Genomic DNA, 55,406 nt, shown 5'->3' with positions numbered 1-55,406 from the left:
TCGAGTGAGCCGTCGAGCGTCGTGTGGAACGGGATCACGCCGAGACCGTCCGGCTCGATGAGGACGATCGCCCGGCGGTTGCCGATTCCTGCCGCGACCCCGTCGATCCACGCGTTGTAGGCCTTGGTGTCCGCGGCGCCACCGGCCGAGTACAGGGCGCAGTCCCGGAACGGCAGGTTGTAGGCGACGAGCACCGGGACCGTGCCGGACTTCGCGGCCGCCGTGACGACCCGATCGGCTTTCGCCCGCGCCTCCTGGGGCGTGCCACCCGCCAGCCAGGTCGCCGACGGAATGCTGGCCAGCAGCTGCGCGTCGGAGCGCGCCTGCCCTTGAAGTCCTTGCGCGGCGGCCAGCGTCGTGCTCAGTGGGTCCGCGAACAGGGCCGATCCGCTGATCCCCGGACCACCGCCTGGATCGTCGACCGCGGCCTGGGCCGGCAGGACAGACCCCGCTCCGAGCAAGAGCGCGGACGCCAGGGCTGCCGACGCGCGCATTCTCCTGAAACTCATATCACTCCTTCGTGAGGGAAGACTCGCCGCGGCGAGCGTTTGGGAGCGCTCCCAAATTGCGTCAACCCTGCCCGACCGGCAACTCCTCCGTCAAGAGTCGACGCCCCTCCCGCGGCGGCTCCCGCGCCCCGCTCAGCGCGACGACGCCGGCCATCCGGCGCTGCCTCGTCGGCGGGGTTCAGTGATGCCCACCGCGGTCACCCAGGGCTCATCGACCCCTTGACAGGGCCCACCTGGTGCCTGAAGGTTGACGGTGGGAGCGCTCTCATTTCACCGTTGAAAACCCGACACCTCGATGGAGGCTCAGCTCCCATGCACTCACACCTCAGGCACCCAGCCGAACACCACTCATCCGCACGCCACTCGACCGGACGGCGCACGCGGACATTCTCGCCGCGCGTCGCACGCCGACTGCTCAGGATGGCCGCAGTCGCACTTCTCCTCCTCACCGCATCCCCACTGGGCGCGGGACCCGCGGCGGCAGCGATCGGTGGCAGCTTCTCCGACGAGTTCACCTCCTACGACACCTCCCGCTGGAGCAAGGCGGACGGCTGGTCGAACGGCGGCATGTTCAACGCAGGATGGCGCGCCGACCACGTCTGGTTCAACGGCGGCGTGATGGGGCTGAATCTGGACACCGCCACGTGCCCCTCCGGCTGCTCGGGCAAGCCGTACGCGTCCGGCGAGTACCGGACCAACGATCTCTTCTCCTACGGCCGCTACAGCGCTCGCCTCAAGGCGAGCGCCGGATCAGGCACCGTCACCTCGTTCTTCACCTACACGGGACCCAGCGACGGTCAGCCCTGGGACGAGATCGACGTCGAGATCCTGGGCAAGAACACGTGGCAGATGCAGACCAATTACTTCACCAACGGGGTCGGCGGCCACGAGACCCTGATCAACCTCGGCTTCGATGCGTCGGCCGGCTACCACGACTACGCCTTCGAATGGGGGCCGGGCGGCTCCATCAACTGGTTCGTCGACGGACGCCTCGTCCACCAGGAGACCGGTTCGCGCGGCCCACTGCCCACCCATCCTCAGCGCATCATCACGAACTTCTGGCCGGGGACAGGCGTCGACTCGTGGCTCGGCCCCTTCCAGTACTCGGGACAGCGGACCGCGACCTACGACCGCGTCCAGTACACGAAGTACTGAGCGAGCAGCATTGACGCCAGACACACCGGATCGGCGCGGCTTAACGAGCCGCGCCTGTCCGGCCGTCGGCTGACGGATGCACCCACGGCCCGCCGGGGCATGGTTCCGGCCGCCCGTCGCCTGTCGGCCGCCCGCCGTCCCGATGGTTGCGCAATGCAACAATTGGGCCTAAAGTAGTTAGCGAGCCTAATCTTCCCTTCGCGGAACGCCTCTCCCCCTTGCTGACTTTTCTCCGACAGGAACCCATGTCCACGCATCGCCTCCCCCTTGTGAAAACGCTGCCCTCGGCACGCCCGCGCCTCTGGCCCGACGGCAAGACCTGGGGCCACATCGCCCTGCATCTGCTCATCCCCCTCGTCATGGGCGCCGGCATGGCCTTCGCCTATCTCGGCGCTTTCCACTCCCCGGATCCGCACCACTTCCCGGTGGCCGTGGTGGGACAGAGCCCCGAGACGAAGGTGTTCGCCCAGTCGCTGAACGACGGTTCGGAGGGCAAGCTCCAGGTCACGACCGTGGCCACCGCCGATCAGGCGCGTCAGCAGATCACCGATCAGAAGATCTCCGCGGCCTACGTCCCGAGCAGGGATCACGCGACCATCCTGGTCTCCGGCGCGGCGTCCGAAGCGGCCGCCGGCGCCGCCCAGAAGGTCTTCCTGCCGCTGGCGTACAAGCAGCACCTGCCCGTCGCCGTCGAGGACGTCCGTCCGGGCGGCCCCAACGACACCGCCGGGCAGTCCGTGTTCTTCATGCTCGTGGCCCTGAGCGTGGGCTCCTACGCCAGCGTGGTGGCGATCGCCGCCGCGACCGCGAAGCTCCGGGTGGGCATTCGCCTGCTGATCGGTGCGGGCACCGCCCTGGTGGTGGCCGGCATCGCGACCCTCGTGGCCGGCCCGGTGTATCAGGTGCTCAACGGCTACGAATGGAACATCTGGCTGCTCGGCTCGCTGTACTCGTTCGGCATCATCACCATCGGTCTGGGGCTGCACCCGATCCTCGGCAAGTGGACCACTCCGGCCCTGACGCTCCTGTTCGTGATGCTCAACTTCACCAGCAGTGGCGGCGTGTACCCGGCGTCACTGTCACCGGCCTTCTTCGCCGGGCTCAACACCTTCTGGAACGGCGCGGCCTGGCTCAACGCGGTGCGCGACCTGACCTACTTCCCCGGCGCCGACTTCGGCATGGACGGACTCAAGCTGGCCCTGTGGGCGCTCGGCGGCGTCGCCCTGGTGCTGCTCAGCCACCTGGCCACCGTCAAGAAGCGGCAGCTCGCGGACGACACCCTTCCCGTGTCCCGCGAAGAGGAGGAATCCTCGGTGGTCGCCGCGGGCTGACTCAGGCGTCCGGGACCCGGATGATCTTCTGCTGGACCGCCGTCGTGATGGCGGCGGTCCGGTTGTCCACGCCGAGCTTGGCGTAGATGTGCACCAGATGTGTCTTGACGGTCGCCTCCGAGATGAAGAGCGCCCTGGCCAACGCGCGGTTGGACAGGCCCGTGGCCAGCAGTTCCAGGATCTCCACTTCGCGGGCTGAAAGCTGCGGGACCGGATTCCTCAAGCGGCCCACCAGCCGGGCGGCGACCTCCGGTGCGAGGGCCGTCTCCCCCGCGGCGGCAGCGCGCACCGCAGCCCGGATCCGCTCGGACTCGGCGTCCTTGAGCATGTAGCCGCTGGCCCCGGCCTCGAGGGCGCTGAGGATGTCCGAATCGCTGTCGTAGGTGGTCAGGACCAGCACCGGAACCGGGCGGACCCCGCCTTCTCCCTGGCGGATCTTCCGGGTGGCCGTGGCCCCGTCCATGCCATCGCCCATCTGGAGATCCATCAGCACCAGGTCGATGTCCTCTCCGAGAGTCTGGCGGCGCCGGAGCTCCTCCAAGGCGGCGGCGCCGTCGGACGCTTCGGCCACCACCCGAATGCTCTGCGCACTATCGGAGGTGTGACCCTCGGACGGGAGCGCAGGGTCCTCCAGCATCGCCTTCAGGCCCGCCCTCACCACCGGGTGGTCGTCCACCAGCAAGACCCTGATCATGGCAGTACCTCCGTGTCAGTCGGTGCGTGGTCAGCCGGTGCGTCGAGGACCACGCCGGGCGCAGGGCCCGAGGGGACCCTGATCGCCACCACGGTCCCCTCGCCGGGAGCCGACTCCAGCACCAGGCTCCCGCCCAGCGCCTCGACGCGGGACGTGAGCAGACCCAGCCCCACCCCGTCGCCCAACGCAGGGGCTTCGGGACGGAAACCGACGCCGTCGTCGAACACATCCAAAGTCAGTTCCTGTTCCAGGAAGCCGAGCGTGAGCACCGCATGGTCCGCCCGGGCATGGCGGAGGACATTCGCGAGCGACGCCTGAGAAGCCCGGAGCAACGCCTGAGACAGCTCCACAGGGATGTCGCGGGGCTCCCCGCTGAGCCGGAACGCCACGGACAAGCCACTGCCGGCGGCCCGGGCCTGCCGTTCGGTGTCGGCGCAGAGCGAAGCGAGCAGTTCGGGCAGCGCGGCATTCGCGGAGGCGCCGGGCGAGCGCACGAACTCCCGTGCCTGCTCCAGGGCCGACGACGCCGTCTCCTCCACCACGGCCAGCCGCTCGCGGGCCGCGCCCAGCTCCTCGGCGTCCAGAGACCTGCCGGCCGCTCGGCTCATCAGCACGATCGAGGAGAGACCCTGCGCCAGGGTGTCGTGGATCTCGCGGGCGAGGCGCGCCCGTTCGGACAGCACCCCGGCCTCGCGCTGACTCGCGGCCAGCTCCGAACGGGCCGCACGCAGAGCCGCCGCGACGCGACGCTGCTCCTCCGCCTCCCGGTACAGGGCCTGATAACTGAGCGCCGTGACGACGGCGAACGCGGCGCCGAAGCCCGGGCCGATCACGAGCGCGCCGTTCGAGGAGCCCGGCGCGGCGTGCAAGAACAGCGCCACGACCAGCGCCGCCGTCGTGCAGACGACCGCCAGCAGCCCCACCCCTCGTGGCAGCAGGTGCAGCTCCAGGAAGAAGAGAGGGAACGCGAGCCACGCGAAATCCGCCGAGAACACCAGCAGCACCAGCCACAGCACCACCACGACGGCGAGCCACCACCGCGCGTACGGCGCGGGATCGAGCCGGCTGGCGCCGAGGGCGTGACGTTTCTCGGCTGCGGTGCCTCCCAGATAGACCGCCGCGAGCAACGCCGCCACCGGGTAGACCACCGCGGGACTCCAGGCGGGCGCCGGGCCACCTGACCCCAGCGTCGCGGACCCGAGCGTCAGGGAGTAGCGGACCACACCCAGCAGCAGGAGTGCGGCGAACCCGAGATGCAGGCTCACCCGCAGAACCCGCAGGATGACCTGGGTCCCCTGAGCCGGGTTCCGGGCAGCGTCCAGGGCACTCGCACCCGCGCCGCCACCGGCGACGGAGTGGCCGTGAGGTGCGGGCCCGATTCCCATGCCACCACCCTACTGGCGGGCGCCGACAGGAATCCGTCCGGACGCCGCCGCACCCCATCAACCTTTCGGTTGATTCGGCGCTCAACCACAGCGAGCGCCCGGTTCAACCACCCCGCCGATGTGCGCGCGCTCGCTCCGCGGGAGGCTGGAGATACGCCAGAAACCCCGGCATTCCAGGAGACCCCACCATGTTCCTCGCCCTCCGCGACCTTCGCTTCAGCAAGGGCCGTTTCGCCCTCATGGGCGGAGTGGTCGCGCTCATCACCGTCCTGCTCGTCATGCTCTCCGGCCTCACCGCCGGCCTGGCGCACCAGTCCACCTCCGCGATCGGCGCCCTGCCCGCCGGCCGCGTGGTCTTCGGGGCGCCGCAGGGCACCGCGGCGAAGGCGAGCTACGCGGATTCCGAGGTCACCCCCGAGCAGGCCGCGGCCTGGTCCCGGGACGCCGGCGTCACGGCCGTCCCGCTCGGCATCTCGCAGGGCAAACTGCGGACCGGCACGGCGGCGTCCACCCCCGACGGCGGCCGCACCACCAACGCGGCGTTCTTCGGATCGGACGGCGTCGGCGGCACTGCCCTGGCACCCGTGACGCCCGGCAAGGGCGAGATCGTGCTCAGCGAGTCCCTCGCCTCGGCGCTGAACCTGTCCGACGGCGGCGTCCTGAACAGCAACGGCACGGATCTCAGGGTGAAGGCCGTCGTCCCGGACCAGTGGTACTCGCATCTCGCCGTCGCCTGGGTGGGCCTGGGCGACTGGCAGCAGATGAACCGGGGCCGCGAGGCCACCGTCCTGGTGGCGCCCGGCGCGGACGCCACGGCCGCGGATCGCGCGGACAGCCGGAACGGCACCGTCAGCGCGGAGCGCACCGCGAGCTTCCAGGCGCTCGAGTCCTTCAAGAGCGAGAACGGCTCGCTGCTCCTCATCCAGGGGTTCCTCTATGGCATCTCCGCCCTGGTGGTCGGCGCGTTCCTGAGCATCTGGACCGTGCAGCGCACCCGGGACATCGCCGTCCTCAAGGCCCTCGGCGCGACGCAGGGCTACGTCTTCAAGGACGCCCTCGCGCAGGCCCTGATCGTGCTGCTGAGCGGCACCGTCCTGGGCGCCGTGATCGGCGGGCTGGGCGGCTGGTTCGCCGGGCAGGCCGCGCCGTTCGTCCTGGGGCCGCTGACCATCGCCGGTCCCGTGGTCGGCATCGTGCTGCTGGGCCTCGCGGGATCCGCCCTCGCCGTCCGCAAGGTCACCCGCGTGGATCCGCTGCTCGCACTCGGCGGCAGCTGAGCCGGCCCGCCCACACCCCCGTCGTCATCACCAGGAGGACCTCATGAACACGCCCGCACTGCAGCTCGAATCCGTCACCGTCGACTACCCCGACGGCGCCGGCACCATCACCGCCCTCGACCAGGCATCGCTCACCGTGCGTCAGGGGGAATTCCTCGCTCTGACCGGCCCGTCCGGCTCCGGGAAGTCCACCCTGCTGGCTGTCGCCGCCACACTCGTGAAGCCGACGGCCGGGCGGATCCTGGTGGACGGCCGCGAAGTCCAGGCGCTGGGCCGGAAGGAGCAGGCGGCCCTGCGACGCGAGAAGCTGGGCATCATCTTCCAGCAGCCGAATCTGCTGCCGTCGCTGACCGCCGTCGAACAGCTGCTCGTGACGCAGCATGTCCGCGGCTTCGGAGGGAAGGCCGCCCGCGCGACGGCGGAGCGGCGGGCGCGCCGGCTGCTCGCCGCCGTCGGGCTGGAAGGGCAGGAGGACAAGCGTCCGCATCAGCTGTCCGGCGGGCAGCGGCAGCGGGTGAACATCGCCCGGGCACTCATGGGCGAGCCGAGCGTGCTCCTGGTGGACGAGCCGACGGCGGCGCTGGACGAGGAGCGCAGCCGCGCCGTGGTCGAGCTGCTGGCCCGGATCACGCACGAGTTCGGCACCGCGACGGTCATGGTCACGCACGATCTGGAGTTCGTCGAGCTCTGCGACCGCGAGGCCCACATGCGCGACGGGAAGCTCAGCGAAGCCGCCTTGGTCTGAGCCGCCCCGGCTGACCTTCCGCTGAGTTCGGGGGTTCGTTCCGGGAGCGGTGCCTCCAGGCCCCGGTTTCGGAACGAACCCCCGAACTCGGCAGAAAAAGGGCGTCAGCCCGCGACGACCTCCGCCGTGGCCTCGGCGATCGCCTGCTCCTCGTTCGTGGGGATCACGAGCACCGGGATCCGCGACGCCTCAGTGGAGATGAACCGCGGCTCCTTGGAGCGCACGGCGTTGAGCTCCGGGTCGAGCTCGACCCCCAGGGCCCCGAGCTGCTCACAGACCAGCGCGCGGAACGGCGAGGAGTTCTCCCCGATCCCGGCCGTGAACACGATCGCCTGCGCCCCGCCAACGGCCACGTGGTACGCGCCCACGTACTTCGCCAGACGGTAGGCGGCCACCTCGAGCGCCCGCCGCGCGCGCAGGGGGTCGGCACCGGAGGAGGTCCCGTCGTCGTTGCCCACGGCTTCGGCGGCGTCCACCAGCGTCCGCATGTCGTTCGAGCCGCCCAGGCCCAGGAGCCCCGATTCGCGGTTGAGGAGATCGTCCAGCGCGTCCGCGTCCAGGCCCTGGCGTCCGAGGAACACGAGGATGGAGGGGTCGATGTCGCCGGAACGGGTGCCCATCACGAGGCCTTCGAGCGGGGTGAAGCCCATGGACGTGTCCACCGAGGCCCCGCCCTTGACCGCCGTCGCGGAGGCTCCGTTGCCAAGGTGCAGGATGACGCCGTTGAACTCGTCCGGCGCCTCGCCCAGCAGCGCGGCCGCACGGGCCGCGACGTACTGGTGGCTCGTGCCGTGGAAGCCGTAGCGGCGGATGCCGTGGCGCGTGTAGAGCCAGTCCGGCACAGCGTAGCGCCAGGCCTTCTCCGGCAGGGTGCGGTGGTAGGCGGTGTCGAACACGGCCACCTGCGGCAGCTGCGGCCACTTCTCGGTGATGGCACGGATGCCGAGCACGGCGGCGGGATTGTGCAGCGGGGCCAGCGGGTTGAGCCGCTCGATGGCCCGCGTGACCTCGTTGTTGATCAGGACCGGCTCGGCGAACCGCTCGCCGCCGTGCACCACACGGTGTCCGACGGCGTCCACCTGCCGGTCGCCCAGGACCTCGTGCAGGCGGGCCGCCACGATCTCCAGGGCCGCGCCATGGTCCGGGACCGCGGCCGGGGCGTCGCCGTCGGGCTGCCCGATCCGCTCCACGAGGCCCTCCAGCAGCACCTCCCCCGCGTCGACGTCGCGCACCTGGTACTTCAGGGATGAGGAGCCGGAGTTGATGACGAGGATGAGCATTCAGTTCTCCTGGGATGCGGCGGGCGACGGCGCGGCGACGCTCTGGGCCTGGACGGCGGTGATGGCCACGGTGTTGACGATGTCCTCCACCGTGCAGCCCCGCGAGAGGTCGTTGACGGGCTTGTTCAGGCCCTGCAGCACCGGCCCGACGGCGACCGCGCCGGAGGACTGCTGCACGGCCTTGTACGTGTTGTTTCCGGTGTTGAGGTCCGGGAAGATGAACACGGTCGCCTGACCGGCCACGTCCGATCCCGGCAGCTTGGCCGCGGCGATCGCGGCGTCCACGGCGGCGTCGTACTGGATGGGGCCTTCGACGGCGAGGTCAGGCTTGCGCTCCCGCACCAGTTCCGTCGCGGCCCGCACCTTGTCCACGGTCGCGCCGGTACCGGAGCCGCCGGTGGAGTAGCTGAGCATCGCCACGCGCGGGTCCACCCCGAACTGCCGGGCCGTCTCGGCCGAGGCCAGCGCGATGTCCGCGAGCTGTTCGGCCGTGGGCTCCGGGTTCACAGCGCAGTCTCCATAGGCGAGCACGCGGTCCTGCATGAGCATGAGGAACACGGAGGACACGATCGCCACGCCCGGCCGGGTCTTCACGAACTCCAGCGCGGGACGGATGGTGTGGGCGGTGGTGTGCGCGGCGCCGGAGACCATGCCGTCCACGATGCCCAGCTGCACCATCATGGTGCCGAAGTAGCTGACGTCGAGCATGGTCTCGAGGGCCTTGGCGAGATCGACGCCCTTGTGGGCGCGGAGCCGGGCGTACTCCTCGGCGAACCGCTGGCGCAGTTCGCTCGTGGCCGGGTCCACCAGGGTGATGCCGTCCAGGGAGACGCCGTGTGCGGCGGCCAGTTCCCGGACCGCGGCCTCATTGCCGAGGATGGTCAGCTCGCAGACGTCGCGGCGGCGCAGGATCTCGGCGGCCCGCAGGATCCTGAGGTCCGTGCCCTCGGGCAGCACCACGTGGCGGCGGTCCGCCTGGGCGCGGCCGATCAGTTCGTGGAGGAACCGCAGGGGGGTCATCGACGCCGGTCGGCTCAGGTTGAAGCGTTCGAAGATCTCGTCCTCGTCCACCTGGCGGGACCACTCGCCCAGGGCCGACGCCACCTTGCGACTGTTGCCCGTCGAGATTTCGCTGCGCACCCCGGAGACGGCCGTGGCCGTGTGATACGTGTCCTCGGGGTGGGCGAAGAACGGGAACGGGGCGCCTGCCAGCAGCGGCAGGATGTGCGGGTCCGGCATGAGGCCGCCGCTGAGGACGACGCCGGACGGCACCGGGAAGTCGGGCGATTGCGTGGAGGCGAGCACGCCGGCCAGGATGTCGGCCCGGTCTCCGGGGGCGATCACCAGATCGCCGGGCTCCAGGGCGCCGATGAAGTTGCCGAGGCTCATGGCGGCCACCTTGACCCCGGCCACTTCACGCTCCATGTCCGCGGTGCCCGCGAGCAGTTGGAGGCCCAGGGCCGCGGAGATCTCGCCGGTGGTGGGACGGGCCATCTCGGGCCGTTCCTCCAGGACGTAGACGGGGCGCTTCAGGTCACCGGGACGGATAGCGGCCCGCACCTCGTCCACGTGGTCCGGATCCGCGCGGTTGACCATCACCATGAGGAGGTCGGCATGCACGGCGGAGAGCTCGGCGCGGACCACGTCCACCGCGTCCGCGATCTCCTCCGACTTGAGGTCCTTGCCGCTCACCACGGCCACGACGGGACAGCCGAGGTCCTTCGCCAGCTGGGCGTTGAGGTCGAACTCGACGGCGGAATCGGCGCCGGAGAGGTCGGAACCTTCCACGATCACCACATCGCACAGGGCGGACACTTCGCTGAAGACCTGCACGCAGCGGGTGCTGATCTCCTCGCGGCGTCCCTCGGCCACCAGGCGGCGGGCCTCCTTGAGCGTGAGACCGGCACGGCACACGGCGGGATCCAGGTGGTAACGCGTGCGGATCAGCTCGACCATGGGGTCGTGGTCCGGGGTGTCGCCGGGGACCACGGGCCGGAAGTACCCGATCCGTCCCGCCCGGCGGTAGAGGGCCTCGGCCAGGCCGAGGGCCACCACGGATTTGCCCGATCCCGTGGAGGTGGCGGTGACGTAGATTCCTGTGAACATGGCGCTCCTGAGGGTTGTTCCACCCCCATCTTTTCACCGCGGTTCCCGGCCGCCCATAGCGTGGGTCACTATGTCGCGAGGTTCACACACCCGCCCCGCCGCCGTAGGCTGGAAACCGGCCGCCAGCCCGGCCGCACCTCAGATCCGATGCACCTTGTGATGGAGGCTCCACCATGCTGTTCAGCAAGAAGGGCGACGACGCCGCACTCGCCAAACTCCGGGAAGCCCCCGCCCCGTACGCGGAACTCGGCGAGCGCCTGCACGCCATCATCCGCGAGAACGCCCCGTCCCTGGAACCGGTGGTCCGCTGGGGCCTCCCGTTCTACGTCCGGAACGGCGAGGACATCTGCTACATCAAGACCGGCAAGGACTACCTCGCCTTCGGCTTCGGCGAATCCGTGAACCCGGCCTTCCAGGAGGGCGCGGCAATGCACCCGATCGTCTGGAACATCACGTCCCTCGACGCGGACACCGAAGCAACCCTCGCATCCCTGATCTGCACGGCAGCGGGCTGACGCCCACCCCTTCAACCCACGACGACGGCGAGGGGAACCCGCCGTCGTCGCGCGTCAGGGCGCCGGGGCACTGAGATGCGGCGGCTTGCGTCAAGGGGCCCCGTGCCCCGACCCGAGCGCAAGCGACCCGCAGGGCACGGGGATAGCAAGCAGAGCATGTCCGTCAGTGCCCCGGCCTCCCGCTTACACCTCGGCGCCGGCGGGTTCCAGCTCGTCGTCGTCGATCTCCTCGATCTCGACCGCGGCCACGACCTCGAGCGACTCCGGCCGCAGCATGAGGGCCTCGTCCTCGAGCTCCACCATGATGTACTCCTCACCGTCGGCCAGGAAGTGCCAGGCCACCACGGTCTCGGCCTCGTAGACGAAGTTGGGGTCTCCGAGGGTGATCTTCTCCAGTTCCACCTCGGCGACGTCGCACAGTTCGCGGATGATGATCTCGAAGTCGGGCATGTCCTCCAAGGAGGCGGCCTCGGCCTGAGCGCGGCGCTCCTCGAGGTCCTCGACGGTGGCGAGGCGTTCGTCGATCACGGCGTCCAGGCCGTCCTCGTCCACCACCAGCAGGCCCTCGAGGCTGCGCAGCCAGGCGGCGTTGAGCTCCATGAGGTCCTCGGTCTCCAGGAGCGCTTCGAACTCGTTGTCGAGCTCCTCCTGGGCCAGGACGGCGTCGCTGACTTCGCTGTCCTCATCCTCGGCGTCGCCGTCCAGATAGGCGTCGACCTCGTCCTCACTGAGGGCTTCGAAGGCCGCGTCGGTGCGGTTGAATAGGTCCAGGTGAGCCTTGGCGCCCATGGCCTCCAGCCCGCCACGGACGTAGGCGTCGATCTCTTCACGGTCCGTGGCCGTGAAGACGTACTGCGCGAAGCCGCCGCCCAGGGCCTGGGTCAGGTAGAAGTCCACGTAGTAGCTGCGGAGGGCGTCCTCGGCGATCTCGTCCTGGCCCAGGAGCTCCTGGTACATGGCGTTGACCACGGTGACGTTGCCGTCCACCACTTCATCGGGGCCGGCTTCAAGGCTTTCCTTGAAAAGGACGACGGGGAGCTGCTTGCTGGTCATGCTGATCCTCACTCGAGAAGTCCACGGGACACTTCGACCGTACGCGCCGTCCCTGGGAGTGACCGGAGGTCCCGGGTCACGGGCGGGTGAACCTTGGGTGAACTGAGCCGGGCGCTCAGCCCTCTTTCACGTCGATCCCGGCCTGGAGCGCCATCTGCACGGCGAGCTCCCGCACCTGGGACTCCGTCAGGGTGGCGCCGCGGAGGCCGGTCACCGACGTGAAGACCCGGGCGTCCAGGCCGCGGAGGTCGACGTCGGTGGCGTCGAGGTCGCGGCTGTCCACGTCCTCGGCGCTGCTGTCCCGGAACGCGACGCGCTTGAGCTTCGCCAGCGGCACGTCGAGGGTGCGGAGCCGGCAGCCGGCCACCACCATGTCATTGCCCTCGGCGCCGTTCAGGCCCAGGTAGTCGATCCGGACGTCCCGCAGTTCGAGGCTGTCCATCTCCGTGCCCGAGAGGTCCAGCGTGCCGATCCTGCCGCCGCTGATCCGCACGCGGCGGAGCCGGGCGTTCCGGAGCACGAGTTCGGTGACCTGCAGGTCCTCGACGTCGAGGTCCGTCAGGGTGGCGCCGGTGAGGTCCAAGCGGTCCAGGTGGGCGTCCCGGATCACGCATTCGCTGAGGTGGGCGTGGGATGCGTCGACGTCGCCGGACAGCCCGAGCACGGCGCTCTCCGAGACCTCGTCATAGCGCCGCAGCCCGTCCACCTCGCCGAGGTGAGCGGGCAGATCCGGCGCCGCGGCCCGGGGTGCGGCGGGGCGGTTCTTCCTCGTCTGTGCCATGCCGTTCAGCCTATCGGCCATGTCCGACAGTGCCCGTGGATTCCGCCCCGCGCGGATCCGGCCACCGGGCGCGGCCCGCGTGTGTCCCCGGCCGGCACACCCGCTCCAAACCCCCTGTGCTCCATCTCGCAGACCGCTCCCGGGCTGCTCGCACTAGACTGTTGTGGATGGCCACCTCGCAGGCCCAGGAACGCTTGGGCACCCTCGCCGCGCGCTTTGACGAAGGCAGCGTGGAACGCGGCTACGAGTATGCCCGCCAGGAGCGCGTGTTCAACGTCGTCTTCGGCCGCACCACCGGGCTGCTCACCGGCCGCGTGGAAGGCACCCGCTCGTACCGCGCCGTCGCCAAGCTGCAGCCCAAGGACGACTCCTGGATCTGCCTCACCGCCCTCTGCGACTGCCCGGTCCGGCAGGACTGCAAGCATGTGGCCGCCCTCCTCTTCGCCGCCAAAGAGCGCGGCCTCCTGGACTCCGACGACGCCGTCGCCCGCCGTCGCCGGGGCCCCGCACCGCTGCCCGGGGCGGCGCAGTCCGCCAACGGCTCGGCGCCCACCTCGCCGGCCGCGTCGTCCGCCTGGGAGAAGGCCCTCGCGCCCCTCCTGCCCGAATCGGCCACCACCGTCTCCTCCACCACACCTCAGCTGGCCCTGCTCTTCGAGGTGACCGATCCCAAGCCGGCCGTGTCCCGCGGCGGCCGCGTCTACAGCCAGGCCGAACCCGCCGGCCTGCGGGTCCGCCCCATGTCCATGGGCGCCCGCGGCAAGTGGATCAAGAGCGAGGTGGCCTGGACGAACATCAACTACCTCAGCTACTACCGGAAATTCAGCCGGGAACAGACGGACGCCCTCGCGGAATTCCTCGAGCTGTCCCGCATGCCGGGCCAGTATCAGGGTCCCGCGGGCCAGTGGCTGGAGCTCTCCCAGTACAACGGCAAGCACCTGGCCACGGCCCTCGCGGACCTGGCTGGCAAGGGGATCCTCCTCATCCAGGACACGGATCCGCGGTCGCCCGGCGTGCGGCTGGAGCGTGAACCGGCCGTCCTGGAGCTCTCGGTGGGCCGCCGGAAGGACGGCGGCCTGGACGTCGCGCCGCGGCTCGAAGCCCACGGCCGCGATCTCGATCTGAAGAAACTCCACTTCACGGGCGAACCCGCGGCCCTGGCATTCCACGGCGGGGCGTCTGTCCCGGGCGGCCTCGTGGACGGGACGCTCGTGCTGACGCCGCTCGCGCCCGCCTCCCCCGAGATGGTGGCGTTCGCGCGCGCCGCGGAGTCCGTGCACATCCCCGCGGCGGACGAGGACCGCTTCCTCAGCGAGTTCTACCCGCGGCTGCGCCAGGGCGCCCCCGTGGTCGCAGCGTCCGAGAGCGTGCGCCTGCCGACCATCGGCAAGCCCGTGCTGTCCCTCCTGGCCGACTACCGCAAGGACCACCGCCTGGACCTGCACTGGGAGTGGCACTACACGAGCAACGGCAAACAGGTCTCACAGCCACTCGCCTTCGACCGCGCCGATGCCGGCTACCGGGACGAGGCCCAGGAGAAGAAGATCCTGAATTCTCTCGGCAAGCCGTGGGAGGTGGTGGCCGCCCTGGCCACCGAGCCGACGATCGGGCCGGACGGGCTCTGGACCCTACCGTCGCTCGCCCCCACCGCGACCCTTCACGGCATGGACACCGTCGCGTTCACGGAGGAGGTGCTGCCGCAGCTGCGCACGGTCCCGGACGTCGAGGTGGACGTCAACGGCGTGGTCCCTGACTTCCAGGAGGCCGTTGAAGCCCCGGTCGTGCACGTCTCCACCCTGGACAAGGACGATCGCGACTGGTTCGGCCTCGAAATCGTGGTCACCCTCGAAGGCGAGCAGGTGGCGTTCGGCCAGATCTTCTCCGCGCTGGCCTCGGGTCAGACGCGCATGGTCCTGCCGAGCGGCAAGCACTTCCCCCTCGACAGCCCCGAGCTCCAGCAGCTGCGCGAACTGATCGACGAGGCCCGCGCCCTCTCCGACCGCCCCGGGGAGGAACTCCAGATCAGCCGCTTCCAGGTGGGTCTGTGGGAGCAGTTCGCGGCGATCGGCGTCGTGGAGGAGCAGGCGAAGGAGTGGCGCCGCAGCGTCACGGGGCTGCTCAACGTGGACGACTCCACGCGGGATCTCGCGGCCCCCGCCGGCCTGCACGCCGAACTGCGCCCCTACCAATTGGAGGGTTTCCGCTGGCTCCGCTTCCTCTACGACCACCGGCTGGGCGGCGTCCTGGCCGATGACATGGGCCTCGGCAAGACCCTCCAGACCCTGGCGCTGCTGTGCTCGCTGCGCGAGGATCCCACGGGCACCGCGGACGACGACGGCGCCTCGGCCGGCCCGTCCGCGGCGGTCACCACGGCTGAGCCCGCCGCAGCGGTGGCCGGCGAGCGCGCGGACGGCGGGCCGGCGTCGTCGGCGTCCGCAGATCCCGTGGCGACCCGCGCCCCGTTCCTGGTGGTGGCGCCCAGCAGCGTGGTGTCCAACTGGGCGATGGAGGCGGCACGCTTCGCCCCCGGGCTGAAGACCGTGGCCGTGGCGGAGACGTTCAAGCGCAGCGGCCTGAACCCGGCGGAGGAGTTCGCCGGGGCGGACCTCGTGGTCACGTCGTATGCGCTGTTCCGTCTGGAACTCGAGCAGTACCAGAAGCTCTCCTGGGGCGCGCTGGTCCTGGACGAGGCGCAGTTCGTGAAGAACCACCAGTCCAAGGCGTACCAGGCGGCGCGGAAGCTCGACGCCCCCTTCAAGCTCGCGATCACGGGCACGCCCCTGGAGAACAACCTCATGGAGCTCTGGGCGCTGCTGTCGATCGTGGCGCCGGGCCTGTTCCCGAGCCCGGGGAAGTTCGCCGAGTATTACCGCCGGCCCATCGAGGTCCACGGCCACCCGAAGCTGCTGGCCAAGCTGCGGCAGCGGATCCGTCCGCTCATGCTGCGCCGCACCAAGGAGCAGGTGGTCAAGGAGCTTCCGCCGAAGCTGGAGCAGGTCCTCACGGTCGAGCTGAATCAGCGCCACGCGAAGGCGTACCAGACGCATCTTCAGCGTGAGCGGCAGAAGATCCTGGGGCTCCTGGAGGACGCGAACAAGCACCGCTTCACCATCTTCCAGTCGCTGACCCTGCTGCGGCAGATGGCGCTGGACCCGTCCCTCGTGGACCCCGAGCTGAGCGGGGTGCGGTCGAGCAAGCTGGACGTCCTGTTCGAGCAGCTGGAGGATGTGCTGGCCGAAGGGCACCGGGCCCTCATCTTCAGCCAGTTCACCGGGTTCCTCGGGAAGGTGCGGGAACGGCTCGATGCGGCGGGCGTGCAGTACGCGTATCTGGACGGCTCCACGCGGCAGCGCGCCGACGTGATCGCATCCTTCAAGGATGGCGACGCCCCGCTGTTCCTCATCAGCCTGAAGGCCGGTGGCTTCGGCATCAACCTGACCGAGGCGGACTACGTGTTCCTCCTCGATCCCTGGTGGAACCCGGCCAGCGAGGCTCAGGCCGTGGACCGGGCGCACCGGATCGGCCAGGACAAGCAGGTCATGGTGTACCGGCTGGTCGCGAAGGACACCATCGAGGAGAAGGTGATGGCTCTCAAGGCCAAGAAGTCGAAGCTCTTCGACTCGGTGGCCGGCGACGAGGCCCTCGCGTCCACGCACCTCACCGCGGACGACCTCGCCGGGCTGTTCCGGGAGTAGGCCTCCCTCCTCCGTTGCGGGGTCACTTGACGTCCCCTCCAGGGGTCACAGCCGACATCACGTGACCCCGCAAGGGCAGCGCGAGGAGCCCCCTACCGGTGGCCAGAGGCCCGGGCTTAGCCTGAAAGGGCAGTGTCCATGTCTGCCGAGGAGGAACCATGACGGACTTCCGCAGTTACACCGCCGAGGAACGGGCCAGCTTCGTCGCCCCCGCCTGCGACATGTGCGGCCAGCACCGCCACGTGCGCTGGGTGCCGGTCGAGGACGGCGGCGACCCGCCCCGCTGGATGGCGCGCGACGCCGGGTGCAGCAACGAGGCGTGCACCGGCTTCCGGGTCTGACGCCCCGCCCGGGACCTCCGGCCGCTCGGACCGGCCTCGCGAAAATGCGCCCTGTTTCACCCTTCGCGGGGATATTGACCCGCACAAGGTGAAACAGGGCGCGGAACTCGGCGAGCCGGGCTCAGCCCCGCAGCGCGGCGAGCGCGGCCACGGCGTCCGCCACCGGCGTCGAGCCGTCGGTGAGCTCCACGATCTCCCGGCTCACGCCCGGCTCGTGCAGCACCTCGGCCAGGAACGCCGCCACATTGCCGCGGCGGACGTTCCCGTACTCGATGGCGGGCCCTGCGGTGACCAGGCCGTCGCCCGGTTCGTCCTTGAGAGTGCCGGGGCGGACGATGACCCAGTCGAGGTCCGTCCCGGCCAGGTGCACGTCCGCGGTCTTCTTGACCCGCATGTAGTGCTCGAAGCCGGCGTTCGGGGAGTCCCCGCCGCGCCCGGCGTCGGGGAACACGGACACCAGCACGAACCGCTGCACCCCGGCCAGGGCCGCGGCGTCGGCGGCCTTCACCAGGCCGTCGCCGTCGATCGCGGTGGTCAGCTCCTGCCCGGTGCCATGCGCCCCCGCGGAGAACACGACGGCGTCGTGCCCGGCCAGGTGGCCGGCCAGCGTCTCCGTGGAGTCGGCGATGAGGTCGCCGAGCACGGACTGCGCCCCGGTCCGGGTGATGGTCTCCGTCTGTTCAGGGCTGCGGTGCATGCCGGTCACCTGGTCCCCTCGCTCCACGAGGAGCCGGGAGAGGATGCTGCCGATGCCGCCGGCCGCGCCGATCTGGAAAACCTTCATGGTGTCTCCTTCCGGAGTGGTCAGCCGATGGTGGACACGTCGATGACGAAGCGGTACCGGACGTCGGATGCCAGCACGCGCTCGTAGGCGTCGTTGACCTGGTCCGCGTCGATGACCTCGATCTGCGCGCCGATGCCGTGCTCGGCGCAGAAATCGAGCATCTCCTGGGTCTCCGGGATGCCGCCGATGTTCGAGCCGGCCAGGGCCTTGGCCCCGCCGATCAGGCTGAAGATGTTCAGTTCCAGCGGCTCGCCCGGGGCGCCCACGCAGACCATGGCGCCGTGCGGCTTCACGAGGCGCAGGTAGTCGTCCAGGGGGATCTTGGCGCTGACCGTGTTGATGATGAGGTCGAAGCTGCCCTTGAGGTCCTGGAAGGTGGTCTCGTCGCTCGTGGCGTAGTAGTGGTCGGCGCCCAGCTTGAGCCCGTCCTCCTGCTTCTTGAGGGACTGGGACAGCACGGTCACCTCGGCGCCCAGGGCGTGAGCCAGCTGGACGGCCATGTGGCCGAGGCCACCGAGGCCGATCACGGCGACCTTCTTGCCCGGGCCGGCGCCCCAGCGGCGCAGCGGCGAGTACGTGGTGATGCCGGCGCAGAGGAGCGGGGCGGCGACGTCGAGTTCGAGGGAGTCCGGGATCAGCAGCGTGAACGCGTCGTTGACCACCACCTGGCTGGAGTAGCCGCCCTGGGTGATGGTGCCGTCGCGGTCCTTGGAAGCGTAGGTGCCCACGCTGCCGTTGAGGCAGTCCTGCTCCTGACCGGCCAGGCACTGCTCACATTCGCGGCAGGAGTTGACCAGACAGCCCACGCCGACGCGGTCGCCGACCTTGCGGGTGGTGACCTCGGAGCCGACGGCGGCCACGATGCCGGCGATCTCGTGGCCGGGGGTCAGCGGGTACGGGACGGGGCCCCAGTCACCGCGGACGGTGTGGATGTCCGAATGGCAGATGCCCGCGTACTTGATGTCGATCAGCACGTCATGCGGGCCGAGTTCGCGGCGTTCCACGGTGGTGCGGATGAGCGGTTCCGTGGCGGACGGCGCGGCGAGAGCGGCAACGGTGGTCATGAGGACTCCTTCGCAAGGGGGATGTCAGGTCCAAAGGGTTGAACCGGCCGGGGCGGGAGGTCATTCCCCGATCTCAGGATTCACCCGCATTTCCCACTCTGGCACAGCCGGACTCCCGTGGGGAGGGCTTGCGGGAACCGCTCAGGGAATCCCCGGCGGAAGCTCATCCGCGCCGTCGAGTCCGAGCGGCGGTTCCACCAGCAGGGACAGCGGGAAGCCGGAGAGCAGCGCGATCATCTCGTAGTAATCGGCGGCGAACACGTAGCCGGGCAGTTGGAACTCGCCGGCCCTGAAGTCCAGATAGGCCGCATGGGAGGGGAAATAGTCCTCCGGGCGGCGGTCCTGCAGGAAGGCCTTGGCGATCGCGAGCTCCCGTGCGGCTTGAAGGAAGATCAGCTGCCGTGCCGTCTCGGTGGGGTCCTGCACGGTCCACCAGCGTTGACGCCGCAGCGTCTCCACGACGGCGAGCTGCACCTCTTCGGCGAACCGCTCCGCCGCCTCCCAGGGCGACGGGTGCGCGGCCACGGCTTCCAGCAGGGCTTCGACACAGACCGGGCAGCCCTTCGGCCCCCGGCCGCTGTGCCGTGGCCGGACCACGCAGTTGATGATCACTCTCACGGGCTCACCCCGCTCAGTTCCCGGCGGCGGGAAGGTGCGGGCACGAGGTGCTCAGAGGTCGGGCGAAGAGACATGACGAGGTCCTTTCAGCGGGACAGGGGGAGAGCCCCTGCGCTTCAGGGGCCGGTCAGGAAGAGGAAGTGGCGCCGATACGGGAGCGGCGTGCCTGGGCGGCGCGGCGCGGGTCCTTGAGCACGGCCTGGGCCGCGGCGCCGAGGGCACGGACCAGGACGGGGGCCGGCTTTCCGGCCAGCCGCACCACGGCAAGCGGGGTGGAGACCTCCGGTTCGATCAGCGGCAGCACGTGGATGGACGGATCGTCACGGCGGGCCGCGACGGCGGTCTCCGGGACGACGGCGGCCCACAGCCCGGAGGTGACCAGGCTCAGGAGCGCCTCATTGGAGTCCGCCTCCAGGCGCGGCTTGATCTGGAGTCCGGCGGCCCGCCACGCCTCATCGGCGAGCTGGCGGGCCCGCATGTCGGCCGCCAGGAGTCCGAGGGGCACCTCGGCGAGCATGCGTCCCGTGATCGATGGCTGGTCCTCGGGGAACATGCCCGGAGCGGCCACGACCACGTTGGTGACCTCACCGAGAGGCACCGACACCAGATCCGGACCATCGGCCGCGGACGGGTGGATGATGCCGGCGTCGAGTTCGAAGGCCCTCAGCCGCGCCACCACGTCCTCGCTGTTCAGCCCGGATTGCACGGTGGACCGCACCAGCGGATGCGCGTCCACCAGGGCCGACACCACCGCGGTCGCGAGGGCGATCCCGGCCGGGATGGTGCCGATCCGCGCGACGCCGGTGAGCTGGCCCCGTGCCGCCGCGATCTCCGCGGAGAGCGCCTCCTGGTCTGAGACCACGCGGCGGGCCCAGGTCAGCGCCATCTCGCCTTCGGGCGTGAGGCCCTCGTAGGCATGGCCGCGGCGGACCAGAGGCACCCCGAGTTCGACCTCCAGCTTCCGCACCGCCTCCGAAAGCGTCGACGGCGAGACGAAGCATGCCGCGGCCGCCCGGCCGAAGTGCTCCTCGCGCGCCAGGGCGACGAAGTACTGGAGTTGTGTCAGAAGCATGGCATCCCATCTGGTCGTGATCAGCGGACTGGCGTCCAAAGGAGATGAGAGGAACCGTCCGGGACCCGCTCCCTCGCGGTTCCCCTCACCTCAAGAGCTGCGGAAGAAGACCTCCGCAGCGTCGTGGGACCTTCGCTGGTGCCCCACGTTCGTACCGCCTTGACGGGCGGTGGCTTGTCATCGTTGTGCTTTCAGCCTATGAGCGCTATCCTTCGGCGTCCATGGGGCCATACCGACTGGTCATTCGGAGCTGCCGAACAACTGGGCGGCGCGGACGAACGAGCGGAAAGACGGCTGAACGCGGGGTTCCTGCGCCCGGTGGGCGGCGGAAAACCCGTCTTCGGACACACGAAAGGCGGGACACCTGCCTGGTGTCCCGCCCCTGGTGATGCGGTCCTGGTGGTCAGGCCTGGGACGGCACGGGATTGCTCAGAATCCGCACCGGATGCGAACGGGCGCTGCCCGGAACGCTACGGCCGCCAGATGACGACGGCCTGGCTCCGCGGCGTCGGGCGCTGGCCCCGCGCGAGCGGGACCACGTCGCCGGCCGACACCCCGGCCGCGAAGACCCGGGGTTCCTGCGCCGCCGGGCGTCGCTCCAGCTCCTCGGTCAGTTCTCGGACGCGGGACTGCAGAGCCGCGACCTGGTTCTCCAGTTCGAGGATGCGCTTGATGCCCTCCAACGAGACGCCCTCCTGGGAGAGGCGCTGCACCTCACGCAGCCGGTCGACGTCGTGCTGCGAATAGCGGCGCGCTTTGCCCGGCGCCCGGCTCGGCGAGACGATGCCCAGCCGGTCGTACTGACGCAGGGTCTGGGGGTGCATCTCGGCCAGCTCGGCGGCAACCGAGATCACGAAAAGCGGTTGATTCAGGTCGATCGCCATGGCTCACCTCCTACAGCACGGCGTGGGCGGCGATGACCGCCCGGGGGTCCTCACCGGCGGTGGCGTCGGCGAAGGCCTCGACTGCCGCCTTGGCGGCGTCGTTGAGCTTCTGGGGCACGACGACGTCGACCGTCACCAGCAGATCGCCGGTGGCCTTCGCCGTCTTCACACCGCGGCCCTTGACCCGCAGGGTGCGCCCGCTCGGAGTGCCGGCGGCCAGGTGGAGCTTGACCTTCTCGCCCTCCATGGTCGGCACCTCGATGTTCCCGCCGAGAGCGGCTTCATTGAAGCTGATCGGCACGTGGATGCGGATGTTGTTCCCGTCCCGCTTGAAGAAGGGGTGCTCCTTCACGTGGACGGTGATGATCAGGTCACCGTTGCCGGCGGCGCCGGGGTTGCCCTTGCCCCGCTGGCGGACCTTCTGGCCGTCCTTGATGCCGGCCGGGATCTTGACGTCAATGACGTTGCCGTCCGGCTCGCGCAGGCTGACCGTGGTGCCCTGGATCGAGCCTTTGAAGGAGATCGTGGTGCTCGCCGTGCGGTCCGAGCCCTTGGTGGGCTGCTGCTGGAAGCCGCCGAAGCCGCCCCCGCCGAACAGATCGGCGAATTCCGGCGGGATGCCTCCCGAGGCGCCGCCCCGGGTGCGTCCACCCTGGTTGAAGATGCCGCCGAAGAGATCCTCGAAGCCGCCGGGTCCGGCGCCCTGTCCGCCGCTGCCCGGGGCGAAGCGTGCGCCGCTCCCCATGGCGCGGATGGCGTCGTACTGCTGACGGTCCTCCGGGTTGGAGAGCACCGAGTTGGCCTCGGTGATGTCCTTGAACTTCTTCTCCGCTTCGGCGTCCCCGGCATTGGTGTCGGGGTGATACTTGCGGGCGAGCTTGCGGTACGCCTTCTTGATGTCGGCGTCGGACGCGTCCTTGGCGACGCCAAGGATCTTGTAAAAGTCCTTCTCAACCCAGTCCTGGCTTGCCAAGGGCGTTTCCTTTCCTGTCTGAAAATCCAAAGGGGGCGGTGCGGGCGCCGTGGCGCCCGCACCGCAGATGGCTCCCGCTTACTGCGGGACCGCGACGATGACCTGCGCAGCCCGCAGGACGCGGGAAGAGGTGCGGTAGCCGGCCCGGAGGACCTGGCTGACCGTGTCCACCTCGACCTCGCCGGGCTGCTGGATGAGGGCCTCGTGGATGGTGGGGTCGAATTCGACACCCGTCTCCTCGATGCGCTCCAGTCCGTAGGTCTTGAGCGTGTTCTCCAGCTTGCCGGCGATCGAGGCGAACGGGCCGTCGGAAAGGTCCCCGTGGGCCCGTGCCGCGTCGATGTCGTCCATGACCGGCAGGATGGCGTTCAGCACGCCGATGACGGCCATCTCGCCCGCCACCGCCCGGTCACGTTCCACCCGCTTGCGGTAGTTGACGTACTCGGCCTGGAGGCGCAGCAGATCGTTGCGCAGTTCCTCCGCCTCGGACGACGACGGGGCGCTCCCCGCATCGGCGCCCGCGGCGTTGAGGATCTCCTCGGCCTGGCTGAGTGCATCACCGTTCGCGTCGGTGGCGCCGCCACCGGCTGGAGCTTCGGAGCCCTGGGGGGTCCGTGCCTGGCCGGTCTCCGGGTCGACCTTGCGGTTGTCCCGGATGACCGGCTCCTGGCGCTCGTCCCCGGTCCCGGAGCCGTGTTCTGCTTCGTTACCGTGGTGCGGCATGGTTACTTCTTCTCGTCTTCGTCGATGATCTCGGCGTCCACGATGTCCTCTTCAGGAGCACCGGCGGAGGCGCCTGCGGCTTCCTCACCACCGGCGGGAGCCTGGGACTGGGCGTAGATGGCTTCGCCGAGCTTCGTCTGGGAAGCCTGGAGCTTCTCGAACGCAGCCTTCACAGCGTCGTCATCCGTGCCTTCGAGGGCGGCCTTGAGGGCGTCGACGTCGGCCTTGACCTCGGTCTTGACCTCTTCCGGCAGCTTGTCGTCGTTGTCGGCGATGAGCTTGTCGGTGGCGTAGGCCAGCTGCTCGGCGGCGTTGCGGGTGTCCGCAGCCTCACGGCGCTTCTTGTCCTCGGCGGCGTGCGCCTCGGCGTCGGCGACCATGCGCTCGATGTCCTCCTTGGAGAGGGCGCTGCCACCGGAGATCGTCATGGACTGCTCCACACCGGTGCCCTTGTCCTTGGCGGACACGTGCACGATGCCGTTGGCGTCGATGTCGAAGGTGACCTCGATCTGCGGCACGCCACGCGGCGCGGGGGCGATGCCGGTCAGCTCGAAGGTGCCCAGCGGCTTGTTGTCCCGGGTGAACTCACGCTCGCCCTGGAAGACCTGGATGGACACGGACGGCTGGTTGTCATCCGCCGTGGTGAAGGTCTCGCTGCGCTTGGTCGGGATCGCGGTGTTGCGCTCGATCAGCTTGGTCATGACGCCGCCCTTGGTCTCGATGCCGAGGGACAGGGGGGTCACGTCGATCAGGAGCACGTCCTTGCGCTCACCCTTCAGCACGCCGGCCTGCAGGGCTGCGCCCACGGCCACGACCTCGTCCGGGTTGACGCCCTTGTTGGGCTCCTTGCCACCGGCGAGCTCCTTGACCAGCTCGGTCACGGCGGGCATACGGGTGGAACCACCGACGAGCACGATGTGATCGATGTCGGAGACCTTGATGCCGGCTTCCTTGATGACGTCGTGGAACGGCTTCTTGGTGCGCTCGAGCAGGTCCTTGGTCAGGTCCTGGAACTTGGCACGGGTGAGGTGCTCGTCCAGGTGGACCGGGCCGTCAGCGGTGACCGAGAGGTACTGCAGGGAGATGTTGGTGCTGGTCGAGGAGGAGAGTTCCTTCTTGGCCTGCTCCGCGGCCTCGCGCAGACGCTGGAGGGCGATCTTGTCCTTGGAGAGGTCGATGCCTTTGGCCTTGAGCTGGCCGAGGAGGTACTGGACGATCCGGTCATCCCAGTCGTCGCCACCGAGGCGGTTGTCACCGGCGGTCGCGCGGACCTGGATGGTGGAGAAGCCGTCCTCGTCCTTGCCGACTTCCAGCAGGGACACGTCGAAGGTGCCGCCGCCGAGGTCGAAGACCAGGATGAGTTCGTCTTCCTTGCCCTTGTCCAGACCGTAGGCCAGAGCGGCCGCGGTGGGCTCGTTGACGATACGCAGGACGTTGAGGCCCGCGATCTCACCGGCTTCCTTGGTGGCCTGGCGCTCGGCGTCGTTGAAGTATGCAGGAACGGTGATGACCGCGTCGGTGACCTTCTCGCCCAGGTACGCCTCGGCGTCGTTCTTCAGCTTCATGAGCGTACGGGCGGAGATCTCCTGCGCCGTGTACTTCTTGCCGTCGACGTCGACGCTCCAGTCGGTGCCCATGTGGCGCTTGACGGAGGCGATGGTGCGGTCGATGTTGTTGACGGCCTGGCGCTTGGCGATTTCGCCGACCAGGACTTCACCGTTCTTGGAGAACGCAACCACTGACGGCGTAGTGCGACCGCCTTCAGCGTTGGCGATGACGGTGGGCTCGCCACCTTCCAGAACGGAGACGACCGAGTTGGTGGTTCCGAGGTCAATGCCTACAGCACGTGACATGTGTTGCTTCCTTCCTTGGAAAAAGTAGGTGTTCGCTGCGCCCGAGGCTGTTCCTTGAGCGCTCTGCACTCAACTCTACTCTTAAGCAATCTGGTGTCAAGCAAAGTTGAGTCCGCTTCGCTCAAGTTCGCTGTGAGCGAACAGGATTCGGGTTGACAGCGGGAGCTCAGGCGAGACCGACGCCCTCTTCGGCGGCGTCGTTGGAGGGGTCCGTGTCCCCGGGGACGTTGGCGATCAGGGCCACGACGTGGGCCGCGTTCAGCGCGGTGGACGGGCCCGCCGTGAGGACCACCGTGGCGGGCGGAGCGCCCACCGCGAGCGGCGCGACCGTCGTCGCGGTCAGCGTGAACACCTCGGTGCTGGTGATCGTCTGGGGCACGGTGGAGGTGAGCTTGAGCCGCGGGTCGACGACGACGCCGACCACCGGGATGGTGTTCTCCCGCACCAGGGTGACGTCCATGGTGAGCGTGAGGAGCACGCCCGCCGGGATCTCCCCACCGGAGGCCGGCCCGGCCATCACCCCACCGCTGAGACGGGTGCGGAGGCCGCCGTCGATGAAGTCGGCCTCGGCCCACGCCGCGGCGTCGATGCCCGCGCCACTCGCGGCCGCGTACGGCGCCGCCACGGCGGCGGCGATCACCGGAATGCTCCAGGCCGCTCCCCGCACGACGGCGCGGCGCGGCGTGCTGCCGGCGGTATGGTCTTCGGGCGAACGCCCCTGCTGGTCCATCATCTGCTCATGCCCTTCCGAGGGGCCGGGCCGGAGACCCGCCAGGACCCGCCGGCACAGGGCCCCGCTCTGAAATTCAGGAGGCCGCCGGGTGCGGCGGCCAAACGATCCAAACTAGCATGACGATTGTTTGGCGATGGGCGGCCCGCGATTCCGGTGCCCAGATTTCCTTCGGGTGCGGATATTGCGGCACCCAGAAGAAATCTGGGCACCGGAACGCACAAATCTTCGGACCAGGCACTCAACAGAGCGCCACCGAGGCTCTGCGCTGGACCGCCCGCCGGCCCGTGGAAGTGGGCAATTACCGATTCGTCCTTGGCCGGGGCCGGCGCACCCGCATCTTCGACGGCGGCTACCTGGCGATCACAACGGGCGGGCCGCTCCCACCGCTCGTCCTCGAACCCGCGCGAGCACGTGGCATCCTGCGGCGGCACCTGATCCTGCCGCCGTCGTCGTTCGCGGCATCCACCCTGCCCAGCGCGGATGGCACGGCGTTCAGGCTGTGGGCGCCGGCGGAGCGCACCGCGGAGGCCGCAGCCGTTCTCACCGGACCACGCCTGGACCTCGTGACGCGGCACGCGCGGGACCTCGAAATCGCCGACGGAACCGTGCTCGTCTACTCGGCCGCACCCTTGCTGACCGCCGAACCGGACCTCTGGGCCTGGATCGAAGAGGTCGTGGCCGCACTACAGCCCGACGACGTCGGCCAGCGTCCGCATCTGATGCGCGAAGAGCTCCTCCCGGGCGGGGAAGGTGTCCGGGCCGTACTGGCCGAAGACCTCGAAGCTGACCGCCCCGAACACTGACGTCCAGACCAGGACGCCCCGGGCGAGCAGCTCGTCCGGCAGTTCCAGCCCGAGTTCGTTGCGCACTGCGGCCAAGTTGCCGGCCAGGACGTCGGACACGACGCCGGGCTCCCCCGGATCCCGCAGCGCACCGGCGCGGTGGGCCGCGTCGAGGATCCCGACCAGCCGGAGCACGACGCGCGTCCCGGGCTCGATGGTCCGCTCCCCCGGCGCCTGATACCCCGGCACAGGGCTGCCGAACAAGAGCGCGTAACAGGCAGGCTCCGCCACGGCCCAGCGGCGGACCGTCTGCGCGAGGGTCAGGAACCGCTCGTGGAAGTCGTCGTCCGGCACCTGACTCACGGCCGCGTCGACGGCGTCGCCCAGTTCGTTGTAGGCGTCGATCAGCAGGAGCGTCAGCAGTTCGTCCCGGCTCTCGACATAGCGGTACACGGCCGAGGAGACGACGCCGAGGTCACGCGCCACGGCTCGTAAGGACAGCGCCGCGGCGCCCTGCTCGGCGAGATGCTTCCGCCCGAGACTCACGATGTCCGCGATGGTGCGGGCACGGGCACGCTCACGGGGCCCGGGGGTGCGGTCGGCGCGAGGGGCTGAAGTGTCCGGCATGGACCCATGCTGTCCGATTCCGAGAGCAGCGTCAACTTTTGAGAGCAGCGCTCTTGACTTCCGTCAGGCATGGCCCCATTCTGGATTCAGAGAGCAGTGCTCTCGATTTCACTTCCACCCCAGGAGAACACCATGTCCCAGAACCCCAGCACCCACCTCGTCATCGGCGCCGGCCCCATCGGCTGGACCGTGGCCTCCCAGCTCGCCGAGCAGGGCGAGCGGGTCCGCCTGCTCACCCGCTCCGGCTCCGGCCCGGACCATCCGCTCATCGACCGCGTCCGGGGCGACGCCGGGGACCCGACAGCTCTCGCCCGGGAGCTCGACGGCGTGCGGGCCGTCTTCCACTGCATGCACGGCAGCGCCTACACGGAGCAGGCCTGGCGCGCCGAACTGCCGCAGGCCGAGCGCACGGTGCTGGATGCCGCCGCGGGGGCGGGGGCCGTCGTCGTGTTCCCCGAAAGCCTGTATTCGTACAGCGAGCCGGACCGCATCATGCGCGAGGACAGCCCGCGCCAGGCCCGCGGCGGAAAGCGCGGGGTGCGCACCGAACTGCTCGCGGCCCGGGCGGCCCACCCCGCTCACACCGTGAGCATCGTGGCGAGCGACTACTTCGGCCCGCAGGCGCTCAACGCCCACGCCGGCGAGCGCATGGTCCCGCTCGTGCTGGCGGGGAAGACGGTGCGCGTCGTGGGGTCGGCGGACCAGCCGCACTCCTTCACCTACGTGCCCGACTACGCGGCCGCCATGATCGCCGCCGCCCGGGACGAATCCCTCTGGGACCGCGTGCTGCACGCTCCGACGGGACCCGCTCTGACGCAGCGCGAGATGGCGGAGGCCTTCGCGACGGAGGCCGGCGCCCCGTCCGCGAAAGTCGCGGTGCTGCCCCGCCGGCTCATGAAGGGGCTGGGCCTGGTGATGCAGTCCATCCGGGAGCTGAACGAGCTGGAGTACCAGTTCACGGCGCCGTTCGTGATGGATTCAAGCGCGAGCGAAAAACTGCTCGGGTTCGGCCCGACCCCGCTGGACGAAGCCGCCCGGGCGACCGTGGCCTGGTGGCGGGAGCGCGCGACGGCGTGAGGCGGGGTGTCCAGTGTTCGCCGCGACCGCACGGGTTCAGCCCCTGGCGGGTGAGTGACCGCACGGACCCGCGCCCTCCAGACACTGCGGACCCCGCCTGCGGTACGTTGTGTCCATGATCGCCGACAGCACCGCACTCGATGTGGGAATCCTCTTCCTGCGCCTCGTCGTGGGAATCACGATGGCCGCCCACGGTTTCCAGAAGTTCTTCGGCAAGGGCGGGATCGGGCAGGTCGCCGCCTGGTTCGACAGCATCGGGATGAAACCGGGCAGGTTCAACGCGATCATGGCCGCGTCGACCGAGACGGCTGCCGGGATCGCGCTCGCCCTCGGGCTCTTCACCCCGCTTGCCGGAGCCGCGTATGTCGCCCTGATGGTCGTCGCGTTCTGGACGGTCCACCGGCACGGGTTCTTCGCGACCAAGGACGGATGGGAGTACAACCTGGTCCTCGGCGCGACGGCGGTGACCGTGGCGACGCTCGGCGCCGGGCGGCTCAGCGTGGACCACGTGTTCACCGGCACCGGGATCGCAGGCCTCCTCTGCGGCTGGGCGGGCCTGCTCATCGCGGTGCTCCTCGGAGTCGTCGGCGCAGTAGGCCAGCTCGCGATCTTCTATCGCCCTCCGGCGCCCAAGGATCGTTGAGGACTGATCCTCGGGGCTGAGATGTCGGGGCCGACCCCGCCGCTCGCGGCTGATGGCGAGAACGAGCCCGCGCCCGGCAGGCGTTCAGTCGAACGGCTCAGGTTCGGGACGTCGGGCGTGAGCATGGGTCGCTTCCACGATCGCCGCGACGACGTCGGAGGCGAGCCCACCGCCAAAAGCCTGGCGCTGCAGGCGCTCACCCGAGCCACGCTCGAGGATCCGCGCGATCCCGTCGCGGACCAGCGGCAGGTCGCCGGCGCCGTCGAGCGCCGCTTCGAGGTGAGCCGTGAAGTCCTCGACGACGGCGAATGCGGGGCGAGGATCGCCGGTGGCCGCGTCGAGCAGTTCCCCCCGGAGTCCGAAACGGCTCGCCTGCCAGTCAGCCAGCCGCAGCGTGTCCGTCCGGACGGCCGGAGCGGGGACACCCGCCCGCCACTCCGCCGCCGCGGTCTCGATGAGCGCCCGGACGGCTGCGGCGAGCACCACGGCGTCGTCGGCTCGGAGGCAGATATCGGCGATCCGCACCTCCACGGTGGGCTGGTGCCGGCAGAGCCGTGCGTCGAAGTACACCATGCCCTCGTCCAGCAGCACGCCGGTGCGGATCAGCCGGGCGATGGTCGCGTCGTATCCGGCCGCAGTGCCGAAGAGCTCTGCGGGCCCCGCCGACGGCCAGCGGCTCCAGATCTGGGTGCGGTAGCTGGCGAAGCCCGTGTCCTCGCCGTTCCAAAAGGGTGAGTTCGCGCTGAGGGCGAGGAGCACCGGGAGCCATGGTCTGATCCGGTCCAGGACCGCGACACCCTCGTCCCGCGAATCCACGGAGACGTGCACGTGGAAACCGCAGGTGATCTGTTCGCGTGCGACCATGCCGAACCGCCGGGACAGCGTGGAATACCTTTGGTCGCCTTCCGTCGGTGTCGTGTGCATCAGCGGCGGGGTTCCCGAGGCGGCGATCCGTGCGCCGACGGTCCGGGCCGCGTCATCCGCCAGAGAACGGCCGGCGACGATCTCGGCCCGCAGGTCCTCCGCCGTCTCGCAGGGCCGGGTGTTGACCTCGATCTGCTCCTGCTTGAATTCCGTCGTGAGGGCGGGCCCCGGACATGAGCCAGGGCCGGAGCGCGCCGCGGCGTCGAGAACGGCGCGGGCGAGAGGCAGCGGCCACCCGCTGTCCGCCGAGACGATCAGCAGTTCCTCCTCGACTCCGAACGTGCGCATCCGCGTCTCCGCTCACCTGGCCCGGGACGTCCGATCCGTCCGGGCGCCATGCCGTGTACCCCCTTGAATCATCCCACCGTGACCGGTGCGGAGAGAAGAAGGGACCTGACGACGCCGGTGTCGGGACCGCGCCAGCCTCAGCCCGTGGGCGCACCCTCAGTCCGCCGCACCGCGCCTCGGGCGCGGGTCGAACTCGGCGAGCGCCGCGATGAGGGCTCCCAGGTACCGTTCGACCGTGGCCAGCTCCTCGTCGGTGAAGGCGCCGGCCGCGGAGAGCAAGGCGCTGACCTGGCGCTGCAGGCCCGAATCGAGCATGGTCCGAGCGTCCTCAGTGGCGTGCAGGACCCGCCCGCGGCGGTCGTGTTTCGCGACCTCACGGGTGAGATACCCGGCTGAGATCAGACGCTCCGCCAGGGCCGACGTCGACGCGGACGTGATGCCCAGGTGAGCTCCGAGCATCTTGGGCGTGACGTCGCGCTCCACCGACTCGTCCACGACGAAACGCAGCGCTTCCAGGTCGTTGTTGTTGATGTTCAGATCCGCAAGCAAGGATTCCCGGGCGCCGGTTTCGACCTCACGGAACTCCCGGAGCAGATGCAGGGAGTTCAGGACGTGGTCTTCACGCCCGCCCTCGAGCCAGCTCCGATTGATCACTTCCAGAGCCATAGGCGAGACCTCCCCGTCTGGAAAATTCGGTAAACGAACTAGCAAACTCACTTTCCACTGTAGAAGCGTGATCCGGCCGATCCAACCCCCTACTTTTCTGGAAACGGCCGAGGGGAGCTCCTGACTTGAAACACCCTCTTGCATATAGATAGTTCGAGGAACTAGGTTTTTAATCAACCGGTGCATGAGCAGGAACGGCGCCGTGACATCCTCCACACCGAGCAGGCAACTCGCCTCACCCCCGTCACAAGGAGAGAGCATGCGAATCGTCAGCAAGACCCAGAACATCGTGGACAACCCGGTCCAGAACCAGTACGAGATCTACCGGGACGGAATCATCCAGGGCGTCGTCAGGTACCGCATCGAAGGAACCACGCTGCGGTTCTTCCTCTGCCGCGCCACCGGTCTCCGCTCGCCCTGGGAACGGCGCGCGTTCTACCTGGCAGCGGCCCGGGACGCGAAGCGCCGCCGCATGAACGTCCAGATCACGTCCCGTTCCATGGCCGAAGATCTCGCCCCCTTCAGGAAGTGGTGCCATGCCGCACCGCAGGAGCGCCCGGTGCGCCGCGTCGACAGCGCCGGCCTCACGCCCTCCCTGCAGCACGCCGCGTAGCCGTCCGGCTTCGCCGGCTGACGGCGTCGACCCGGTCGACGCCGTCAGCCCCCCGCCCTGATCCCGCGCGCCCTCATCCGGCTCGGCCGCCGGGGCGCGCACAGCATCCACAGGAGGACACCGTGGCCGCGGACACTCCCGGACATGAACCCGACCGCGCGGACCAAGCGGACGAACCGCACGGCGCGAAAAAGTACCTCAAAGCACTCGGCCCTGGTCTGATCTCCGGAGCCTCCGACGACGACCCTTCGGGCATCGCCACTTACGCGCAGGCAGGCGCCACCTACCAGGCCTCGGCCCTGTGGACCGTGCCCGCCACCCTGCCGCTCATGATGGCAGTGCAGGAGATCTGCGACCGCACGGCCCTCGCCACAGGGAAGTCCCTCGGCGCCCTGGCCCGGGAGAAATTCTCCAGCAGACTCCGCCTGCTCATCGCCATTCTGCTCATCGCGCTCATCATCGCGAACGTCGTGAACCTTGCCGCGGACACCCTCGCCGTCGGCAAAGGCATGGAGATGCTGGGCGCCGGCCCAGCGTTCCTCTGGAATCTGATCGCGGGGGCGGGCATCGCGTTCACTCTCGCCAAAGGGTCGTTCGCCACCATCGAGCGCCTCTTCAAGTGGCTGTGCCTCGCCCTGTTCGCGTACGTCGCCGTCCTCTTCACGGTCCACGCGGACTGGGGTGAGATCCTCCACGGGCTCCTCGCCACCCGCCTGCACTGGGATCTCAGCTATTGGGCCCTGATCGCGGCCATCTTCGGCACCACCATCTCGCCCTACCTGTTCTTCTGGCAGAGCGCCCACCGCGTGGAGGACCTCAAGGCCGAATCCTCGGATGGCGACGCCGCCGGGCTGAACGAGCGCGGACCACAGGACACGAAGAACAAGAAGCGCCTCGCCCGCGTCGACGTCTTCACCGGCATGGCGTTCTCGGTCCTGATCATGTTCGCGATCATCGTGGCCACAGCGGCGACCCTCGGACAGAGCGGCACCGAGATCGGGTCGGCGGACGACGCCGCCAAGGCCCTGGAGCCCATCGCGGGCCCCTTCGCGAAACTGCTCTTCGCCCTCGGGTTCATCGGCTCCGGCATCCTCGCCATCCCCGTGCTCGCCGCCTCCGGCGCAGCCGGCCTGTCCGGCCTGCTGAACAAGAACTGGGATCTCGATTCCTCGCCCCGCAAGGCCCCCGTGTTCTACACCCTCGTCCTCGTCGGCGCGGTGGTGGGCACGGTCCTGAGCCTCATCTTCAGCAACCCGATCCAGCTTCTGGTCCTTTCGGCGACCATCAACGCGATCGCCGCGGCGCCCTTCCTGATCATCACGATGCTCATCGCCCGGGACAGGAAACTCATGGGAGACCAGGTCAACGGCCGCCTCAGCAACACTCTCGGCTGGCTCACCGTCGTCGTGATGACCATCCTGGGGATCTTGGGGATCATCGGGACGATCTTCGGCGCCTGACGCCGGGCTGCGCCTCCCGGTGCGCGCCGGGAGGCGCAGCCGTGCACGACGACGGCGGCAGGGTCACGGTGGTTCTAGCGGCAGGAGTGCCCGGAGCCGTAGCTGAGCCAGGCCGGCAGGGACGAGGCGAACGCCTCACGGACCGCAGGATCCTTGGTGGCGGTCCAGTCGACATGGGCTTTGATCTCGGTTTCGTACTTGTCCCACTCGAACCAGTTGATCATCTTGAGCCGCGGGAAGCGGGCGCGGACCTCGTCGCTGAACACCTGCTCCCACCAGGACCGTTTGATGGTGAGCGCCTTGGACGTGTCGCCACTGGTGTTGACGAGCGCGGCGGTTTCGGCGATGGCCACGGGCTTGCCGCGCCGGGCCCCGTACTCGGCGTAGAAGTCCGGCACGGCGAGGTCGTCACCACCGGCGCCTTTGTACGTGCCGGTGAGCTGCTGGATGAACTTCTGCGGTTCGGGCACCACGTTGGCGCCCCACGGATAGCGGTTGCCCCAGTGGTACAGGGACATCCCGACCCAGTCCACCGAGGCATCGCCCGGATAGTACGGCGCGTAGGGGTCGTCCTTGCCGTCGACGACGCCGTCGCGGTTGGTGTCCAGCGCGGCGAAGTCCTTGGATCCCTTCTTCACCTGGAAGCGGCCTCCCACGAATGGGTAGCCTCCCCCATAGTTCGGCGCCCAGAGAGTGGCGCTCGAAGGGGTCGAACGCACCGCCTCGGCGACCTTCCGAAACGCCGCCACGTAGGCGCTGGGCTGCTCACCCCACTCATACCAGGACCCGTTCATCTCCTGCCCGAAACGGACGATCACGGGCACCCCCGAGGTGTTGATCCCCCGGAGCAGCTCCGCCAGGTCTTTGACGGCGGCCGGGGCCGAAGCGGCGGCGAGCCCCGCGTGGGGTTCCAGCGTGAGCAGGAGGGTGCCGCCCTGCTCACGCACCTGGTCGGCCGCACCCTCGATGTTCTTGCGGTCCGTGTCCGTGAACGGGAACCCGGAGAAGGAGACCGCCACAGAGAGGGCGTGCCCCAGGTTCTTCGCGTAGTCGGCGAGCTGCTGATGCCCCCAATCGAGGTTCACCCCGAACGCCACGCCCTCCCCGGCCCCGAGTGGCCGCGGAGGGACCGCGCAGGACGGGGCCGCCGCAGGTGCCGCGGCCGGCGGTGTCGTGCAGGACGCCAGGGAGGCCAGCAGTGCCACGGCCACGGCGGGAGTGACGATCCGGGTGATGATCCGCATGTCGCCACCCTAACGGCGGATCGCGGCCACCGGCAGGGTCAGTCTCCGCGGTACGCCGCCTGCATCGCCGCGAGATCGATCCTGGTCATCGTGATCAGGGCGTTCATGGCGCGCAGGGACGCCGCGGTGTCCGTGGACGCGGTCATGTCGTCCACTTCGGCGGGGACCACCTGCCAGGACACCCCGAACCGGTCCTTGAGCCAGCCGCACGGCTGTTCCAGGCCGCCGTCGGCGGTGAGGGCGTCCCAGTAGTAGTCCGTCTCCTCCTGGTCCTTCGTGATGATGACGAAGGAGACCCCTTCGCTCGGGCTGAACATCGGGCCGCCGTTGAGAGTCTGGAAGGCCGCGCCGTCCAGGGTGAAGTCCACCGTGAGCGCGGTGCCGGGCGGGAACGGCGCGGGGAAGGGTGAGCCCTCCAGCACGCGGGTGGTGATGCCACGGGCGGAATTCGGGAAGACCGAGACGTAGAAGTCCGCGGCCTCCTCGGCGGTGCCGTCGAGCCAGATGCAGTTCTTCAGAGCGGGCATGACGGTCACTCCCCCCGGTAGGCGGCTTCGAGCGCCGCGATGTCGAACTTCTGCATCCCCATGAAGGCCTGCATGGCGCGGCCCACGCCCGCGGCGTCGTCGCGGGACATGATCGAGCCGAGCGCCTCCGGCACCACCTGCCAGGAGACGCCGAACTTGTCCTTGAGCCAGCCGCACTGGCCCTCGGAGCCGCCGTCGGCCGTGAGCTTGTCCCAGTAGTAGTCGACTTCGGCCTGGTCGGCGCAACTGATGGAGAAGGAGATGGCTTCGTTGAAGGTGTAATGCGGGCCGCCGTTCAGGCCCTGGTACGGGGTCCCGTTGAGCTGGAACTCGACGGTCAGCGCGGTCCCGGCCGGGAACGGGGCGCCCTCACCGTAGCGGGACACCGCGGTCACGGAGGAATCGGGGAACACGGAGACGTAGAACTCGGCGGCTTCCTCCGCCTGGCCGTCGAACCAGAGGCAATTGGTGATGCTGGACATGGGGCATCCTCTCGAGGGTCCGGAGTGGGCCCGGGCAGAGCCCACGTCTTCCAAGCGTACGTCCGGACCGCGTGCGGCACGAGGGATCACTTCCAGGCCGCAGCGCCTCTGGACCAGGACGCCGATCCGGGCCTAGCGTGGCAGAGGGGGATTCAGCCGTGAATCGTTCTGAAAGGACATGACATGACGTTCAAAGTCGGCGTTCTGGTGGGTTCGCTGTCATCCACCTCGATCAACCGGAAACTCGCCAAGGCGCTCGAGAAACTGGCGCCGGAGCAGCTGCAGCTCGAGGAGATCCCCCTCAAGGACCTCCCGCTCTACAGCCAGGATTACGACAAGACCTTCCCGCCCGTCGCCCGCGAGTTCAAGGCGCGGATCGAGGCCTCCGACGCTCTCATCTTCGTCACCCCGGAGTACAACCGATCCATCCCCGGCTCACTCAAGAACGCCATCGACTGGGCCTCCCGCCCCTATGGCAGCAACTCCTTCGCGAAGAAGCCCTCGGCGGTCACGGGCGCCTCGCCGGGCAACATCTCCACGGCGGTGGCGCAGCAGCACCTGCGGAGCATCCTCTCGTTCGTGAACTCCCCCGAGCTCGCGAGCCCGGAGGCGTACATCCACTTCACGCCCGGCCTGATCGACGACGACGCCACCGTCACCAACGAGGGCACCGCAGAGTTCCTGCGCGGCTGGCTGGACGCGTTCGCGCTGTTCGTCGCGCGCGTCACCGCCGCGGTGAACGACGGGCAGGATCCCGGCCGGGGCTGATCGTCCGCCCGTCCACCGACAGCCTTCGCACATCGATTGCTGCGAAGTGGTCGTTCTGTGCCCTCAAAACGACCTTGTCGGAGCAGTCGATGGACGGGGACCGGGACGGGCCGGCTCTCCTGAGTGGGGCGCCCGTCAGCGGCGGGAGGCGAGCCCGGCGAACCGGAGGACTGCCAGCAGCCCGAGGCCTGCCGCCAGCACGCCGAGCACCGTGCCCGACGGGAACCGCGTTCCCGCCCAGAGCAGCCACACCGCCGGAATCACGGGCCTGAGCAGCCACAGCACCATGAACACGGCGGTCGTGTCACCCACCGGGGTGCTGACCGGCGTGAGGTACTGGGCGGGCAGGCCCGCCGCTCCCAGACTCGCGAACCGGATCAGCGCGGCGCAGGCCGTCACCAGGAGGGCGGGTGCCAGGCGCGAGGGATCGACGGCCAGGACCGGCGCCGCGACGGCTGCCAGCAGGACGATCAACGGCAGCGCCGCGTGGGCCAGGAGCCGGGCCGGCAGCGGCTGCGGCACGACGACGTCGAACCCCACGGTGTCCGCGACGTCGCCGAGGGCGCCGCTCAGCCGGGTCATGGCGGCCTGCGCGAGCAGCAGCACCACCGCGAGCATCGCCGGAGTCGCCCCCACCCGAGCCAGGGCCACCGCGCCGCCAACCAGGAGCACGAGCGCGAGCCCCACGCCCCACGGGTCCTGCCGGAGATAGCGGAGGTCGATGGCGATCGATCGCACGAGCAGGCCCACCGGAAACGTGCGCCCTGTCCGGCGTGGCCCGCGCCGCGGGATCCCGGCGGCGAGAGATCGGTTGTCCCCCGTCATGAGTCCGGCGAGCGCGACATCCCGCGCGGCGGTCAGATCCTCAAGTCGCGGGATCGTCAGGCCGGTCGGACCTCGCTGCTTGCGGGACGCCAGCACGGCCGAAGCGATCCCGCCGATCAGTCCGACTCCGAGCGCCGTCCCGAGGATGCCCGGAAGTCCAGGGGCTTCGCCGTTCCCCTGCCACCAGGCCAGGACGGGCAACGCGGCGAGGACCAGCGCGAAGAGCACCGCGCACCCCTGGATGAGCCGCGTGCGAGCGCCGAGCGTGGCCCGGACGCCGAACGGCCCCGCGGCCAGATAGTGGAGCTCCTCGGCGGAACTCCACGCCGGGCCGAGGTAGGCGGGGGTCGCCACGGCGGCCAGGACGAGGAGCGCTTCCAGGCCTGCGACGAGGCCGAGCACTCCGGCCGAAGAGAGCGGGGCGACCGGCCCGGCCAGCACGAGCACCACCGACCAGACACCCGGTCCGATCACGAGCCCCAGGAGCAGCGCTGCCAGATACCAGGGGTACCAGCGGCCGTCCTCGGACGTGCCGCGGAGCAGCACTCGCACCGCCTGAAGCTGCCGGCGGCCCGCCGGGCCTGGAGAGGCGGGGCCGGGCGATGTGTCCGGGTCGCGGGATGCGTCGGGTCCGGGTGATGCGCTCACGGCGCTCCGTCGCCGGAGTCGAAGCCGGGCTCGTCACCAGGTTCGCCACCGGACTCGTCGTCCGCCCACGTGCTTCCGTCCTGCTCGCGGGCCAGCACCACCTCGTGGGCGCCCAGCAGGTCCACCAGACGCGGGTCGTGCGTGGCCAGCAGGACGCCGGCCCCGAGGTCCCGGCGGCGCAGCATCAGCTCGGCGATGACCTGACGGCGCCGGGCATCCAGACGCTGTTCGGGTTCGTCCAGGACGAGCAGCGCGGCGGGGCGGGCGAACGCCATCACGAGCCCGATCCCCTGGCGCTCCCCCGAGGACAGCTCATCCGGATACTGATCGGCCAGCCGGGCCAGGTCCAGGGCTTCGAGCACCTCGTCGAGGGGCAGCGCCATGCCGCCCGCGCCGGCCCAGGAGGTCTCCACGAGGTCCAGGTGTTCCGCGATGGTCAGGCGGGCGTAGAACGGCGGCGGGCCGGTCATGGCGGCGATGCCACGGGCGCCGTCCCCCAGGTCCACCCGGCGGTCGAGGGTCCCCGTCGTGGGGGCGAGGCGGCCCAGGGCCAGCCGCAGCAGCGTGGTCTTGCCGGAACCGTTGGGCCCCGTGAGGGCCACGATCTCCCCGGGCCGTACGGTGAAGGTGGTCGGCCGCACGAGCCAGCGCTCGCCCACCTGGGCTCCCACGGCGGAGGCGCGCAGCAGCGCGGCCGGGGTGTCAGTCATCGGAGCGTCCCGTCGTCGTGCGTCCGGAGGTCATCCGCGGTTCCTGGCCAAACAAAAGCGCCCGCGCCGGAAACCGGCACGGGCGCTTGAAAGTCGATCAGCCTTCGCACTCGACGCAGTACACGAGGCCATTCTTCTCTCGTGCGATCTGCGAGCGGTGCCGGACCAGGAAACAGGAGGCGCAGGTGAACTCATCCGCGCGCTCCGGGATGACCACCACGGTGAGTTCCTCATTGCTGAGGTCCACATCAGGGACATCCACACCATCAGAGGTGTCCGCCTCGTCGAGCTCACGCACCACGCTGCGGGCATCGCCCGAGTTGACGGTCTTCAGCGCCTCAAGGGACTCGTTCTGGATCTCCGCAACATCGGAGCGCACTGCATCGTAGTCGGTTGCCATGTGTGGCCTGCCTCTCCTCGCCTAGTGGACGCCTGGTGGGACGTCACGGCAATGCATCATAGGGCACCCATGACCACATAGCCAATCGCTTCCGGAATTCCTTCCACCGGACACCCATTCCCCCTCGTCACCCCCGGGAGTACGGTGTCTGCATGAGCGCGCAGGAACAGGACGACGTCTACACTCACGGCCACCACGCCTCCGTGGTCCGGGCCCATGCCAGCAGGACCGCGCGCGAGTGCGCAGGCTACCTTCTGGAGCACCTCACCCCGGGCGTGACGATGCTCGACGTCGGATGCGGCCCCGGCAGCATCACGTGCGACTTCGCCGAGCTGGTCGCCCCCGCCGTGGTCACCGGACTGGACCGCGCGCCGGAGGTGGTCGAACAGGCCGCGGAGCTCGCCCGTACCCGTGGCGTGGAGAACGTCGCCTTCGTCTCCGGCAACATCTACGCGCTGGACTTCCCCGATGACACCTTCGACGTGGTCCACGCCCATCAGGTGCTCCAGCACCTCACGGATCCCGTGGCCGCCCTGCGGGAGATGCGCCGTGTGGCCAAGCCCGGCGGCCTCGTGGCCGTGCGGGACGCCGATTTCCACGGCATCTTCTGGTACCCGGAGATCCCGGAGCTGGACGAGTGGATGGAGATGTACCAGAAGGTGGCCCGGCACAATCAGGCCGAACCGGACGGCGGACGGCACCTGGTGTCCTGGGCCCAGGAGGCCGGTTTCACCGACGTGGCCCCGAGCAGCAGCAACTGGACGTACGCCACCGCCCAGCAGCGCCGCTGGCTGGCCCGCGTCTGGGCGGAGCGCGTCGTGCACTCCTCCCTCGGGGAGCAGGCCCTGTCCTACGGCTATGCCACGCAGACCGGCCTGGAGCGGATCGCCGCGGGCTGGCACCGCTGGGGCGAGACGAGTGACGGCTGGCTCGTCATGCCGAACGGCGAGGTGCTGCTGAGGGCCTGACCCGCGGCGCTACTGGCTCTGCACGCCTGAGACGCCGGCGGAGAACATCAGGGTGAAGATCCCGATCATGAAGAACAGCACGATCGCCCAGCCCACCAGCATGATGCTGTTGATGATGATGCCCGCGACCGCGATCCCCTTGCCGGCCGGTTCCTTTCGCGAGCCGACGATGCCGAGCACGAGCCCGACGATCGGCACCAGGAAGGTCCAGCCGAAGAACATGCTGCTCAGGCCGAGGACCAGCGACGCGATCGAGTTCCCCTTGGGCTGCGGCGCCGGGAAGGTCAGGTAGACCGGCGCGGGCTGCGAACCGTACGGCCCGGGCCCGGTGGGCGGGTAGTCCGGCGGGTAGTTCGGCGGCACCTGGGACACGGTTCAGCTCCTTGATTCGTGGCGGCGCCGCTTCACCGGTCGCCTCCGTCTCGTTCTCCCGGCATTCTGTCAGACCGCCGTGGGCTCCGGCACGGTGCTCCGTGCCGGCACACTGGCCACCTGGCGGATGAAGAGGATGAGCCACGTGAAGATCAGGGCGAACGCGATCAGCTCCATGCCCGTGAGGTTGTAATAGCCCAGAGGCAGGTACAGGACCACGGAGACGACCACACCGGTCACGAACACGCCGCTGGCCACGTGGAAGGTGAAGCCGAGCCCGGGGATCCACCACGGCAGCGCGATGACCAGGACGCCCCAGGCCACCACCATGCCGGTGGCGCCGGTGTTGTGGAGCAGTTCGGATTCGTCCACGGGCACCAGCCCTGCGAGCGCGAGTCCGACCCCCATGAGCACGAGGCAGCCGTAGACGGGGCGCAGTTTCGGGTGCAGGTACCGTTCACGTCCCACGTTCTTCGCCCAGCCGCGGGCGCCGAAGAAGCGCAGCCACCGCTGCCCGGCCTGCTGCCGCAGCGTCTGGATCTGTGTGAAGGCGACCGCGCCGGCGTCGGACTCCGAGAAGTGCTGCAGATCCGCCAGGATGAAGTGCGCGAGCGTGACGATCAGCGCGCCCGCCACGAGGAGGGTGATGTTGAAGGTGTAGGCGGTCCCGGAGTGCGCGGTGCCGAGGGCGCTGATGTTGGACTGCCACCAGTCCGACTGCTGGGTGGTCATCATGGCGTTCAGCACTCCCATGACCAGGAAGGCGCCGAGCAGCGTCGCGACGCGTTCGGTCGTGAGGTTCTGGGCGTTCACCGCGGTCAGGTACGCGGCGGCGCCCGCCGTCATCGCAAGCAGGAGAGCCGCGGCGAACGCGTCCAGGGTCAGTCCGATGAAGGCCTGCTGGAACAACGCGAACAGCGCCACGGCGCCCATGTACGCGAGGGCGGCATGGGAGAGGGCCAGCGCGACGACGTCGAGCAGGTACAGCCAGGGCGGACGGCCCGCGGTCCGCACGCGCTGAACCACCCGGCCGCCCACCACGAAACCGAAGGCCGCGAGCGCGACGACGGCGCTGAGGACCGCGGCGGCGACACCGATCGAGCCACTGCCGGAGAGCGGCGGATGCGCGCCGAAGAAGATGATGAAACCGGCGAGGAACCCGAGGATCAGGGCGCCGCCACCAGCCTGCAGAGCACGCTCTTCGGCGGTCTTCCTGGGCGTCGAGGCAGGGTTGCTGGTTCTCAGGGGCGGCAGTGACATGTCTCTATTCTGCCCAGTCGCCGGCGCTCCCCTACTCTTATCGGGTGGATCTCTCCCTCTGGCTCGCTCTGGCGACCGCCGCCCTGCTCATCAGCCTCACTCCCGGCGCGGGCGCCGTCAACACCATGAGCAACGCGCTGAACGTCGGATTCACCCGCTCGATCTGGGGCATTCTGGGGCAGCAGGCGGCCCTGGTGATCCATGTGGTGGTGGTCGCCCTGGGGCTGGGCGTGCTGGTCTCGCAGTCGCCAGTGCTCTTCAACGTGATCCGGTACGCGGGCGCCGCCTATCTGGTGTATCTGGGCATCCGGCAGTTCCTGGCCAAGCCGGTTCACACCGCGGAGGCGCAGGCTCAGCTCACCGGTGAACCCGCGTGGAGCATGTTCCGCCGGGGCCTCTGGGTGAACCTGCTGAACCCCAAGGCGATCGTCTTCTTCCTGGCCTTCCTGCCGCAGTTCATCCGGACCGACCAGCCCCTCCTCACGCAGTATGCGGTGGTGGCCGTGACCGTGGTCGTGATCGACATCCTGGTCATGTGGTTCTTCTTCGCCCTGGCCGCGAAGTCGGTCCGCAGATTCACCCGTTCGCCGCGCGGCCAGCTGGTGCTCAACCGGAGCTTCGGGGTGCTCTTCGTCCTGCTCGGCGTGGGGCTGGCGCTCCTGCACTGAGTGCGCCGGACGGGGCGAGTCCGGGGCGCCGGATGGGGCCCGCCCCGCGCGTCTCACTCCTCGTCGGAGCCCTCGGCCGGATCCTCCGCGTGGACGCGTTCCGTCTCCTGGGCCTGTTCCTCGTCCTCGCCTTCTGCGGGTGCTTCGCTGTGGGTGCGGTCATCGTCACCGGGCTGCATACCGGGCATCGCCGGACCTCCCTTCGAACGTGCCCCACGACCCTTCGCGTGGGGTCTGTCCTTCCAGCGTAGGCCGGTGGGGCTCATGGAACCAGGGGTTCCGGGGCCGTCGAGCGGCGGCGTGAAGGGCGTCGCGCGGGCCGTCAGGGAGGGGCCGTCGGCCGTGCCCGGGGAACCCGGCCCGCGCCGTCGCGGGCGGAGCGGCTACCGTTGGAGCATGGCTGAAAAACCTTTCCGGGTGATCACGGTGTGCACGGGCAACATCTGCCGCTCACCCATGGCTGAATACCAGCTCCGCCGCGCTCTGGCGGAGGCCGCGCAGCAGCACCCCGAGGACGGGTTCCTGGCCGCCGTCGTCGTCGATTCGGCGGGGATGAGCGACGAGGAGGTGGGCCGCTCGATGGACCGCCGCGCCGCCACTCAGCTGCGCGCCCTGGGGATCGACCCCGCCGGCCATGTGGCCCGCGAATGGGACGACGCCTGGTTCCGCGAGCGCGACCTCATCCTGGCCATGGACGAGAACCATTTCCGGGCGCTCCAGCGCTGGGCCCCGGATGAGCGGTCCCGGGACAAAGTCCGCATGTTCCGGTCCTTCGACCCGGCCCTGGCGGGCAAGAGCACGGCGGAACTCGGCATCTACGACCCCTGGTACGGCGACCAGCGCGACTTCGTCGAGTGCGCGGACATGATCTCCGGCTCGCTGGAACCGCTCGTGGAGTACATCCGGGCCGCGGCGGCGCACGGGGCCCAGCCCGAGTGATGTCCGCACCTCGCACGGCGCCCCTGCTGATCGGCATCGACGGCCGGTCCGGCGCCGGGAAGACCACCCTCGCCGTCGAACTGTGCGCGCGGCTGCGGCAGCACCGCACCGTCTCCTTGTTCCACCTCGAGGACATCTACCCGGGCTGGCAGGGTCTCGAGCAGGGCATCCAGCGCTATCTGGACACCGTTCTGGCGCCCCTCTCCACCGGCCACGACGCCGAGTGGACCACCTGGGACTGGGCCACCGGCACGGACGGTCCACTCCGCACGACACCCGCCGCGGACATCGTCGTGATCGAAGGCGTGGGCGCCTGTGCCCAGGGCGCCAGGGAACTGCTCGACGCGACGATCTGGGTCTCCGGCGCCGACGACGAGCGGAAGTCCCGCGCCCTGGCCCGCGACGGCGAGAGCTACGTGCCCTTCTGGGACACCTGGGCGGAGCAGGAGAAACGGTGGCTCGCCGCGGATCCGGTGCCGGGGTCCGTGGACGTCACCGTCCGGGACACCCCGGCCGGGGCCTGCCCGGGTGGTTCCGGCGAGGCCGCGGATGAAGTCCTGGAACTCCTGAGCCACCACCCCGCACTCCACACGGAACTCGCCCCGGAACGCAGCGCGCTGGCCTCGCGGCCCGTGCGCATCACCGCGGCCGGACCTCTGGCCTCCGGCAACGGCACGACGCTGGACGCCGGGGTACTCTTCGCGGAAATCTTCGGGAACGACGCCCACGCCGTCTGGCTCGACTCCTCGGACGCAGGGCTTCCCGGCGCCACGCGGAACCGGTTCAGCATCATGGCGGGCAACCCGGGCGCCGGACTGTCCGTGAGCCATCGCCACGGCGTCACGGAACTCCGCCGCGGCAGTTCCGCCGCACGTCTGCCGCTGCCGTTCTTCCGCTGGCTCGCCACCGCCTGGACGCCCCAGACCCTGCCGGCCGTCCCCGCCGGGTACGACTGCCCGTTCCGCCTCGGCTGGCTCGGCTGGCTCGGGTACGAGCTGAAGCGCGAGACCGGCGGTTCGGATCAGGACACCTCGGGTTCGGCCGTGCCGGACGCGGGCCTGCTCTTCGCGGATCACGCCGTGGTCCTGGACCATCAGGAAGGCCTCGCCTGGGCGCTGGAGCTGGCCGGCACGGAGCCCGACGACGCCGCCACCCCCGTTCCCGCCGCGGCCTCCCCCGGCGCGGGCCCGGTCCGTCGTGAGGGCTGGGCGGCCGTCGTCGCCCGCGCGTTGGAGACCGCCAGGACGCCCACGGACGCTGCCCCCAGCACCGTGCCGAGCCCCGGCACCGCCGCGGCCGCTCCGCCGTCGCCCACCCCGCGCTTCATCGCCCGAGACACGCACCAGGACTACCTCGCGAAGGTGCTGGCCAGCCAGGACGAGATCCGCGAGGGCAACAGCTACGAGGTCTGTCTGACGACCACCCTCACCGCGGACGCCCCCGGCTTCGACGTCGTCACCGCGTACCGGGCCCTGCGGCGGCGCAACCCGGCGCCCTTCGCGGCCTTGCTGCGATTCGGGGACGTGAGCCTCGCGAGCACGTCGCCGGAACGGTTCCTCTCGATCGACGCGGGCGGCGGACTGCTGGCCGAGCCCATCAAGGGCACGCGCCGTCGTTCCGCCGATGCCTCGGAGGACGCGGCGCTCCGCGAGGACCTCTCCACGAGCCTGAAGGACCGGGCGGAGAACATCATGATCGTGGACCTGCTCCGCAACGACCTCAGCCACTTCGCCGAACCCGGGTCCGTGACGGTGAGCCGGCTCTGCGCCATCGAAAGCTACGCCACGGTGCACCAGATGGTGAGCAGCATCCGGGCACGGCTCAGGCCCGGGGCGTCCCGCGTGGAGGCCGTCGCCGCGGCGTTCCCGGCCGGGTCCATGACGGGCGCCCCGAAGATCAGCACCATGGCGATCCTGGACGGTCTGGAGGGCGGGCCCCGAGGGATCTACTCGGGCGCGCTCGGGTATTTCTCGCTCGACGGGTCCGTGGACCTCTCGGTCGTCATCCGGACCCTGGTGGCCTCCGGCGCCGGGGAGGACACGCAGCTGAGCCTCGGCGTCGGCGGGGCGGTCACGGCGGATTCCGTGCCCGAGGACGAATACCAGGAGATCCGGGCGAAGGCCTACGGGGTGCTCAGCACGCTCGGCGCCGAGTACCCGGGGTAAGGCGGCCCGGCTCCCGGCCGAGTCCGCTGAAAACGCCGTGAGTCCGCTACATGATGTAGCGGACTCACGGACTGGAGAGCGGACTCAGCGCCTCAGGAGCCGGGCGACCGGCCCCTGAGGGGTGTGAGACTACGGCGCCACCGGCTGCGGGGAGGTCATGCGGTACAGGGCGTCGACGTCGCGCACGGCGCCCTTGTCCGCGGAGGTCGCCATGGCCGCGTAGGCCCGCAGCGCGGCGGAGACCTGACGTTCGCGGCCCACCGGGTGGTAGCCGGCCGTGGCCTCGAGGCGGTCGCGACGGGCTTCCAGCTCGGCCGGATCCACGAGCAGCTCCAGGGAGCGGGTGGGGATGTCGATGCGGATGCGGTCGCCGTCCTCGACCAGGGCGATGGTGCCACCCGAGGCGGCCTCCGGCGAGATGTGGCCGATCGAGAGCCCCGAGGTGCCGCCGGAGAAACGGCCGTCCGTGATCAGGGCGCACTTCTTGCCCAGGCCACGGCCCTTGAGGAACGAGGTGGGGTACAGCATCTCCTGCATGCCCGGACCGCCCTTGGGACCTTCGTAGCGGATGACCACCACGTCGCCCTCCTTGACGGTCTTGTTGAGGATCTTCTCCACGGCCTCGTCCTGGGATTCGCAGACCACGGCGGGCCCTTCGAAGGTCCAGATCGACTCGTCCACGCCCGCGGTCTTCACCACGGCGCCGTCGACGGCGATGTTGCCGCGCAGCACGGCCAGGCCGCCGTCCTTGGAGTACGCGTGCTCGACGGCGCGGATGCAGCCGCCCTCGGCGTCGGTGTCCAGGGAGGTCCAGACGTTCGACTGGGAGAACGCCGTGGAGGAGCGGACGCCGCCGGGGGCCGCGTGCCACAGATCCTGGGCCTCCTGCGTGGCCTTGCCGCCGCGGATGTCCCAGTCGTCCAGCCAGCCGTTGAGGTCCGTGGAGTGCACCGAGTGGACGTCCTGGTGGAGCAGGCCGCCACGGTTCAGCTCCCCGAGCAGGGCGGGGATGCCGCCGGCGCGGTGCACGTCCTCCATGTAGTAGGTCTTGTCCTTGGCGACGTTCGGGGCAACCTTGGCCAGGCAGGGCACCTGGCGGGACTTGGCGTCCATCTCGGCCAGCCCGTAGTCGACGCCGGCCTCCTGGGCGGCGGCGAGCAGGTGCAGGATCGTGTTGGTGGAGCCGCCCATGGAGATGTCGAGGGCCATGGCGTTGTCGAAGGCCTTGGCCGTCGCGATGGAGCGGGGCAGCACGGAGGCGTCGTCGCCGTCGTAGTAGCGCTTGACCAGGTCCACCACCGTGGCGCCGGCCTTCTCGTAGAGGGCCTTGCGGGCGGTGTGCGTGGCGAGCACGGAACCGTTGCCCGGCAGGGAGAGGCCGATCGCCTCGGTCAGGCAGTTCATCGAGTTGGCCGTGAACATGCCGGAGCAGGAACCGCAGGTGGGACACGCGTTCTCTTCGATGAGGTTGATGTCCTCGTCCGAGATGGACTCGTCCACGGCGTCCGCGATCGCGTTGACCAGGTCCAGCGAGCGCACCGAACCGTCGGTCAGGGTCACGCGGCCGGCCTCCATGGGGCCACCGGAGACGAACACCGTGGGGATGTTCAGGCGGAGGGCCGCCATGAGCATGCCCGGGGTGATCTTGTCGCAGTTGGAGATGCAGACCAGGGCGTCGGCGCAGTGCGCGTTGACCATGTACTCCACCGAGTCGGCGATCAGGTCGCGGGACGGGAGCGAGTACAGCATGCCGCCGTGGCCCATGGCGATGCCGTCATCCACGGCGATGGTGTTGAACTCACGGGCGACGGCGCCCGCGGCGTGGATGGCTTCGGAGACGATCCGGCCCACCGGTGCGAGGTGGGTGTGGCCGGGGACGAATTCGGTGAAGGAGTTCGCCACGGCGATGATCGGCTTGCCAATGTCCGAGTTGGCGACGCCGGAGGCGCGCAGCAGTGCGCGGGCGCCGGCCATGTTGCGGCCGTGGGTGACAGTGCGGGAACGATATGCAGGCATGGTCCCAGTCTTCCGTCTGGAACGACCAGCACCAAGACGGCGCTGCTTCTGGTAGTGGGAGTACTAGAATCATTACTCGACGACGGCGGCTGCGGCGAACCGGCAGTGGGCTCCCCTGCCGCCGACCTCGCGGACCTACCCGCTGAGACAGTGAGTTTCCGCCGAAACAGTGTCTTCTGCTCACTGTTTCGGCGGAAACTCACTGTCTCAGCGGGGAAGCTCAACCGGGAACCGGCCGACCCACCGAAAGGCGACCACCATGACCGAAGCCGAAGCCTGGCGGAAGGAAGTCGGCGGATTCCTGGCCGCGCGGCGTCGTCGTGCGGTGCGCAGCGATTACGGCCTCCCGCAGGCCGGCCGCGGCAAGGACGTCGGGCTGCGGCGCGAGGAGGTCGCGTTCCTCTCCGCCATCTCGGTGACCTGGTACACGTGGCTGGAGCAGGGACGGAAGGTCAACCCGTCGCGGGAAGTGCTCACCTCGCTGGCGACGGTGCTCCGGCTGGATCCCGCGGAGGAGCGGTACCTGTTCACCCCGTTCGGGTACGCCGCCCCTGCGCCGAGCCTCGGCACCGCGGAGACGACCGCGCACGTGCAGCGGCTCCTCGACGCGATCGACCCGAACCCTGCCCTGGCGCTCGAGGGCAATTGGGACATCGTGGCCTGGAACGACGCCTACAGCTCCCTGTTCCCGCGCGTCCTGGAGGTCTCCGGGCCCGACCGGAACCTGTTGCGGCTCGTCTTCACGGACCCGGCCGTGCGCGCCCTGCTGCCCGACTGGGACCAGACGAGCGCGCAGTTCCTCGCCGAGTTCCGCGCCGAGACGGGCTCACGGATCGAGGACGCCCGGAAGGCCAGTCTGGTGGCGGGGCTCCTGCAGTCGAGCCCGGAGTTCCGCGCCCAGTGGGAGGCGCACGGCATCCGCGGGTTCACGCCCCGGACCCGCAGCTTCAACCATCTGGACGGCAGCACCGTCACCTACGAGCACCACCAGCTGACGCTCGCGGACGCCCCGGCGCTGAAGCTGATCGTCTACACGCCGGCGCCGGACCCTGCGACGGACGACGACGGCGCCGCCTCCCGCTGACCCGTACCCGCCCGGCATCAACCGGGTCAGCCGGCGTCGCCCACGCTTTTGCGGTCCACCCACGGACATTTCAGTGGGTGAACCACAAAACCGTGGGCCGGGCCGACGAGGCGCAGCCCACACCGCGGCGCAGCCCGCACCACGGTGCAGCTACTGCAGAGCCGCGGAGAGACGGCACACGTTGTCGACGTACTTCGACAGCACGGACCGCTCCTGCCACTCCTCGGGGGACAGCTCCCGGGACTTCGCGCGGTACACCTCTTGCACCTCCCGCAGGGCGGCCACGATCTCCGGGCCCACCATCATGAGGGAGACCTCGAAGTTCAGCGAGAAGGACCGCATGTCCATGTTGCTCGACCCGAGCACCGCCACCTCGTCATCCACCGTGAAGTGCTTCGCGTGCAGGACCGCCGGCGCCCGGTACAGGTAGATGCGCACCCCGGCCTCGAGGAGCGCCTGGTAGTAGGACCGCTGGGCGTGATGGACCAGGAACTGATCGCCCTGCTCGGAGACGAAGAGCTCCACCTTGACGCCGCGCTGCACGGCCGTGGTGATCGCGTACAGGAGGGAGTCGTCCGGGACGAAGTACGGGCTGCAGATGGAGATCCGCTCCTGCGCCGAGTAGATGAGGGCGTTGAAGAGGCGGAGGTTGTTCTCCTGGGAGAAGCCCGGGCCGCTCGGCACCACCTGCGCCGGGATGTCGCCCTGGACCGGCTCCGGGAACCGCATCTGCGCTTCGAGGGACTCGTCGGTCTCGCTCAGCCAGTCCGTGGCGAACACGACGTTGAGCCCTGCCACCACGGGCCCCTCCACCCGGGCCATGAGCTCCACCCAGTGACGTCCGGCCTTGCGGTGCTTGGGATTGTTGTAGGAGGGCTCCGTGAGGTTCTGCGACCCCGTGAACGCGATCTCGCCGTCGACCACCATGATCTTGCGGTGGTTGCGCAGGTCCGGGCGGCGCCACTGACCGGCCAGCGGCAGGAGCGGGAGCATGCGCTGCCAGCGGATCTCGGAGCCCCGCAGCATCTTCAGGAGCCGGCGATAACCGCGCACGCGCAGGGTGCCGATGTGGTCGAACAGGAGCCGGACCTCGACCCCGCGTTCGGCCGCTTCCTCCAGCGCGGTGAAGAGGGGTCTCGTGGCGTCGTCGTAGGCCATGATGTAGAACTCGACGTTCACGTAGTCCCGGGCCTGACGGACGGCGTCGGTCATGGCGTCCAGGGACTCCTGGTAGCCCGGGATGAGCTGCACCCGGTTGCCCGCGGTGAGCGGCTGGGCGCCCAGATTCCGGTTGAGTTCGACGGCGGACGCGAGCCACGGCGGCAGGTGCACCACTTCCGGGGCCGCCGCGACGAGGGTGCTGGAGTCCCGCACGCGGCGGTTGACGTCCTCGAGCTTGCGGACGCGACGCCCACTGAGCCGGAACGTGCCGAAGAGGAGGAACAGGAGCAGGCCCAGGGACGGGACCAGGAAGATCGCGAGGAGCCAGGCCATGGCCGTGTTGGGTCGGCGGTTTCCGGGCACGACCCCGAGCAGCACCACACGCAGCACGATGTCGATGACCAACCAGACGGAGAGCAGCCAGCTCCAGTTATCCGGCAGGCTGAACGGCAGCATGCATCTCCCCCTTGTCGTGGTCGCGGCCTCGTCTCCGAGTGGTCCCGGGCGGCCGCGGTCTCCCCTGAGAATATCCGCCCCCGGGCGTTTCCGGGGCGGGCGTCACCGCGCGGCCCCCACGGGAAGTTCGCCTCCCCTCGCGTTGCGTGCTCAGTTGTTGCGGGTATTCCGGCCGAACACCCGCAACAACTGAGCACGCAACACCGACGAGGTGACGATGGAGGCGCGCGGCCTGCCGGGGGATGCGGCTCTAAGCTTGTCCCATGACTTCGACGTCCCCCAGCACCGTGCTCGTGTTCCTCGATCCCGCCTTCCCCCAGGGCCGCGTGGCGGATGCGTCCGTGCCCCAGCTGATGGCCACGGACCTGGGCGCGACCCGCGGTGACGGCGTCTTCGAATCGCTCCTCGTGCTCGACGGCAAGCTCCGCAAGCTCCCCGCCCACCTGGCCCGCCTGGCCGGGTCCGCCGCCGCCCTGGACCTCGCGATCAGCGCTGAGGACACCTGGCGGGCGGCGATCGGCACCGCCGTCGACGAATACCTGGAGACGCACCCCGGCGTGGACGAGTTCGTCGTGAAGCTGCTCGTGACCCGGGGCGTGGAGGGTGCGGAATCCCCCACCGAGTGGGTGCAGGCGAGCCTGGCCCCCGCCCTCGGCAAGAAGCAGCGCGTGGAGGGGATCGATGTCGTGCTGCTGGACCGCGGCTACGACAGTGACCTGGCCGAGCGCGCTCCGTGGCTCCTGCTCGGCGCGAAGACCCTCAGCTACGCCGTGAACATGGCGGCGCTGCGGCACGCTCACTCGCTCGGCGCGGATGACGTGATCTTCACGTCCGCGGACGGCCGGGTGCTGGAAGGCCCGACCTCCACCGTGCTGCTCGCACATCGTGACGTGAACGACGACGGCTCGGTCACCAAGCGCCTCGTCACGCCGCAGCTGGACGCCGGGATCCTCCCGGGCACCTCGCAGGGCGCCCTGTTCGCCGCGGCGAAGGAGGCCGGCTGGGAACTCGGCTACGGGCCGCTCGAGCCGGAGGACCTGTTCGACGCCGACGCCGTGTGGCTGATCTCTTCGATCCGGCTGATCGCACCGGTGAAGCACCTCGACGGCAAGACGATCGGCTCCGACCCGGCCGTGGCCGCGGAACTCACCGAGGAGCTGAACCGCCTGTTCGCCGGCATCGAGTAGATCGAAGAAGCAGGCGCCCGGAAGGCGGGGTCCGCACGGACGGAACGCCGCCCTACAGCTCCGCCGCCATGACCACGCGCGGCCAGCGGTCCAGGCCGTGGGCGGCCTCCTCGGCGACCTTGGCGCGGAGCTCCGGCCCCCACTCCGCCTGCGGCAGCACGGTGAATCCGAGCCGGGCGTAGTAGGCGGCGTTCCAGGGGATCTCGCTGAAGGTCGTCAGGGTGGCTCGGCGCAGCCCGCGGTCCCGGGCCTCGGCACGGAAATGCTCCAGAAGCCGCGCGCCCAGTCCCTGCCGGCCGTGCCGCGGGTCGACGCTGAGCTGTTCCAGGTGCGCGGCCCCGTCCACCACCTCGCCGACGGCGTAGCCGGCCACGCCGGCGTGGTCCTCCGCGGCGTTCTCCTCGCCGGGGACCAGCGCCGAGCCGCCGACCGGCACGGTCAGCACCCACGCCCAGCCGGACGCCGCGAAGGCGGCCAGTTCAGCGTCGCTGAAGGGCTCGTCGTCGGCGATCGAGGCCATTCCGGCCTGCCGGAAGAGTTCTCCGGCGGCACGTTCCAGGTCCTGGACGGCACGGAAATCGGCGGGTGTCATGGCGCGGATCATCACTCCAGTCAACCATTCCCCGGATTGCGCCGCATGACCCGGGATGAACGCCGGTGACGAATTATGCCGCCCGATGAGGGCTCTCGTTGACCTTGGATGACGGCCGCCGCAGACTTCCAGGAGAACAAGGAGGACGAACAGGTGGAGAGCATCCGGCAGCTCGAGGAATGGCAGGGCCTGCGCGGCATCAACAGGGTCTGGGAGTTCGACGCGCCCGTCGAGACCGTGTTCCGCGCGCACACCGACCCGCTCTGGCTGGCCCGCTGGCTGGTGCCGGAGGGCGTCGAGCTGCGGTTCCGCCGCTGGGATGCCCGCACCGGTGGGTCCTGGAGCTACTCCGTGGGCGCCGGCGGTGACGACTGGACCTTCTACGGCTCCTTCCACGAGGTCTCCGAGCCCTGGCGCATCGTGCAGACCGTGGAGGCGGAGGCCGACTCCCACGGCCCCGTCCTCGAAGTCCTCGACTTCCTCGAACTGCCCGGCGGCGGCTGCCGCCTCGAGGCCATCGCCATGTTCACCTCGCCCGCCGCTCGCGAAGAGGTCGGCGGCTCGGACGACGACGGCGGCCTGGCCCGCCTGACCGAACTCCTCTCCGAGCTGGGCGCCTTCTCCACCCCGCTGCCGCAGTAGGGTCACCCGGTCCTCTCGCTCCGAACGTCCCTCCCAGGGCTTCGCTCGTTCCGTTAATGCTAATGATTCTCATTTAAAGTAAGATGCGAGGGTGATCGGCTCCACCACCTCGTCCCCGACGCGGCCTCCCGCCCCTGCCGCGTCCCCGCCCTCGTCCTCTCCGACATCGCCCGACCCCTCCGGTCCCGCGGCGCCGGGCCGGCCCGCGGCGTCCGACCAGCCCACGGCACGCGAGCAACCGTCGGCGCCACGACGTCACCGGCTCCGCTCGGTGTTCCTCCGGCTCCTGGCCCCCGCCCTGGCGCTGGGGATCGTCGCGGTCCTCGTCCTCTCGGCGACGGCCGGACCCCTGGAGACCACAGCGTGGCAAGCCCTCCAGCTCATCACCGGCCACCTCCTGCCGGGCATGCCGTGGATGACGGACGGCTCCCTCAGCGCCGCACAGGACCAGGCCGTCTGGAGTTTCCGGCTGCCCCGCGCGCTCCTGGCGGGCATCGCGGGGGCGAGCCTCTCCCTGGCCGGCGCCCTGCTCCAGGCCAACGTCCGCAACCCTCTGGCCGAGCCGTACATCCTGGGGGTGTCGGCCGGCGCCGGAGTCGGGGCCGTGACGGCGATCGTCGCCGGTTCCACCGCCATCGCCGGCCTCGGACTGAACGCCGCGGCCTTCATCGGCGCCACCGTCACCACCGCCCTCGTGTACCTGCTGGCGCGGCAGGGCGGCGTGATCGCGCCGTCCCGGCTCATCCTGGCGGGCGTCGCCCTCGGCTCGCTGCTGTCCGCCGTCACCAACTTCCTGACGATCACCACCGAGGCCCAGAACGTCTACAGCGTGCTGTTCTTCCTGCTCGGCAGCGTCTCCGCCGCCGACTATCCGCAACTGATCATCCCGGCCCTCAGCCTGGCGGCCGTCTCAGCATTCGCACTGCTGCGCTCCCGCTCCCTGAACGCCCTGCTCGCCGGGGATGAGACGGCGACGGCGCTCGGCGTCGACGTCCGGTCCCTGCGGCGCCTCCTGCTGCTCGCCACCGCACTGCTGACCGCGACGACGGTCGCGGTCAGCGGAGGGATCGGCTTCGTGGGGCTCGTGATCCCCCATGCGGCCCGGCTGCTCGTCGGCTCGGACCACCGCCGGATGCTGCCCGTGACGATCCTGGGCGGAGCGCTCTTCCTGATGCTGGCCGATCTCCTCGCCCGCACCATCGCGCCACCCGCGGAGATCCCGCTCGGCATCCTCACGGCCGTGATCGGCGCCCCGTTCTTCCTCTGGCTGCTCCGCGGCAAGGGCGCCGGAGCCGCGGGGGTGGACCGGTGAACATCTCCTTCGATGACGTCCACGTCACCCTGGGACGGCGGGAGATCGTCCACGGCGTGAGCCTCGACGTCCCCTCCGGCCAGGTTCTCGGCATCCTGGGTCCCAACGGCTGCGGGAAATCGACGCTGCTCCGCACGCTGTACCGTGTCTACCGGCCGAGCGCGGGAACCGTCCGCGTCGACGGCGAGGACGTGCAGCGTCTCAGCCCCCGGGAGGCGGCTCGCCGGATCGCCGTGATGGCCCAGGAGAGCGGCCTCGACTTCCCCCTGACCGCGCTCGAAGTGACCCTCCTCGGCCGGGTCCCCCACCAGCGCGGCTTCGGCGCCGACACCGCGCAGGAACGCGCCCTGGCCGATGAAGCCCTGCACGACGTCGGCGCCTCCGCCCTGGCGCACCGCAACTTCGCGGAGCTCTCCGGCGGGGAGAAGCAGCGCGTCCTGCTGGCCCGCGCGCTCGTGCAGCAGGCTCCGGTCCTCGTGCTCGACGAGCCCACCAACCACCTGGACATCTCCTTCCAGCTCGAACTGATGCGCCTGGTCACCGGACGCGGTCTCACGGTGCTCGCCGCTCTCCACGACATGAATCTCGCCGCCGACCACTGCGACCAGGTGGCCGTCCTCAGCCGGGGCCGGCTCCTCGCTGCGGGAGCTCCCGCCGACGTCCTCGACGAGGGGCTCATCCGCGAGGCGTTCTCGGTCGAGTCCCGCCGGCTGCGGCACCCCCTCACCGGCCGGCCGCTGATCGCGGTGGCCGCGCCGTCGTCGTCCTCTGCCCCAGGGCAGTCCCCCGAAAATGAAGGAACACCATGACGCATCCCCCTCTCAGCCCGCCACGGGCGATCTTCCGCAGCCGCAGGATCCAGGCGTCCGCCCTGGCGCTGGGCCTGCTGGCGCTGACCGGCTGCGGCCAGGGCGTCAGCCAGGCCGGTCCGGCGCCGGCCTCCGGAACCCCGGCCACCCCCGCCGGGAAGGTCACCAACTGCGGACGGACGCTGGACCTCACAGCGGTCCCGCAACGCGTGGTCGCCATGACCCCGGGCCAGTCCGATCTGCTCGTCAAGCTCGGCCTGGCGGACTCCGTGGTCGGCGAGGCCCAGACCAAGGGCCGGGAACTGCCGCCCGAACTCAAGGCGACCGGCAAGGTGCGTCAGCTCAGCGAGAAGGCACCTCCGGCGCGGGAGTCGCTGCTGGGGGTCACTCCGGACTTCGTGTACTCCCCCACGGGGTATGAATTCACGGCGGAACAGGGCTTCGCGAGCATCGACCAGCTGAAGAAGGCCGGCGCCGAGTCCTACATCGCCACCGCGGGCTGCCTTCAGCGGCGCAGCTCGGCCGAAGTCACCGACCTCCTGACGGACATCGACAACCTCGGCGGCCTGTTCGGGATCAAGGACCGGGCCGCCACCGTCCGCCAGGAGGCCCGCCAGGCGCTGGACGACGTCGGGAAGGCCGTCTCAGGGCGCGCGAAGCCCCGCGTCCTCGAGGTCTTCGTGGAGGGCAGCACCGTCTCCGCGATCGGCGCGGGCCTCGAATACGACATGATCCGTCAGGCCGGCGGGGAGAACGTGTTCTCGCCGAAGGACCCGGCGTTCAGCTCCTTCTTCTCGGCCGTGATCTCTCCGGAGACGCTGGTGCAGAAGAACCCCGATGTCATCGTCTTCACCACGCTGAACAAGGAGCACGAGGACGCCACCCGCGCCTTCCTGCGGCAGAAGTTCCCGAACGTGCCCGCAGTGAAGGAGAACCGCCTGGTGGCGATCGACTCCGATGAAGTCATGCCGGGGACCTGGGGCAACATCCGCGCCGTGCAGGAGATCGCCCGGGGGCTCCACCCCGACGCGTTCTGAGCCCCACCGGAAGCTCCACAGGACGCCGTCTCCGGACACCCTTCAGAAGCCCCGCCGGGACCGCGAGCCGCGGTTCCGGCGGGGCTTCGCCGTGCGCCCGATGACCCGCCACGTCATCCGGCGTCATGCGCCGCAACCGCCGGAATGGACGCCGCGCCGCGCCCGTTGCACGGGACATCACCGGCGATGGCCCGCCACCCGCGGCATCGCCTTCACAGCGCCGGACCACGGCGCGTCGATCGCTGAGCGAGGAGTCACCATGGCACGTGCAGTAAGGTACGAACGGTTCGGTGGACCCGAGGTCCTGGACCTGATCGAGGTTCCGGAGCCGCATCCGGGCCCCGGCGAGGTCCGCATCCGCGTGACGGCCGCCGGCCTGAACCCGGTGGACTTCAAGATCTTCCACGGCGGACCGGTCGCCGAGGCCTTCGGCGGGGCGCCAGGCTCCGGGGTGGGCAACGACTTCGCGGGCGTCATCGACGA

55 protein-coding genes (2 of these 55 cut by a window edge) are annotated in these 55,406 nt (G+C 69.9%); 24 read left to right on the top strand and 31 right to left on the bottom strand.

Annotated features, from left to right (window positions below):
* A protein-coding gene (locus tag BLV63_RS03740; RefSeq protein WP_082724271.1) for a glycoside hydrolase family 6 protein crosses the window boundary here: on the bottom strand, positions 1–509 show its start. 1,093 nt of this gene lie to the left of the window's left edge; only the first 509 of its 1,602 coding nucleotides appear in the window; it begins with the start codon at positions 507–509; the stop codon falls past the left edge of the window.
* A 420-nt stretch (positions 510–929) separates the two neighbouring features.
* On the opposite strand from BLV63_RS03740, the gene bglS reads away from it, so the two are divergent.
* Entirely contained in the window at positions 930–1,664 is a 735-nt protein-coding gene (bglS, locus tag BLV63_RS03735) for a beta-glucanase (protein WP_066216208.1), read from the top strand.
* Positions 1,665–1,909: 245 nt separating this feature from the next.
* On the top strand, positions 1,910–2,995 hold the full coding sequence (locus BLV63_RS03730) for an ABC-2 transporter permease (protein WP_066216206.1): 1,086 nt from the start codon (positions 1,910–1,912) through the stop codon (positions 2,993–2,995).
* A gap of 1 nt (position 2,996) precedes the next feature.
* Here BLV63_RS03730 and BLV63_RS03725 read toward each other — a convergent pair whose 3' ends face one another.
* Together BLV63_RS03725 and BLV63_RS03720 are read right to left on the bottom strand one after the other, a co-directional pair.
* Positions 2,997–3,689 carry a response regulator gene (locus BLV63_RS03725; protein ID WP_066216204.1) on the bottom strand — a complete coding sequence of 231 codons (693 nt, stop codon included), beginning with the start codon at positions 3,687–3,689 and terminating at the stop codon, positions 2,997–2,999.
* Positions 3,686–5,074, bottom strand: coding sequence for a sensor histidine kinase (locus BLV63_RS03720; RefSeq protein ID WP_082724269.1), 1,389 nt, complete (start codon positions 5,072–5,074; stop codon positions 3,686–3,688). Before BLV63_RS03720 ends, BLV63_RS03725 begins: the two co-directional genes overlap by 4 nt.
* A 188-nt stretch (positions 5,075–5,262) precedes the next feature.
* Between BLV63_RS03720 and BLV63_RS03715 the strand changes: the two genes are divergently transcribed.
* Together BLV63_RS03715 and BLV63_RS03710 are read left to right on the top strand one after the other, a co-directional pair.
* Entirely contained in the window at positions 5,263–6,351 is a 1,089-nt protein-coding gene (locus tag BLV63_RS03715; RefSeq protein ID WP_066216202.1) for an ABC transporter permease, read from the top strand.
* Between the two features lie 43 nt (positions 6,352–6,394).
* Positions 6,395–7,096 (top strand): ABC transporter ATP-binding protein, encoded by a 702-nt coding sequence (locus BLV63_RS03710; RefSeq protein WP_066216200.1) that lies wholly within the window; start codon positions 6,395–6,397, stop codon positions 7,094–7,096.
* A 104-nt stretch (positions 7,097–7,200) separates the two neighbouring features.
* On the opposite strand, the gene BLV63_RS03705 is transcribed toward BLV63_RS03710, so the two are convergent.
* Complete coding sequence (locus BLV63_RS03705; RefSeq protein ID WP_066216196.1) at positions 7,201–8,376, bottom strand: acetate/propionate family kinase; 1,176 nt, start codon at positions 8,374–8,376, stop codon at positions 7,201–7,203.
* Positions 8,377–10,482, bottom strand: a complete 2,106-nt coding sequence (gene pta / locus BLV63_RS03700; protein ID WP_066216195.1) for a phosphate acetyltransferase — start codon at positions 10,480–10,482, stop codon at positions 8,377–8,379.
* 173 nt (positions 10,483–10,655) lie between these two features.
* On the opposite strand from pta, the gene BLV63_RS03695 reads away from it, so the two are divergent.
* Positions 10,656–10,997: a DUF1801 domain-containing protein gene (locus BLV63_RS03695; protein WP_254780449.1), complete on the top strand. Its 342-nt coding sequence runs from the start codon at positions 10,656–10,658 to the stop codon at positions 10,995–10,997.
* A gap of 183 nt (positions 10,998–11,180) precedes the next feature.
* On the opposite strand, the gene BLV63_RS03690 is transcribed toward BLV63_RS03695, so the two are convergent.
* Positions 11,181–12,050 (bottom strand): DMP19 family protein, encoded by an 870-nt coding sequence (locus BLV63_RS03690; protein WP_066216193.1) that lies wholly within the window; start codon positions 12,048–12,050, stop codon positions 11,181–11,183.
* A gap of 115 nt (positions 12,051–12,165) precedes the next feature.
* Complete coding sequence (locus tag BLV63_RS03685; RefSeq protein WP_066216191.1) at positions 12,166–12,831, bottom strand: pentapeptide repeat-containing protein; 666 nt, start codon at positions 12,829–12,831, stop codon at positions 12,166–12,168.
* Positions 12,832–12,998: 167 nt separating this feature from the next.
* Between BLV63_RS03685 and BLV63_RS03680 the strand changes: the two genes are divergently transcribed.
* Positions 12,999–16,526: a DEAD/DEAH box helicase gene (locus BLV63_RS03680; RefSeq protein ID WP_066216189.1), complete on the top strand. Its 3,528-nt coding sequence runs from the start codon at positions 12,999–13,001 to the stop codon at positions 16,524–16,526.
* 158 nt (positions 16,527–16,684) lie between these two features.
* Complete coding sequence (locus BLV63_RS03675) at positions 16,685–16,867, top strand: hypothetical protein (RefSeq protein ID WP_066216186.1); 183 nt, start codon at positions 16,685–16,687, stop codon at positions 16,865–16,867.
* Between the two features lie 121 nt (positions 16,868–16,988).
* Here BLV63_RS03675 and BLV63_RS03670 read toward each other — a convergent pair whose 3' ends face one another.
* The 9 genes from BLV63_RS03670 to BLV63_RS03630 form a co-directional block, all read right to left on the bottom strand.
* Positions 16,989–17,651, bottom strand: a complete 663-nt coding sequence (locus tag BLV63_RS03670) for an NAD(P)H-binding protein (RefSeq protein ID WP_066216185.1) — start codon at positions 17,649–17,651, stop codon at positions 16,989–16,991.
* Positions 17,652–17,671: 20 nt separating this feature from the next.
* Entirely contained in the window at positions 17,672–18,715 is a 1,044-nt protein-coding gene (locus BLV63_RS03665) for an NAD(P)-dependent alcohol dehydrogenase (protein WP_066216183.1), read from the bottom strand.
* Between the two features lie 141 nt (positions 18,716–18,856).
* Positions 18,857–19,333 (bottom strand): hypothetical protein, encoded by a 477-nt coding sequence (locus BLV63_RS03660; RefSeq protein WP_139244637.1) that lies wholly within the window; start codon positions 19,331–19,333, stop codon positions 18,857–18,859.
* 127 nt (positions 19,334–19,460) lie between these two features.
* Positions 19,461–20,405, bottom strand: coding sequence for a LysR family transcriptional regulator (locus BLV63_RS03655; protein WP_074784463.1), 945 nt, complete (start codon positions 20,403–20,405; stop codon positions 19,461–19,463).
* A 470-nt stretch (positions 20,406–20,875) separates the two neighbouring features.
* On the bottom strand, positions 20,876–21,289 hold the full coding sequence (locus BLV63_RS03650; protein WP_066216178.1) for a heat shock protein transcriptional repressor HspR: 414 nt from the start codon (positions 21,287–21,289) through the stop codon (positions 20,876–20,878).
* Between the two features lie 10 nt (positions 21,290–21,299).
* Positions 21,300–22,262, bottom strand: coding sequence for a DnaJ C-terminal domain-containing protein (locus tag BLV63_RS03645; protein WP_066216176.1), 963 nt, complete (start codon positions 22,260–22,262; stop codon positions 21,300–21,302).
* 78 nt (positions 22,263–22,340) lie between these two features.
* Positions 22,341–22,985: a nucleotide exchange factor GrpE gene (locus tag BLV63_RS03640; RefSeq protein WP_066216174.1), complete on the bottom strand. Its 645-nt coding sequence runs from the start codon at positions 22,983–22,985 to the stop codon at positions 22,341–22,343.
* A 2-nt stretch (positions 22,986–22,987) separates the two neighbouring features.
* Positions 22,988–24,838, bottom strand: a complete 1,851-nt coding sequence (dnaK, locus tag BLV63_RS03635; protein WP_066216172.1) for a molecular chaperone DnaK — start codon at positions 24,836–24,838, stop codon at positions 22,988–22,990.
* Positions 24,839–25,004: 166 nt separating this feature from the next.
* Positions 25,005–25,571: a hypothetical protein gene (locus BLV63_RS03630; RefSeq protein ID WP_066216170.1), complete on the bottom strand. Its 567-nt coding sequence runs from the start codon at positions 25,569–25,571 to the stop codon at positions 25,005–25,007.
* Between the two features lie 116 nt (positions 25,572–25,687).
* Here BLV63_RS03630 and BLV63_RS18270 point away from each other — a divergent pair, with 116 nt between their 5' ends.
* Entirely contained in the window at positions 25,688–26,374 is a 687-nt protein-coding gene (locus tag BLV63_RS18270; protein WP_139244636.1) for a hypothetical protein, read from the top strand.
* Here BLV63_RS18270 and BLV63_RS03625 read toward each other — a convergent pair.
* On the bottom strand, positions 26,255–26,980 hold the full coding sequence (locus BLV63_RS03625) for a TetR/AcrR family transcriptional regulator (protein ID WP_066216168.1): 726 nt from the start codon (positions 26,978–26,980) through the stop codon (positions 26,255–26,257). The genes BLV63_RS18270 and BLV63_RS03625 overlap by 120 nt on opposite strands.
* Positions 26,981–27,112: 132 nt before the next feature.
* Here BLV63_RS03625 and BLV63_RS03620 point away from each other — a divergent pair, with 132 nt between their 5' ends.
* Positions 27,113–28,057, top strand: coding sequence for an NAD-dependent epimerase/dehydratase family protein (locus tag BLV63_RS03620; protein WP_066216166.1), 945 nt, complete (start codon positions 27,113–27,115; stop codon positions 28,055–28,057).
* Between the two features lie 115 nt (positions 28,058–28,172).
* The gene (locus BLV63_RS03615; protein WP_066216164.1) at positions 28,173–28,700 is read left to right on the top strand and encodes a DoxX family protein; all 528 of its coding nucleotides are present in this window, start codon (positions 28,173–28,175) and stop codon (positions 28,698–28,700) included.
* A gap of 84 nt (positions 28,701–28,784) precedes the next feature.
* Here BLV63_RS03615 and BLV63_RS03610 read toward each other — a convergent pair whose 3' ends face one another.
* Both BLV63_RS03610 and BLV63_RS18610 read right to left on the bottom strand, forming a co-directional pair.
* A complete protein-coding gene (locus BLV63_RS03610; protein ID WP_066216162.1) occupies positions 28,785–29,912 on the bottom strand; it encodes a glutamate--cysteine ligase in 1,128 nt (375 codons plus the stop codon).
* A gap of 156 nt (positions 29,913–30,068) precedes the next feature.
* Positions 30,069–30,578, bottom strand: coding sequence for a MarR family winged helix-turn-helix transcriptional regulator (locus BLV63_RS18610; protein ID WP_066216160.1), 510 nt, complete (start codon positions 30,576–30,578; stop codon positions 30,069–30,071).
* Positions 30,579–30,837: 259 nt separating this feature from the next.
* Between BLV63_RS18610 and BLV63_RS18605 the strand changes: the two genes are divergently transcribed.
* The gene (locus BLV63_RS18605; RefSeq protein WP_066216158.1) at positions 30,838–31,191 is read left to right on the top strand and encodes a hypothetical protein; all 354 of its coding nucleotides are present in this window, start codon (positions 30,838–30,840) and stop codon (positions 31,189–31,191) included.
* Between the two features lie 122 nt (positions 31,192–31,313).
* Positions 31,314–32,651 carry an Nramp family divalent metal transporter gene (locus tag BLV63_RS03595; RefSeq protein ID WP_066216156.1) on the top strand — a complete coding sequence of 446 codons (1,338 nt, stop codon included), beginning with the start codon at positions 31,314–31,316 and terminating at the stop codon, positions 32,649–32,651.
* 74 nt (positions 32,652–32,725) lie between these two features.
* On the opposite strand, the gene BLV63_RS03590 is transcribed toward BLV63_RS03595, so the two are convergent.
* Genes BLV63_RS03590 through BLV63_RS03580 form a run of 3 tightly spaced genes read right to left on the bottom strand, consistent with a single transcriptional unit; the run spans position 32,726 to position 34,904 of the window.
* Positions 32,726–33,895 (bottom strand): glycoside hydrolase family 26 protein, encoded by a 1,170-nt coding sequence (locus tag BLV63_RS03590; protein WP_074783985.1) that lies wholly within the window; start codon positions 33,893–33,895, stop codon positions 32,726–32,728.
* Between the two features lie 38 nt (positions 33,896–33,933).
* Entirely contained in the window at positions 33,934–34,422 is a 489-nt protein-coding gene (locus tag BLV63_RS03585) for a VOC family protein (protein ID WP_066216155.1), read from the bottom strand.
* A gap of 5 nt (positions 34,423–34,427) precedes the next feature.
* Positions 34,428–34,904 carry a VOC family protein gene (locus BLV63_RS03580; protein ID WP_066216150.1) on the bottom strand — a complete coding sequence of 159 codons (477 nt, stop codon included), beginning with the start codon at positions 34,902–34,904 and terminating at the stop codon, positions 34,428–34,430.
* Positions 34,905–35,087: 183 nt separating this feature from the next.
* Between BLV63_RS03580 and BLV63_RS03575 the strand changes: the two genes are divergently transcribed.
* A complete protein-coding gene (locus BLV63_RS03575; protein WP_066216148.1) occupies positions 35,088–35,672 on the top strand; it encodes an NADPH-dependent FMN reductase in 585 nt (194 codons plus the stop codon).
* A gap of 135 nt (positions 35,673–35,807) precedes the next feature.
* On the opposite strand, the gene BLV63_RS03570 is transcribed toward BLV63_RS03575, so the two are convergent.
* The 3 genes from BLV63_RS03570 to BLV63_RS03560 form a co-directional block, all read right to left on the bottom strand.
* Positions 35,808–37,145, bottom strand: a complete 1,338-nt coding sequence (locus BLV63_RS03570; RefSeq protein WP_139244635.1) for a GumC domain-containing protein — start codon at positions 37,143–37,145, stop codon at positions 35,808–35,810.
* Complete coding sequence (locus BLV63_RS03565) at positions 37,142–37,855, bottom strand: ABC transporter ATP-binding protein (RefSeq protein WP_066216143.1); 714 nt, start codon at positions 37,853–37,855, stop codon at positions 37,142–37,144. The genes BLV63_RS03570 and BLV63_RS03565 overlap by 4 nt, the downstream gene beginning before the upstream one ends.
* Before the next feature lie 97 nt (positions 37,856–37,952).
* Positions 37,953–38,255: a DUF4193 domain-containing protein gene (locus BLV63_RS03560; protein WP_066216141.1), complete on the bottom strand. Its 303-nt coding sequence runs from the start codon at positions 38,253–38,255 to the stop codon at positions 37,953–37,955.
* Between the two features lie 152 nt (positions 38,256–38,407).
* Here BLV63_RS03560 and BLV63_RS03555 point away from each other — a divergent pair, with 152 nt between their 5' ends.
* Positions 38,408–39,223 (top strand): class I SAM-dependent methyltransferase, encoded by an 816-nt coding sequence (locus BLV63_RS03555; protein WP_066216140.1) that lies wholly within the window; start codon positions 38,408–38,410, stop codon positions 39,221–39,223.
* A gap of 9 nt (positions 39,224–39,232) precedes the next feature.
* Here BLV63_RS03555 and BLV63_RS03550 read toward each other — a convergent pair whose 3' ends face one another.
* Positions 39,233–39,595 (bottom strand): DUF4190 domain-containing protein, encoded by a 363-nt coding sequence (locus BLV63_RS03550; protein ID WP_066216138.1) that lies wholly within the window; start codon positions 39,593–39,595, stop codon positions 39,233–39,235.
* A gap of 69 nt (positions 39,596–39,664) precedes the next feature.
* Positions 39,665–40,855: a hypothetical protein gene (locus BLV63_RS03545; protein WP_066216136.1), complete on the bottom strand. Its 1,191-nt coding sequence runs from the start codon at positions 40,853–40,855 to the stop codon at positions 39,665–39,667.
* 44 nt (positions 40,856–40,899) lie between these two features.
* On the opposite strand from BLV63_RS03545, the gene BLV63_RS03540 reads away from it, so the two are divergent.
* Positions 40,900–41,523, top strand: coding sequence for a LysE family transporter (locus BLV63_RS03540; RefSeq protein ID WP_066216134.1), 624 nt, complete (start codon positions 40,900–40,902; stop codon positions 41,521–41,523).
* Between the two features lie 53 nt (positions 41,524–41,576).
* Here BLV63_RS03540 and BLV63_RS19025 read toward each other — a convergent pair whose 3' ends face one another.
* On the bottom strand, positions 41,577–41,711 hold the full coding sequence (locus tag BLV63_RS19025; protein WP_255218046.1) for a hypothetical protein: 135 nt from the start codon (positions 41,709–41,711) through the stop codon (positions 41,577–41,579).
* Positions 41,712–41,919: 208 nt separating this feature from the next.
* On the opposite strand from BLV63_RS19025, the gene BLV63_RS03535 reads away from it, so the two are divergent.
* Positions 41,920–42,462, top strand: a complete 543-nt coding sequence (locus tag BLV63_RS03535) for a low molecular weight protein-tyrosine-phosphatase (RefSeq protein ID WP_066216133.1) — start codon at positions 41,920–41,922, stop codon at positions 42,460–42,462.
* Complete coding sequence (locus BLV63_RS03530) at positions 42,462–44,627, top strand: chorismate-binding protein (protein WP_066216132.1); 2,166 nt, start codon at positions 42,462–42,464, stop codon at positions 44,625–44,627. Before BLV63_RS03535 ends, BLV63_RS03530 begins: the two co-directional genes overlap by 1 nt.
* A 129-nt stretch (positions 44,628–44,756) precedes the next feature.
* On the opposite strand, the gene ilvD is transcribed toward BLV63_RS03530, so the two are convergent.
* Positions 44,757–46,643, bottom strand: a complete 1,887-nt coding sequence (gene ilvD, locus BLV63_RS03525; protein ID WP_066216130.1) for a dihydroxy-acid dehydratase — start codon at positions 46,641–46,643, stop codon at positions 44,757–44,759.
* A gap of 259 nt (positions 46,644–46,902) precedes the next feature.
* On the opposite strand from ilvD, the gene BLV63_RS03520 reads away from it, so the two are divergent.
* Positions 46,903–47,727, top strand: coding sequence for a helix-turn-helix transcriptional regulator (locus BLV63_RS03520; RefSeq protein WP_066216128.1), 825 nt, complete (start codon positions 46,903–46,905; stop codon positions 47,725–47,727).
* Positions 47,728–47,877: 150 nt separating this feature from the next.
* On the opposite strand, the gene cls is transcribed toward BLV63_RS03520, so the two are convergent.
* The gene (gene cls, locus BLV63_RS03515; protein WP_066216127.1) at positions 47,878–49,344 is read right to left on the bottom strand and encodes a cardiolipin synthase; all 1,467 of its coding nucleotides are present in this window, start codon (positions 49,342–49,344) and stop codon (positions 47,878–47,880) included.
* A 263-nt stretch (positions 49,345–49,607) separates the two neighbouring features.
* On the opposite strand from cls, the gene BLV63_RS03510 reads away from it, so the two are divergent.
* Positions 49,608–50,531 (top strand): aminodeoxychorismate lyase, encoded by a 924-nt coding sequence (locus BLV63_RS03510; RefSeq protein WP_066216125.1) that lies wholly within the window; start codon positions 49,608–49,610, stop codon positions 50,529–50,531.
* A 52-nt stretch (positions 50,532–50,583) separates the two neighbouring features.
* Here the strand turns inward: BLV63_RS03510 and BLV63_RS03505 are convergent, their stop codons facing one another.
* Positions 50,584–51,123, bottom strand: a complete 540-nt coding sequence (locus tag BLV63_RS03505) for a GNAT family N-acetyltransferase (RefSeq protein WP_254780447.1) — start codon at positions 51,121–51,123, stop codon at positions 50,584–50,586.
* Between the two features lie 108 nt (positions 51,124–51,231).
* On the opposite strand from BLV63_RS03505, the gene BLV63_RS03500 reads away from it, so the two are divergent.
* The 5 genes from BLV63_RS03500 to BLV63_RS03480 form a co-directional block, all read left to right on the top strand.
* Positions 51,232–51,765 (top strand): SRPBCC domain-containing protein, encoded by a 534-nt coding sequence (locus tag BLV63_RS03500; protein ID WP_066216122.1) that lies wholly within the window; start codon positions 51,232–51,234, stop codon positions 51,763–51,765.
* A 91-nt stretch (positions 51,766–51,856) separates the two neighbouring features.
* A complete protein-coding gene (locus tag BLV63_RS03495; protein ID WP_254780445.1) occupies positions 51,857–53,077 on the top strand; it encodes a FecCD family ABC transporter permease in 1,221 nt (406 codons plus the stop codon).
* Positions 53,074–53,886, top strand: a complete 813-nt coding sequence (locus BLV63_RS03490; protein ID WP_066216119.1) for an ABC transporter ATP-binding protein — start codon at positions 53,074–53,076, stop codon at positions 53,884–53,886. Before BLV63_RS03495 ends, BLV63_RS03490 begins: the two co-directional genes overlap by 4 nt.
* Positions 53,883–54,923, top strand: a complete 1,041-nt coding sequence (locus BLV63_RS03485) for an ABC transporter substrate-binding protein (protein ID WP_066216118.1) — start codon at positions 53,883–53,885, stop codon at positions 54,921–54,923. The genes BLV63_RS03490 and BLV63_RS03485 overlap by 4 nt, the downstream gene beginning before the upstream one ends.
* A gap of 259 nt (positions 54,924–55,182) precedes the next feature.
* A protein-coding gene (locus BLV63_RS03480; RefSeq protein ID WP_066216116.1) for an NADP-dependent oxidoreductase crosses the window boundary here: on the top strand, positions 55,183–55,406 show its beginning. It continues 688 nt past the right edge of the window; the window shows 224 of its 912 coding nt (coding positions 1–224); its start codon is at positions 55,183–55,185; its stop codon lies beyond the right edge, outside the window.

Origin of the sequence: Arthrobacter woluwensis, from assembly GCF_900105345.1 — a bacterium.
GTDB classification, from domain to species: Bacteria; Actinomycetota; Actinomycetes; order Actinomycetales; family Micrococcaceae; genus Arthrobacter_E; species Arthrobacter_E woluwensis.
This window is presented reverse-complemented; position numbering and strand designations above follow the sequence as displayed.

Bases quoted from the DNA above. Each gene is read 5' to 3' on its own strand.
- bglS (WP_066216208.1), top strand. From the start codon at position 930: ATGGCCGCAGTCGCACTTCTCCTCCTCACCGCATCCCCACTGGGCGCG.
- BLV63_RS03730 (WP_066216206.1), top strand. From the start codon at position 1,910: ATGTCCACGCATCGCCTCCCCCTTGTGAAAACGCTGCCCTCGGCACGC.
- BLV63_RS03725 (WP_066216204.1), bottom strand. From the start codon at position 3,689: ATGATCAGGGTCTTGCTGGTGGACGACCACCCGGTGGTGAGGGCGGGC.
- BLV63_RS03720 (WP_082724269.1), bottom strand. From the start codon at position 5,074: ATGGGAATCGGGCCCGCACCTCACGGCCACTCCGTCGCCGGTGGCGGC.
- BLV63_RS03715 (WP_066216202.1), top strand. From the start codon at position 5,263: ATGTTCCTCGCCCTCCGCGACCTTCGCTTCAGCAAGGGCCGTTTCGCC.
- BLV63_RS03710 (WP_066216200.1), top strand. From the start codon at position 6,395: ATGAACACGCCCGCACTGCAGCTCGAATCCGTCACCGTCGACTACCCC.
- BLV63_RS03705 (WP_066216196.1), bottom strand. From the start codon at position 8,376: ATGCTCATCCTCGTCATCAACTCCGGCTCCTCATCCCTGAAGTACCAG.
- pta (WP_066216195.1), bottom strand. From the start codon at position 10,482: ATGTTCACAGGAATCTACGTCACCGCCACCTCCACGGGATCGGGCAAA.
- BLV63_RS03695 (WP_254780449.1), top strand. From the start codon at position 10,656: ATGCTGTTCAGCAAGAAGGGCGACGACGCCGCACTCGCCAAACTCCGG.
- BLV63_RS03690 (WP_066216193.1), bottom strand. From the start codon at position 12,050: ATGACCAGCAAGCAGCTCCCCGTCGTCCTTTTCAAGGAAAGCCTTGAA.
- BLV63_RS03685 (WP_066216191.1), bottom strand. From the start codon at position 12,831: ATGGCACAGACGAGGAAGAACCGCCCCGCCGCACCCCGGGCCGCGGCG.
- BLV63_RS03680 (WP_066216189.1), top strand. From the start codon at position 12,999: ATGGCCACCTCGCAGGCCCAGGAACGCTTGGGCACCCTCGCCGCGCGC.
- BLV63_RS03675 (WP_066216186.1), top strand. From the start codon at position 16,685: ATGACGGACTTCCGCAGTTACACCGCCGAGGAACGGGCCAGCTTCGTC.
- BLV63_RS03670 (WP_066216185.1), bottom strand. From the start codon at position 17,651: ATGAAGGTTTTCCAGATCGGCGCGGCCGGCGGCATCGGCAGCATCCTC.
- BLV63_RS03665 (WP_066216183.1), bottom strand. From the start codon at position 18,715: ATGACCACCGTTGCCGCTCTCGCCGCGCCGTCCGCCACGGAACCGCTC.
- BLV63_RS03655 (WP_074784463.1), bottom strand. From the start codon at position 20,405: ATGCTTCTGACACAACTCCAGTACTTCGTCGCCCTGGCGCGCGAGGAG.
- BLV63_RS03650 (WP_066216178.1), bottom strand. From the start codon at position 21,289: ATGGCGATCGACCTGAATCAACCGCTTTTCGTGATCTCGGTTGCCGCC.
- BLV63_RS03640 (WP_066216174.1), bottom strand. From the start codon at position 22,985: ATGCCGCACCACGGTAACGAAGCAGAACACGGCTCCGGGACCGGGGAC.
- dnaK (WP_066216172.1), bottom strand. From the start codon at position 24,838: ATGTCACGTGCTGTAGGCATTGACCTCGGAACCACCAACTCGGTCGTC.
- BLV63_RS03630 (WP_066216170.1), bottom strand. From the start codon at position 25,571: ATGATGGACCAGCAGGGGCGTTCGCCCGAAGACCATACCGCCGGCAGC.
- BLV63_RS18270 (WP_139244636.1), top strand. From the start codon at position 25,688: ATGACGATTGTTTGGCGATGGGCGGCCCGCGATTCCGGTGCCCAGATT.
- BLV63_RS03625 (WP_066216168.1), bottom strand. From the start codon at position 26,980: ATGCCGGACACTTCAGCCCCTCGCGCCGACCGCACCCCCGGGCCCCGT.
- BLV63_RS03620 (WP_066216166.1), top strand. From the start codon at position 27,113: ATGTCCCAGAACCCCAGCACCCACCTCGTCATCGGCGCCGGCCCCATC.
- BLV63_RS03615 (WP_066216164.1), top strand. From the start codon at position 28,173: ATGATCGCCGACAGCACCGCACTCGATGTGGGAATCCTCTTCCTGCGC.
- BLV63_RS03610 (WP_066216162.1), bottom strand. From the start codon at position 29,912: ATGCGCACGTTCGGAGTCGAGGAGGAACTGCTGATCGTCTCGGCGGAC.
- BLV63_RS18610 (WP_066216160.1), bottom strand. From the start codon at position 30,578: ATGGCTCTGGAAGTGATCAATCGGAGCTGGCTCGAGGGCGGGCGTGAA.
- BLV63_RS18605 (WP_066216158.1), top strand. From the start codon at position 30,838: ATGCGAATCGTCAGCAAGACCCAGAACATCGTGGACAACCCGGTCCAG.
- BLV63_RS03590 (WP_074783985.1), bottom strand. From the start codon at position 33,895: ATGCGGATCATCACCCGGATCGTCACTCCCGCCGTGGCCGTGGCACTG.
- BLV63_RS03585 (WP_066216155.1), bottom strand. From the start codon at position 34,422: ATGCCCGCTCTGAAGAACTGCATCTGGCTCGACGGCACCGCCGAGGAG.
- BLV63_RS03580 (WP_066216150.1), bottom strand. From the start codon at position 34,904: ATGTCCAGCATCACCAATTGCCTCTGGTTCGACGGCCAGGCGGAGGAA.
- BLV63_RS03575 (WP_066216148.1), top strand. From the start codon at position 35,088: ATGACGTTCAAAGTCGGCGTTCTGGTGGGTTCGCTGTCATCCACCTCG.
- BLV63_RS03565 (WP_066216143.1), bottom strand. From the start codon at position 37,855: ATGACTGACACCCCGGCCGCGCTGCTGCGCGCCTCCGCCGTGGGAGCC.
- BLV63_RS03560 (WP_066216141.1), bottom strand. From the start codon at position 38,255: ATGGCAACCGACTACGATGCAGTGCGCTCCGATGTTGCGGAGATCCAG.
- BLV63_RS03555 (WP_066216140.1), top strand. From the start codon at position 38,408: ATGAGCGCGCAGGAACAGGACGACGTCTACACTCACGGCCACCACGCC.
- BLV63_RS03545 (WP_066216136.1), bottom strand. From the start codon at position 40,855: ATGTCACTGCCGCCCCTGAGAACCAGCAACCCTGCCTCGACGCCCAGG.
- BLV63_RS19025 (WP_255218046.1), bottom strand. From the start codon at position 41,711: ATGCCCGGTATGCAGCCCGGTGACGATGACCGCACCCACAGCGAAGCA.
- BLV63_RS03535 (WP_066216133.1), top strand. From the start codon at position 41,920: ATGGCTGAAAAACCTTTCCGGGTGATCACGGTGTGCACGGGCAACATC.
- BLV63_RS03530 (WP_066216132.1), top strand. From the start codon at position 42,462: ATGTCCGCACCTCGCACGGCGCCCCTGCTGATCGGCATCGACGGCCGG.
- ilvD (WP_066216130.1), bottom strand. From the start codon at position 46,643: ATGCCTGCATATCGTTCCCGCACTGTCACCCACGGCCGCAACATGGCC.
- BLV63_RS03520 (WP_066216128.1), top strand. From the start codon at position 46,903: ATGACCGAAGCCGAAGCCTGGCGGAAGGAAGTCGGCGGATTCCTGGCC.
- cls (WP_066216127.1), bottom strand. From the start codon at position 49,344: ATGCTGCCGTTCAGCCTGCCGGATAACTGGAGCTGGCTGCTCTCCGTC.
- BLV63_RS03510 (WP_066216125.1), top strand. From the start codon at position 49,608: ATGACTTCGACGTCCCCCAGCACCGTGCTCGTGTTCCTCGATCCCGCC.
- BLV63_RS03505 (WP_254780447.1), bottom strand. From the start codon at position 51,123: ATGACACCCGCCGATTTCCGTGCCGTCCAGGACCTGGAACGTGCCGCC.
- BLV63_RS03500 (WP_066216122.1), top strand. From the start codon at position 51,232: ATGACGGCCGCCGCAGACTTCCAGGAGAACAAGGAGGACGAACAGGTG.
- BLV63_RS03485 (WP_066216118.1), top strand. From the start codon at position 53,883: ATGACGCATCCCCCTCTCAGCCCGCCACGGGCGATCTTCCGCAGCCGC.